General features: G+C 52.0%; 56 protein-coding genes, 4 tRNA genes and 1 other RNA gene. 47 read left to right on the top strand and 14 right to left on the bottom strand.

Going from position 1 to position 57671, the window contains the following annotated elements; translation table 11 throughout:
• Positions 1-235: 235 nt before the first annotated feature.
• Positions 236-1159: a small-conductance mechanosensitive channel MscS gene (mscS, locus tag L4D79_RS27230; protein WP_428656453.1), complete on the top strand. Its 924-nt coding sequence runs from the start codon at positions 236-238 to the stop codon at positions 1157-1159.
• A gap of 68 nt (positions 1160-1227) precedes the next feature.
• Here the strand turns inward: mscS and L4D79_RS27225 are convergent, their stop codons facing one another.
• The gene (locus tag L4D79_RS27225) at positions 1228-1734 is read right to left on the bottom strand and encodes a YbaK/EbsC family protein (RefSeq protein WP_428656451.1); all 507 of its coding nucleotides are present in this window, start codon (positions 1732-1734) and stop codon (positions 1228-1230) included.
• On the bottom strand, positions 1724-2356 hold the full coding sequence (locus L4D79_RS27220; RefSeq protein ID WP_428656449.1) for a LysE/ArgO family amino acid transporter: 633 nt from the start codon (positions 2354-2356) through the stop codon (positions 1724-1726). Before L4D79_RS27220 ends, L4D79_RS27225 begins: the two co-directional genes overlap by 11 nt.
• Before the next feature lie 176 nt (positions 2357-2532).
• Between L4D79_RS27220 and L4D79_RS27215 the strand changes: the two genes are divergently transcribed.
• A complete protein-coding gene (locus L4D79_RS27215) occupies positions 2533-3429 on the top strand; it encodes a LysR family transcriptional regulator ArgP (protein WP_428656447.1) in 897 nt (298 codons plus the stop codon).
• Between the two features lie 111 nt (positions 3430-3540).
• Positions 3541-4239, top strand: a complete 699-nt coding sequence (locus L4D79_RS27210) for an oxidative stress defense protein (RefSeq protein WP_428656444.1) — start codon at positions 3541-3543, stop codon at positions 4237-4239.
• 187 nt (positions 4240-4426) lie between these two features.
• Here the strand turns inward: L4D79_RS27210 and serA are convergent, their stop codons facing one another.
• From serA to zapA, 5 genes are all read right to left on the bottom strand, one after another.
• Positions 4427-5656 (bottom strand): phosphoglycerate dehydrogenase, encoded by a 1230-nt coding sequence (gene serA, locus L4D79_RS27205; RefSeq protein WP_428656442.1) that lies wholly within the window; start codon positions 5654-5656, stop codon positions 4427-4429.
• 275 nt (positions 5657-5931) lie between these two features.
• Entirely contained in the window at positions 5932-6591 is a 660-nt protein-coding gene (gene rpiA, locus L4D79_RS27200; protein ID WP_428656440.1) for a ribose-5-phosphate isomerase RpiA, read from the bottom strand.
• 233 nt (positions 6592-6824) lie between these two features.
• Positions 6825-7427 carry a 5-formyltetrahydrofolate cyclo-ligase gene (locus L4D79_RS27195; protein ID WP_428656438.1) on the bottom strand — a complete coding sequence of 201 codons (603 nt, stop codon included), beginning with the start codon at positions 7425-7427 and terminating at the stop codon, positions 6825-6827.
• An 86-nt stretch (positions 7428-7513) separates the two neighbouring features.
• A non-coding RNA gene (gene ssrS / locus L4D79_RS27190) (6S RNA) lies at positions 7514-7696 on the bottom strand.
• 7 nt (positions 7697-7703) lie between these two features.
• A complete protein-coding gene (gene zapA / locus L4D79_RS27185) occupies positions 7704-8006 on the bottom strand; it encodes a cell division protein ZapA (RefSeq protein ID WP_107349943.1) in 303 nt (100 codons plus the stop codon).
• Between the two features lie 263 nt (positions 8007-8269).
• Between zapA and L4D79_RS27180 the strand changes: the two genes are divergently transcribed.
• From L4D79_RS27180 to gcvH, 4 genes are all read left to right on the top strand, one after another.
• Positions 8270-8905 carry a UPF0149 family protein gene (locus L4D79_RS27180; RefSeq protein WP_428656435.1) on the top strand — a complete coding sequence of 212 codons (636 nt, stop codon included), beginning with the start codon at positions 8270-8272 and terminating at the stop codon, positions 8903-8905.
• Between the two features lie 29 nt (positions 8906-8934).
• Positions 8935-10122: a 2-octaprenyl-6-methoxyphenyl hydroxylase gene (gene ubiH, locus L4D79_RS27175; protein WP_428656433.1), complete on the top strand. Its 1188-nt coding sequence runs from the start codon at positions 8935-8937 to the stop codon at positions 10120-10122.
• Between the two features lie 2 nt (positions 10123-10124).
• Entirely contained in the window at positions 10125-11333 is a 1209-nt protein-coding gene (locus tag L4D79_RS27170) for an FAD-dependent 2-octaprenylphenol hydroxylase (RefSeq protein ID WP_428656431.1), read from the top strand.
• Between the two features lie 275 nt (positions 11334-11608).
• Positions 11609-11995 (top strand): glycine cleavage system protein GcvH, encoded by a 387-nt coding sequence (gcvH, locus tag L4D79_RS27165; RefSeq protein ID WP_428656521.1) that lies wholly within the window; start codon positions 11609-11611, stop codon positions 11993-11995.
• Positions 11996-12055: 60 nt separating this feature from the next.
• On the opposite strand, the gene L4D79_RS27160 is transcribed toward gcvH, so the two are convergent.
• Entirely contained in the window at positions 12056-12256 is a 201-nt protein-coding gene (locus L4D79_RS27160; protein ID WP_107350108.1) for a DUF1107 domain-containing protein, read from the bottom strand.
• A 462-nt stretch (positions 12257-12718) separates the two neighbouring features.
• On the opposite strand from L4D79_RS27160, the gene L4D79_RS27155 reads away from it, so the two are divergent.
• From L4D79_RS27155 to nqrM, 3 genes are read left to right on the top strand one after another with little or no spacing between them, the layout of a single operon-like run.
• Positions 12719-13033 (top strand): DUF134 domain-containing protein, encoded by a 315-nt coding sequence (locus L4D79_RS27155; protein WP_428656428.1) that lies wholly within the window; start codon positions 12719-12721, stop codon positions 13031-13033.
• On the top strand, positions 13024-13500 hold the full coding sequence (locus tag L4D79_RS27150) for a NifB/NifX family molybdenum-iron cluster-binding protein (RefSeq protein ID WP_428656426.1): 477 nt from the start codon (positions 13024-13026) through the stop codon (positions 13498-13500). Before L4D79_RS27155 ends, L4D79_RS27150 begins: the two co-directional genes overlap by 10 nt.
• On the top strand, positions 13497-13694 hold the full coding sequence (gene nqrM / locus L4D79_RS27145; RefSeq protein ID WP_428656424.1) for a (Na+)-NQR maturation NqrM: 198 nt from the start codon (positions 13497-13499) through the stop codon (positions 13692-13694). Before L4D79_RS27150 ends, nqrM begins: the two co-directional genes overlap by 4 nt.
• A gap of 80 nt (positions 13695-13774) precedes the next feature.
• Here the strand turns inward: nqrM and L4D79_RS27140 are convergent, their stop codons facing one another.
• Genes L4D79_RS27140 through ygfZ form a run of 3 tightly spaced genes read right to left on the bottom strand, consistent with a single transcriptional unit; the run spans position 13775 to position 16170 of the window.
• Positions 13775-14713 (bottom strand): LysR substrate-binding domain-containing protein, encoded by a 939-nt coding sequence (locus tag L4D79_RS27140; RefSeq protein ID WP_428656421.1) that lies wholly within the window; start codon positions 14711-14713, stop codon positions 13775-13777.
• A gap of 11 nt (positions 14714-14724) precedes the next feature.
• Positions 14725-15186, bottom strand: a complete 462-nt coding sequence (locus tag L4D79_RS27135) for an aminoacyl-tRNA deacylase (RefSeq protein ID WP_428656419.1) — start codon at positions 15184-15186, stop codon at positions 14725-14727.
• Between the two features lie 3 nt (positions 15187-15189).
• Complete coding sequence (gene ygfZ, locus L4D79_RS27130; protein ID WP_428656417.1) at positions 15190-16170, bottom strand: tRNA-modifying protein YgfZ; 981 nt, start codon at positions 16168-16170, stop codon at positions 15190-15192.
• A gap of 275 nt (positions 16171-16445) precedes the next feature.
• On the opposite strand from ygfZ, the gene L4D79_RS27125 reads away from it, so the two are divergent.
• The 3 genes from L4D79_RS27125 to L4D79_RS27115 all read left to right on the top strand — a co-directional run bounded on the left by L4D79_RS27125 (position 16446) and on the right by L4D79_RS27115 (position 19126).
• On the top strand, positions 16446-16706 hold the full coding sequence (locus L4D79_RS27125) for an FAD assembly factor SdhE (protein WP_428656415.1): 261 nt from the start codon (positions 16446-16448) through the stop codon (positions 16704-16706).
• A complete protein-coding gene (locus tag L4D79_RS27120; protein ID WP_428656413.1) occupies positions 16675-17103 on the top strand; it encodes a protein YgfX in 429 nt (142 codons plus the stop codon). The genes L4D79_RS27125 and L4D79_RS27120 overlap by 32 nt, the downstream gene beginning before the upstream one ends.
• Before the next feature lie 193 nt (positions 17104-17296).
• On the top strand, positions 17297-19126 hold the full coding sequence (locus L4D79_RS27115) for a methyl-accepting chemotaxis protein (RefSeq protein WP_428656411.1): 1830 nt from the start codon (positions 17297-17299) through the stop codon (positions 19124-19126).
• Between the two features lie 48 nt (positions 19127-19174).
• Here L4D79_RS27115 and nadB read toward each other — a convergent pair whose 3' ends face one another.
• Positions 19175-20791, bottom strand: coding sequence for an L-aspartate oxidase (nadB, locus tag L4D79_RS27110; protein WP_428656409.1), 1617 nt, complete (start codon positions 20789-20791; stop codon positions 19175-19177).
• Positions 20792-21190: 399 nt separating this feature from the next.
• Here nadB and rpoE point away from each other — a divergent pair, with 399 nt between their 5' ends.
• From rpoE to acpS, 11 genes are all read left to right on the top strand, one after another.
• Complete coding sequence (gene rpoE, locus L4D79_RS27105) at positions 21191-21769, top strand: RNA polymerase sigma factor RpoE (protein ID WP_428656407.1); 579 nt, start codon at positions 21191-21193, stop codon at positions 21767-21769.
• Between the two features lie 23 nt (positions 21770-21792).
• Positions 21793-22452 (top strand): RseA family anti-sigma factor, encoded by a 660-nt coding sequence (locus L4D79_RS27100; protein WP_428656405.1) that lies wholly within the window; start codon positions 21793-21795, stop codon positions 22450-22452.
• Between the two features lie 14 nt (positions 22453-22466).
• On the top strand, positions 22467-23441 hold the full coding sequence (gene rseB / locus L4D79_RS27095; protein ID WP_428656403.1) for a sigma-E factor regulatory protein RseB: 975 nt from the start codon (positions 22467-22469) through the stop codon (positions 23439-23441).
• A complete protein-coding gene (locus L4D79_RS27090; protein WP_428656518.1) occupies positions 23441-23935 on the top strand; it encodes a SoxR reducing system RseC family protein in 495 nt (164 codons plus the stop codon). Before rseB ends, L4D79_RS27090 begins: the two co-directional genes overlap by 1 nt.
• A gap of 78 nt (positions 23936-24013) precedes the next feature.
• On the top strand, positions 24014-25810 hold the full coding sequence (gene lepA / locus L4D79_RS27085) for a translation elongation factor 4 (RefSeq protein WP_428656401.1): 1797 nt from the start codon (positions 24014-24016) through the stop codon (positions 25808-25810).
• A 176-nt stretch (positions 25811-25986) separates the two neighbouring features.
• The gene (gene lepB, locus L4D79_RS27080; protein WP_428656399.1) at positions 25987-26886 is read left to right on the top strand and encodes a signal peptidase I; all 900 of its coding nucleotides are present in this window, start codon (positions 25987-25989) and stop codon (positions 26884-26886) included.
• Between the two features lie 10 nt (positions 26887-26896).
• Positions 26897-27571 carry a ribonuclease III gene (gene rnc / locus L4D79_RS27075; protein ID WP_255041117.1) on the top strand — a complete coding sequence of 225 codons (675 nt, stop codon included), beginning with the start codon at positions 26897-26899 and terminating at the stop codon, positions 27569-27571.
• On the top strand, positions 27568-28473 hold the full coding sequence (gene era / locus L4D79_RS27070) for a GTPase Era (protein WP_428656396.1): 906 nt from the start codon (positions 27568-27570) through the stop codon (positions 28471-28473). Before rnc ends, era begins: the two co-directional genes overlap by 4 nt.
• 8 nt (positions 28474-28481) lie before the next feature.
• Positions 28482-29192: a DNA repair protein RecO gene (recO, locus tag L4D79_RS27065; RefSeq protein WP_428656394.1), complete on the top strand. Its 711-nt coding sequence runs from the start codon at positions 28482-28484 to the stop codon at positions 29190-29192.
• Entirely contained in the window at positions 29189-29920 is a 732-nt protein-coding gene (pdxJ, locus tag L4D79_RS27060) for a pyridoxine 5'-phosphate synthase (RefSeq protein ID WP_428656391.1), read from the top strand. The genes recO and pdxJ overlap by 4 nt, the downstream gene beginning before the upstream one ends.
• Positions 29920-30300, top strand: coding sequence for a holo-ACP synthase (gene acpS, locus L4D79_RS27055; RefSeq protein WP_428656389.1), 381 nt, complete (start codon positions 29920-29922; stop codon positions 30298-30300). Before pdxJ ends, acpS begins: the two co-directional genes overlap by 1 nt.
• A gap of 218 nt (positions 30301-30518) precedes the next feature.
• On the opposite strand, the gene barA is transcribed toward acpS, so the two are convergent.
• Positions 30519-33305 carry a two-component sensor histidine kinase BarA gene (barA, locus tag L4D79_RS27050; RefSeq protein ID WP_428656386.1) on the bottom strand — a complete coding sequence of 929 codons (2787 nt, stop codon included), beginning with the start codon at positions 33303-33305 and terminating at the stop codon, positions 30519-30521.
• A 153-nt stretch (positions 33306-33458) separates the two neighbouring features.
• Between barA and rlmD the strand changes: the two genes are divergently transcribed.
• From rlmD to rpoS, 13 genes are all read left to right on the top strand, one after another.
• The gene (gene rlmD, locus L4D79_RS27045; protein ID WP_428656384.1) at positions 33459-34778 is read left to right on the top strand and encodes a 23S rRNA (uracil(1939)-C(5))-methyltransferase RlmD; all 1320 of its coding nucleotides are present in this window, start codon (positions 33459-33461) and stop codon (positions 34776-34778) included.
• A 32-nt stretch (positions 34779-34810) separates the two neighbouring features.
• Entirely contained in the window at positions 34811-37036 is a 2226-nt protein-coding gene (gene relA, locus L4D79_RS27040) for a GTP diphosphokinase (protein ID WP_428656381.1), read from the top strand.
• Positions 37037-37117: 81 nt separating this feature from the next.
• On the top strand, positions 37118-37927 hold the full coding sequence (gene mazG / locus L4D79_RS27035; RefSeq protein WP_428656379.1) for a nucleoside triphosphate pyrophosphohydrolase: 810 nt from the start codon (positions 37118-37120) through the stop codon (positions 37925-37927).
• Between the two features lie 199 nt (positions 37928-38126).
• On the top strand, positions 38127-39767 hold the full coding sequence (gene pyrG / locus L4D79_RS27030) for a CTP synthase (protein ID WP_428656377.1): 1641 nt from the start codon (positions 38127-38129) through the stop codon (positions 39765-39767).
• An 80-nt stretch (positions 39768-39847) separates the two neighbouring features.
• Positions 39848-41149, top strand: coding sequence for a phosphopyruvate hydratase (eno, locus tag L4D79_RS27025; protein WP_428656374.1), 1302 nt, complete (start codon positions 39848-39850; stop codon positions 41147-41149).
• A gap of 208 nt (positions 41150-41357) precedes the next feature.
• Positions 41358-41630, top strand: coding sequence for a cell division protein FtsB (gene ftsB, locus L4D79_RS27020; RefSeq protein ID WP_428656372.1), 273 nt, complete (start codon positions 41358-41360; stop codon positions 41628-41630).
• A gap of 41 nt (positions 41631-41671) precedes the next feature.
• Positions 41672-42370, top strand: coding sequence for a 2-C-methyl-D-erythritol 4-phosphate cytidylyltransferase (gene ispD / locus L4D79_RS27015; protein WP_428656369.1), 699 nt, complete (start codon positions 41672-41674; stop codon positions 42368-42370).
• Positions 42370-42843 (top strand): 2-C-methyl-D-erythritol 2,4-cyclodiphosphate synthase, encoded by a 474-nt coding sequence (gene ispF / locus L4D79_RS27010; protein WP_428656516.1) that lies wholly within the window; start codon positions 42370-42372, stop codon positions 42841-42843. Before ispD ends, ispF begins: the two co-directional genes overlap by 1 nt.
• Positions 42844-42906: 63 nt before the next feature.
• On the top strand, positions 42907-43971 hold the full coding sequence (gene truD / locus L4D79_RS27005) for a tRNA pseudouridine(13) synthase TruD (RefSeq protein WP_428656367.1): 1065 nt from the start codon (positions 42907-42909) through the stop codon (positions 43969-43971).
• A complete protein-coding gene (gene surE / locus L4D79_RS27000) occupies positions 43952-44698 on the top strand; it encodes a 5'/3'-nucleotidase SurE (RefSeq protein WP_428656365.1) in 747 nt (248 codons plus the stop codon). The genes truD and surE overlap by 20 nt, the downstream gene beginning before the upstream one ends.
• A 5-nt stretch (positions 44699-44703) precedes the next feature.
• On the top strand, positions 44704-45333 hold the full coding sequence (locus tag L4D79_RS26995; RefSeq protein WP_428656363.1) for a protein-L-isoaspartate(D-aspartate) O-methyltransferase: 630 nt from the start codon (positions 44704-44706) through the stop codon (positions 45331-45333).
• A gap of 5 nt (positions 45334-45338) precedes the next feature.
• The gene (locus L4D79_RS26990) at positions 45339-46298 is read left to right on the top strand and encodes a peptidoglycan DD-metalloendopeptidase family protein (protein WP_428656361.1); all 960 of its coding nucleotides are present in this window, start codon (positions 45339-45341) and stop codon (positions 46296-46298) included.
• Between the two features lie 56 nt (positions 46299-46354).
• A complete protein-coding gene (rpoS, locus tag L4D79_RS26985; protein WP_428656358.1) occupies positions 46355-47347 on the top strand; it encodes an RNA polymerase sigma factor RpoS in 993 nt (330 codons plus the stop codon).
• Positions 47348-47446: 99 nt separating this feature from the next.
• On the opposite strand, the gene mutS is transcribed toward rpoS, so the two are convergent.
• A complete protein-coding gene (gene mutS, locus L4D79_RS26980) occupies positions 47447-50032 on the bottom strand; it encodes a DNA mismatch repair protein MutS (protein ID WP_428656356.1) in 2586 nt (861 codons plus the stop codon).
• Positions 50033-50292: 260 nt separating this feature from the next.
• Here mutS and pncC point away from each other — a divergent pair, with 260 nt between their 5' ends.
• The 10 genes from pncC to L4D79_RS26930 all read left to right on the top strand — a co-directional run bounded on the left by pncC (position 50293) and on the right by L4D79_RS26930 (position 57593).
• Positions 50293-50787: a nicotinamide-nucleotide amidase gene (gene pncC / locus L4D79_RS26975; protein WP_489685945.1), complete on the top strand. Its 495-nt coding sequence runs from the start codon at positions 50293-50295 to the stop codon at positions 50785-50787.
• Positions 50788-50893: 106 nt separating this feature from the next.
• Positions 50894-51958, top strand: a complete 1065-nt coding sequence (recA, locus tag L4D79_RS26970; RefSeq protein WP_428656353.1) for a recombinase RecA — start codon at positions 50894-50896, stop codon at positions 51956-51958.
• Positions 51959-52109: 151 nt separating this feature from the next.
• Positions 52110-52571 (top strand): recombination regulator RecX, encoded by a 462-nt coding sequence (recX, locus tag L4D79_RS26965; protein ID WP_428656351.1) that lies wholly within the window; start codon positions 52110-52112, stop codon positions 52569-52571.
• 268 nt (positions 52572-52839) lie between these two features.
• Positions 52840-55464 carry an alanine--tRNA ligase gene (gene alaS / locus L4D79_RS26960; RefSeq protein WP_428656348.1) on the top strand — a complete coding sequence of 875 codons (2625 nt, stop codon included), beginning with the start codon at positions 52840-52842 and terminating at the stop codon, positions 55462-55464.
• Between the two features lie 16 nt (positions 55465-55480).
• Positions 55481-56671: an aspartate kinase gene (locus tag L4D79_RS26955; RefSeq protein ID WP_428656346.1), complete on the top strand. Its 1191-nt coding sequence runs from the start codon at positions 55481-55483 to the stop codon at positions 56669-56671.
• An 85-nt stretch (positions 56672-56756) separates the two neighbouring features.
• Entirely contained in the window at positions 56757-56954 is a 198-nt protein-coding gene (gene csrA / locus L4D79_RS26950) for a carbon storage regulator CsrA (RefSeq protein WP_107349901.1), read from the top strand.
• A gap of 205 nt (positions 56955-57159) precedes the next feature.
• Positions 57160-57252: transfer RNA gene (locus L4D79_RS26945), tRNA-Ser, on the top strand.
• Between the two features lie 31 nt (positions 57253-57283).
• Positions 57284-57360, top strand: a tRNA-Arg gene (locus L4D79_RS26940).
• A 53-nt stretch (positions 57361-57413) separates the two neighbouring features.
• A tRNA-Arg gene (locus tag L4D79_RS26935) sits at positions 57414-57490 on the top strand.
• Positions 57491-57500: 10 nt separating this feature from the next.
• A tRNA-Ser gene (locus L4D79_RS26930) sits at positions 57501-57593 on the top strand.
• Positions 57594-57671 lie beyond the last annotated feature (78 nt).

Genomic DNA, 57671 nt, shown 5'->3' with positions numbered 1-57671 from the left:
GGTTTTTTTATGCCTGTAATTTGTTTGTGATCCCTCTCAATTTTTTTGTTGGCGATTTTTGAGCTGAGGAGTATTATCCGGCGCGAAAAAGAGCTTTTAGTGCTCAACAAAGTCAATAAATCACTGTTATAGTGGTGATTGCATAAGTAATTCACATAATTAAACCTATGATTATTGGTGCTCCCGCTGCTATTTTTTGTGGGAAAGGAAATAATATTTGCAGGATGAGAAAGGTATGAGTGAGAGTAGTGTTACAGATACCGTGACAGATACCGTTACGGGGGTTGCGGATACGGTAGTCGATACCATTAAGGATAATGAACTAACCACCGGTGTACTCAATGCCGGTACATGGGTGGCCGACAACCAAGAGTTGTTGATTCAGTACGGGGTGAATATCCTGTCTGCGCTGCTGATCTTGTTCGTTGGTAATATCATCACCAAAAGTATTGCTAACGGCGTGGCAAAAATGCTGCGCAGAAAAGATATGGACGAAGCGGTTGTTGAGTTTCTCCAATCGCTAGTGCGCTACCTGTTGTTTGTGATTGTATTGATTGCTGCTTTGGGCCGTGTCGGTGTGCAGACGGCCTCTGTTGTTGCCGTGATCGGTGCCGCTGGTTTGGCCATTGGTCTGGCCTTGCAGGGTTCGCTGTCAAACTTTGCTGCCGGTGTATTGATCGTTGCCTTCCGTCCGTTTAAGTCGGGTGATTTTGTCGAGATTGGTGGGGTCTCCGGTTCGGTCGAATCGATCCAGGTGTTCTCGACTATCTTGAATACTCCTGATAATAAAATGGTGGTAGTGCCGAACTCATCAGTGATTGGTGGGCCTATCACCAACTATTCTCGCCATAAGACGCGCCGTATCGACTTGGTGATTGGTGTTTCTTACGATGCCGATCTCAAGCATACCAAAGCGGTGCTGACTCGGGTGATCGAAGCGGATGCGCGCATCTTGAAAGATCCCGAGCCAACCATCGGCGTATTGGCGTTGGCTGATTCTTCGGTGAATTTCGCGGTGCGCCCTTGGGTGGAAACTGCGGATTATTGGGCGGTATACTTCGATTTGATGCAGGCGATCAAAGAAGAGCTGGATAAAGAGAATATCGGGATCCCGTATCCACAGATGGATGTCCACCTCAACAAGGTCCTCGAGCAGTAAGATTTAGTTCAATGAAAATGGAGCCGCAAGGCTCCATTTTTTATGTCGCTCAAATAGGACTTGCTTGGTTAGACTTCGGCTTCAGCTGGCAAAGACAAAACCTGGTTGGGTAAGGCTGCAAGTAACTGATCGAGATCGGCACTAGCAAAAGAAAAGGTCATGTCAGGCTTGCCTGGGGTGAACATCAAATCCTGATAACGATAAACCACGGGGTCGACCAGCAGGGTGATATCGGCAGGCAGGCCGAAAGGACACACTGCGCCCGGCGCACAGCCAATGGCATCAATCATCTCTTCATGAGTACATACCGATACCCGCTTGCCCAATACTTGCTTGACCAGCTTGCTGTTGAGTCGGCTGTCACGATGGGTCAGCAGTAGGCAGTAGCCGCCCCCTTTGACTTTCATGAACAGGCTCTTGGTCGGGGCGGCTGTCCAGCCGAGCTCTTTACCGATCCGCTCGTCTGCCTCAAAATCGAGAATCGGTTCGTGCTGCCATTGCTGGTAGCTGACATTGGCTTGGCTGAACAGGTCCAGATTAGACTGGTAGATGTGTTCTATTTTCTCAAGCTGCATATTGGCTCCATAATCCTTGTGCCAGATGAGTGGCGATGAAGAACATCATAGCGGCAACGGCAAGATCGATTCCGCGCTTTACCTTGGGTTTTGATAATGTCGGGCCTAATTTTGCCGCACCCATTGATAGGGTGTAGAACCAGGCAAACGAGGCCAGAATGGTGCCGATAGCAAAAGCTACGCGGTCATTGCCCTCAAATTGTCCACCGATAGAACCTAGGATCACCACCGTGTCGAGGTACATGTGTGGGTTGAGCACGGTGACAGCCAGTGCGCCAAGGATCACTGCACGGCGGCCACGGGCCAACATCTCTTTGTTCTGTTCTTGCTCGGAAGGCTTGCGCAGGGCACTGCTCAGTGACAGGCAGCCGTAAAAGGTCAGGAACAGGATGCCGCCGACGGTTACGCTGGTCAGCAAGGTTTCGTTGCTGGAGAGCAAAGCGCCGCCACCGAAGATGCCCAGGCTAATAAACAAGGTATCGAGCACACTGCAGACGGTTGCGGTGGTGAGGTGATGGTTGCGCTTGATCCCCTGGTTGAGCACAAAGGCATTTTGTGCCCCGATCGGGATAATCATCGATGCGCCGAGTCCAAATCCTTGTAAAAACACCCAAATGCTCATTTTACTGCTTACCTTATTGTCTGATATTTCGGTTGCTCCCTGTATGTGGGAGGCCGGGTTGAAAGTGTTGGCGCAAGCATACTCCTGCCACTAATGTTAAGTACAACTAATAAAATTTATGTAATATTAGACTTCCTAATGATGGTATTAAACAGAGACAAAACAGGTGAAAAAGGATGCGGGGACTGGATTATCGATGGGTTGAAGCGCTTGATGCGGTGATATCCCAACGGGGATTTGAGCGGGCAGCAGAGTACCTGTGTATTACCCAATCGGCGGTGTCACAGCGGATCAAGCAGCTGGAAAAGTTGATGGCCCAACCCATGCTGGTCAGGGAGCAGCCGCCACGGCCAACGGCGGCTGGACAGAAAATACTGGGGCTTTATCGCCGGGTGCGCCTGCTCGAGCAGGAGCTGTTGCCCGAATTGACACCGGATGACAGCAGTCAGCCATTGTCGGTGTCTATTGCGACTAACGCTGATAGTCTAGCCACTTGGTTGCTGCCGGCATTGAGCCCTTTACTGCGTTCAAGGCGGATTGAGCTCAATCTGATGATCGAAGATGAATCCCGAACGCTGGACAAACTGCGCGGTGGCGAGGTGGTCGGGGCGATCAGCATGGAGTCCACCCCAATGCCGGGCTGTGTGGCGGATTACTTGGGCAGGGTGGATTTCCTCTGCGTGGCCAGCCCGTCTTTTGCCGCTAAGTATTTTGGCCAAGGGGTCAACCGCGACACCTTGCTGGCCGCACCCGGCGTTGCGTTTGACCATCACGATGATATGCATGAGCGATTTATCCATCAGCATTTTAATCTGCCTTTTGGCAGTGTAATGAAACATACGGTGCGCTCGTCGGAGGCCTTTGTCCGGATGGCGGTGGAAGGGATTGCCTATTGTTTGATCCCGCGGATCCAAATTCAGCAGGAGCTCGATTCGGGCACCTTGGTGAACCTGACCCCAGATATTTTTCTCACCCGCAGAATGTATTGGCACCACTGGGCACTGGAGAGTGGGGTACTGTCAGACTTGTCAGAACAGATGACCCAGTATGCCGGAAAGGTTCTTCCGCAATAAAATATAAAACAATGTACAAAAAAATTCTCAATCAAGGGAATCTTTTGTCACTGCCTGTTGTCATATGGACAAAGCATGAAAAAACAGACTCAGATAACAGGAATAAGACAGATGAAAAAACAACTTATCGCAGTAATGTTGGGGTTGGGTTTAATGGGTACCAGCGGCCTTGCTGCGGCCTCGGTCAGTGTTCCGCATTTACAGACAACTGGTAACGGTGAAGTAACGGCACAGCCGGATATGGCGGTGTTTGCTGTGGCAGTAGAAGAAATCCGCCCGACAGCCAAAGAAGCCAAGCAGGCGGTAGATAAAGCGGTGGAAGCTTTCGTCGCGCGTTTGCTTGACGAAGGTATCGAGCGTAACCAGATCCAGAGTGCGAATATCAGCCTCCAGCCCCAGTACCATTACCCGAAAGACAAAGAGCCGGAGCTCAAGGGCTACCGTGCCAGCCGCCATGTAACAGTAACGGTCAATACGTTGGATAACCTCAATACCTACCTTGATAGCGCTCTGGGTGACGGCATCAACCGCATCAACAACATCGAGCTCAAGGTCAGCAACGAAGACGAGTATATGGAGCAAGCGCGCCAGGCGGCAATCAAAGATGCCATTGCCAAGGCGGAGTCGTTGGCTAAAGGGTTTGGTGAATCCTTGGATGGGGTATGGCAGATCTCCTATCAAGCCAGCCAGCCTCGTCCGATGATGATGCGTATGGCGATGGACGCTGCTCCGGAGAATGCCGTCAGTTACCAAGATACCCAGATCACCATCCGTGACCGGGTTGAGGTGGTGTTTAAGCTGGAAGAATAAGTTATTTGGCACGAGGCGATGGGCAATAGGCGATAGGGTAGAGATGAAAGTTGAATTAGGAGTGTTCAAGTTCAAGCTGGACTCGCCACTCGCCACTCGCCACTCGCCATTCGCCACTCGCCACTCGCCAGAATGTAGAAAAGGAGAGCACTGTGCTCTCCTTTGTCGTTTAGGTTGCCGTTTGCGTTTAGTGCAAAATACGGGCGCGGATGGTGCCGTCGATGGCTTTTAGCTTCGTCAGCGCTTGTTCCGAGCGCTCGGTTTCGACATCAATCACTACATAGCCGATTTCAGGGCCGGTTTGCAGGTACTGGGCGGCGATATTGATCCCTTCCTCGGCAAAGATAGTGGTGATCTGGTTGAGGATCCCCGGACGGTTTTCGTGGATGTGCAGCAAGCGCGAACAATCCTTGTGCTCAGGCAGGGAGACTTCTGGGAAACCAACCGCAGACAGGGTCGAGCCGTTGTCTGAGTATTTCGCCATCTTGCCTGCGACTTCAACACCGATGTTCGCCTGTGCTTCCTGGGTCGAGCCGCCAATGTGCGGTGTCAGCAGTACGTTGTCGAATTTGGCCAATGGGCTTTCGAACGGATCGTTGTTGGTTTTCGGCTCAACCGGGAACACATCGATAGCGGCGCCGGCAATATGGCGGCTTTCCAGCGCGCTGCACAGTGAGTCGATATCGACCACGGTCCCCCGGGCTGCGTTGATGAAAATAGAACCCGGCTTCATGCGGGCGAATTCCTCGACCCCCATCATATCTTGGGTTTCTGGGGTTTCCGGCACGTGCAGGCTGATCACATCACACTTGTTCAGCAGTTCGGTCATCGATGGCACTTGGGTCGCATTGCCCAGTGACAGTTTGTTTTCGATATCGTAGAAGTACACCTTCATGCCGAGGTTTTCAGCCAAGATCCCAAGCTGGGTACCGATATGGCCGTAACCGATAATACCGAGGCGCTTGCCACGGGCTTCGAAAGACTGGTCGGCAGACTTGAACCACTCGCCACGGTGCGCTTTGGCATTTTTTTCAGGAATACCGCGCAGCAGTAACAGGATCTCACCCAGTACCAGCTCAGCCACACTTCGGGTGTTGGAGAATGGGGCGTTGAAGACCGGGATCCCGCGTTTGGCGGCGGCACTCAGTTCAACCTGGTTAGTACCAATACAGAAACAACCTACCGCAATCAGCTTTTGTGCGGCACGGAAGACTTCTTCTGTTAGCTGGGTACGGGAACGGATGCCGACGAAATGGGCGTCGGCAATGGCGGCAAGCAGCTCGTCACCGGAAAGGGAGCCTTTGTGGTATTCGATGTTGCTGTAACCTGCCTGCTGTAATATTTCAATTGCAGAAGGGTGGACGCCTTCTAACAGCAGGATCTTTATTTTGTCTTTTTCCAGTGAAACTTTAGCCATTGATACTCATCCTTAACGCTGGTGGCTGGGGGGCTCATGGGAGCTGGGCAGAGGCAGGAAAAGGAAGGAAGAGATTTCCTGTATACGGGCAATCCATGAGCACCACATTCGGTTTGCTTACATGCTGCCAGTTAAGTTATCAAAAAATGACCAGAATGGGTAAGAATATTACAGGATTGATAATAAAAAACGGCATATATTATGCCGTTTTGAAAGTGAGTAACGCTGAAAGCGCCTTTTTCCTTGTAAGCCAAGGTAAAAAAGGGGCTAGGTGATTACTTTTCGAATTTTTTCACGCCTTCAGGGCTGCCGACAAGCAGAACATCAGCACCGCGGTGGGCAAACAGACCAACAGTGACAACACCCGGTAGGGCATTGATTTTGTCTTCCATTGCTTTTGCATCGGTGATGGCCATGTTGTGGACATCCAGGATCATATTACCGTTGTCGGTAACGCAGCCTTCACGGTACTCAGGATCACCACCAAGCTTAACCAATTCGCGGCCAATGTAAGAGCGTGCCATCGGGATCACTTCAACCGGTAGCGGGAATTGACCCAGTACATCAACTTGCTTGGTGTCATCAACAATACAGATAAACTGTTTGGCAATCGCTGCCACAATCTTTTCGCGGGTCAGGGCTGCGCCGCCGCCTTTGATCATGTCGTATTCGCCGTTGATTTCGTCAGCACCATCAACATAAATATCGAGGCTAGAGACTTCGTTGGCATCAAATACAGGGATACCGATTTGCTCAAGGCGCTCGGTAGACGCGACAGAGCTTGATACTGCACCTTTGATTTCTTCTTTGCGGGTAGCCAAAGCATCGATGAAGTGATTAACCGTCGAGCCAGTACCGACACCTACAATGCTGCCTTTCTTTACGTACTCTAGAGCAGCCCAGCCAGCAGCTTTCTTCATTTCATCTTGTGTCATGCTTATCTCCTAGTGATGACAAACGTTGCGCGGAGCGCTGATTATAGCCAAATCGCAGTCTGGCGTCAGTCCTTATCTGGCCGGATAAATGCAACCTAAGTTGGAGGAAAAAGACAATTCTATTAATAACATAGGCTTAAGGAGGAGGTTGTGGCACAGAAAAAACAAACGTTTGCGTCAGGCGGTGGGTTTTCAACCAGTATATTGGTTTGGCTCGTACGGTTAGCGGGTACTTACCAGCGAAAATGGTAGGACGGGGTGATGATCTCCGGGAGCGGGACATCCCAAGCTTCAAACGGCAGGCTGTCGACTTGCTGGCAGTCATGGGCTAAACCGACTGGGCGTGGACCACGTCGTTCACTGTGCCACAGGCTCAAGGTTCGGTCGTAATAACCCCCACCCATTCCCAGCCGCTGACCGGTATTGTCGAAAGCAACCAGAGGGGTGCAGATAGTATCGAGCTCAATGACAGGTTTGACGAGCCGGATATCCAAAACCGGTTCTTGAATACCATAGCGGTTGCGGTTCATTCGCGTTGTTGGGGTGTAGTGGAGGAACAGCAGGTGACCTTTGCTAAACGGGTGGAGTACCGGCAGGTAAACCTCTTTTCCTTGTTGCCATAGCCATTCGATCACCGGGGTGGTATCGAGTTCACCATCGTTGGCGAGATAAAGGGCAATATGCTGAGCATCGAGTATGCTGGTGGCCTGCTTGCAGTGTTCGAGCAAATCGCGCGCGGCATGTGTCTGCTGGACAGACGTTAACTGCCGTCGATGCTCACGGGTTTGCTTGCGAAGTTGTTGCCGAGTGGCTGATGCAGGTACCGCAGATCTCATAGGTCGTCCAGTGACAAAAAAGGTTCTGAGGAGTTGTGGGAGCGATGGCTGTCAGCAGTATTTGCTGGTTAAGCGCATCTGAAAAGGTATGCCCCAAGGTGCCGTTGCGCATTGTGGCCCTTGAACCAGATGTTCAAGGTGGATCAGCAACATTAACCGTAGGCTTCTCGGTACGGGCCGAGCTTGCTCAATAGCTAATTAAAGCTGATCCTGGGTTTTTGCTTATCGGCTCGGGGACGTTAATCCGCTGACGCACACCCCAGGGTCAATTCATTATCAACGCTTTGGCTGATATTGCAATGCTTTCTCCAATAAATCTTCCATCTCATTGATTCTATTGGATAGTTTTTCAGCATTGCGCTGTTGTTCTTGGCGCTCGCTATGCAACTCGTTACAAATGTTCAAACCGGTAAACATCAGCAGCTGTTCGGCGTTAGTGATTTTGGTCCGCTCGGAAAGATCTTTTAAGCGTTGATCAAAATCGGCGGCTGCTGCACGCAGGGCGTCTTCCTGGCCTGCTGGGCAGTTCACCTTGAAGCTGCGGCCATATACCTGAATTTCTACTGCCTGGTTACTCATAAATGTTTAATCTGCTCCGTGCCAGATCGTCCAATTTGGCATTCCGCTGCGATATGCGCTAGGAGGCCCAATATAGAAAAAGCCCTATCAACATGCAAGTGAGCCCGTCATGCTTTAGAACGAATTGTGTCTAATTAATCAGATATTAACCAGATTGGGGTAAACATCGTCCTAGACCGGAAATGCCGAGTGACTGATCTTTTGTATAAGTGGTAGCATACCACAAAGACGATTTACACCCATGACAATAAGGTGAACAGCCCATGAGCGACGTAAAACTCCCTGCCTATGAAACCCTAGAGCCAATGCTGAAAGAGCAAGGTTTGGCCGTAACCCCGTCAGAGCTGCATGGCCTGATCTGCGGGATGATTTGCGGCGGTATGGCTGTTGACGGTGAGCAGTGGCTGGCACCGATTTGCGACTATGCCAACCAGGGCGATGCGATGACCGATGGAGCTAAAACGGTTGTCCGCTCGGTATTTGACGCGGCTGCCCGCGAGCTGGGCGGCTTGACCCAAACTCTTTTCACCTCGACGGCCGCCGAGTTGGCTGATGTTGATTTCACGGTTGAATTGTTGCTTCCTAGTGAAGATGGTGAACTGATGCTACGTGCCGAGGCGCTGAGTGAATGGGTGACCAATTTTATTTCTGGCCTCGGCCTGATGGGGATGAACAAGCAGCAGTTGTCTGACGATGTCACCGAAGCGGTGGCGGCGTTGGAAGAAATTGCCCAGCTTGGCGTTGATGAAGACGAAGATATGCAAGAGCAGGCGATGTTATTCGATAACGTGGTGGCTTATGTGCCGGAGTGCGTGCTGACGTGCCTGATCGGTCTAAGCCAACGCGGTGATGCTGAAGATGAAACGGCAGACCCAGCAGACAAGCCAACTCTCCACTAAGTGTAGGACTTTTCAGTTAAGGGACGGATGTGAAGCAGTACGATGTCGTGATAGCCGGTGGTGCAATGGCCGGCGCAACCTTGGCAATTGCATTGGATAAACTGGGTGGCGGACAGCTCAAGATTGCCATTGTCGAAGCGGTAGAGCCGAAGCTGGATCTACATCCTGGCTATGACGCGCGCAGCATTGCTATTTCTCTGGGGTCGGCCCAACAGCTCGATAGTATCGGTTGCTGGCAGGCGCTTTCTGGTGTGGCGACCGCCATTTCCCAGATCCACGTTTCTGATCGTGGTCACGCCGGCATTGTCCACCTCGATGCCCGTGAGCGGGCAGTGGATGCCTTGGGTTATGTCGTTGAACTGGCGGATGCAGGACGGGTATTCCACCGCAAACTGGCTAAGCTGGATCGTGTTGATCTGATTTGTCCGGCTAAGATCGCCGGGATCGAGCGTCATCAGCACGGTGTTGATCTGATCTTGGATAATGGTGACCAACTGCAAAGCCGGTTGGTGGTTGCCGCCGATGGTGCCCAGTCATCTGTGGGTGACATGCTGGGGCTCGGCCGCAGTGAGTATGACTTTGAGCAGGTGGCGGTGATCGCCAACGTGACCACGGATGAGGCGCATCAGGGCAGAGCGTTTGAACGTTTTACCCCGCATGGGCCGGTTGCCTTGTTGCCGATGTCGGAAGGCCGTAGTTCATTGGTGTGGTGTATCCGCCCTGGCGATCAAGCTGAAGTGATGGGTTGGAGTGACGAGATGTTTCTTGCCAAGCTTCAGGAGGCCTTCGGCTGGCGGCTTGGCCGCTTGAGCCATACCGGTGTACGCCATGCCTATCCGTTGTTATTGCGTCAATCCCTGCGCCTGACTTCTCATCGGGTCGCCGTGGTTGGCAATGCGGCACAGACACTGCATCCGATTGCCGGTCAGGGGTTCAACCTTGGCTTGCGCGATGTGATGAGCTTGGCCGAGGAAATCTGTTGTGAGTGGGCCCAAGCCGGTGATGCCGGGCATACACGGGTATTGAGCCGCTATCGTCAGCGCCGGGAGCCGGATCGTGAAGCGACGGTGGGTATGACCGCAGGCTTGGTTGGTATTTTTGCCAACGACAGCATGCCTTTTGTCGCAGGTCGTAACCTTGGTTTGATGGCGATGGAATGTGTAGATGTATTGAAAGCTCCGCTGGTACGGCGGGCGATGGGACAGGTAGATAGATAATCATGATGCAAAGTGTTGATGTCGCTATTATCGGCGGCGGTATGGTCGGCCTTACTCTGGCAGCAGCCCTGGCTGATACCGAACTGCGGGTTGCGGTGATTGAAGGCAAGCTGCCTGATACGGACTTGTCTCCGCTACCGGATGTCCGGGTCTCGGCGCTGAGTCGGGCCAGTGAGCGTATCCTGCGCCGGGTTGGAGCCTGGGAAGGAATGGCTGCTCGGAGAATGGCGCCGTACAGCAAGATGCAGGTATGGGAGCAGGACAGCTTTGCCAATATTGCCTTTGATGCAGCCCGGTTGGCCCAGCCTGATTTGGGACATATCGTTGAGAACCGGGTTATTCAGCTTTCGCTGATGGATCGTGTCAAGCAACTGCCCAATGTCACCTTGATGGCGCCGGAGCGATGTCAGAGTATTGCCTTTGGCGAAAGTGAAGCTTGGTTGAGCTTAGAGTCTGGCCGTAACCTGACCGCCAAGCTGGTGGTCGGTGCCGATGGCGCCAACTCCTGGTTGCGCCAGCAGCTAGACATTCCTCTGACCCACTGGGACTATGGCCACAGCGCGATTGTCGCCAACATTCGATGCCATGAACCGCACCAGGACACGGCGCGGCAGGTATTCCGCCCAGAAGGGCCACTGGCTTTCTTGCCGCTGGCTGAGCCGGATCTGTGCTCGATTGTTTGGTCTTTGTCGCCGGAAGAGGCAAGCCTGCTGTGCGAGATGCCTGAGCAGGAGTTCAACAAACACCTGACCGCGGCATTCGATAATCGCCTTGGCTTGTGCCGTGTTGAAGGCGAGCGACAGGCCTTTCCGCTCAAGATGCGCTATGCCCGCGACTTTGTCCGCGAGCGTGTGGCGTTGGTGGGGGATGCTGCCCATACTATCCACCCGCTTGCCGGCCAGGGGGTAAACCTTGGCTTGTTGGATGCGGCGAGCTTGGCACAGGAGCTTAAGCAACTGTGGCTGGCAGAGAAAGATATCGGACGCCAGAGTCACCTGCGTAACTATGAGCGCTGGCGTAAAGCAGAAGCGGCAAAAATGATTGCGGCGATGCAGGGCTTCAGGGATCTGTTCGATGGTAGTCATCCAGCTAAAAAGCTGGTTCGTGATTTGGGTATGCTGTTTGCTGATAAAGCGCCGGGGTTAAAGGACGAATTTATGCGTCGGGCGTTGGGACTGAGTGGAGAGCTGCCTGAACTGGCTCGTCACTGAGTGATAGCGTCTGTCATCACGTCAATCTTAAGCCGCCAGTAGGCGGCTTTTTTGTGTCTTTTTACGGTCGTAAAGCCGATAGCTCTATATTTAATTCATTGTTTTGTATGGATTATAATGAAATGACAAAAAATTGTTATCCAACTTGGTGATTTTCTCCTACATTAAATATCAGGAATAAAACAGAGCTTGCCGTAACTGGCCCAGGCGTTAGATTTCATCTTGTTAGCCCCAACAAATACTGGCTTTCATAAGGAAGTTTCACTATGAGCAATATTCCCTCTGAGTTGAAGTTTACCAATACCCATGAGTGGGTACGCCCCGAAGGTGATGGGGTATTTACTGTGGGTATTACCGACCATGCCCAGTCATTACTGGGTGATATGGTATTTGTTGATTTGCCGGAAATCGATGCAGCGACGGATGCAGGTGAAGACTGTGCGGTTGCTGAGTCGGTGAAGGCGGCTTCTGATATCTATGCGCCATTATCCGGATTTGTGATTGCCATCAATGAAGATTTGGAAAGCTCACCTGAACTGGTGAATAGCGATCCTTATGGTGACGGTTGGCTGTTTCAGCTCAAGGTCGAGGATGAAGGGGAGTTTGCCGACTTGCTCGATGCCGATAGTTACGCGGACTTGGTCGATGAAGACAGTGACTAGCACTCATGGCAGTGCCGGATAAAAGAAAAGCCCATCATGGGCTTTTCTTTTTCTGCGAGATTAGCAGTCTTTGAGGCGACGAATTTCTTGGTTTATTTCACTTACCGTTTGGTAATGGCGATGCTGGGCCTTCACTGGCACCAACAATTGACCGTTGTTGAACTCATAGCCGCCCCGACCGTCAATGTAGATCCTTCCACTGAATAAACGACTTACGTGCTTTGCGATCATCTTGGGCACGTAGCGTTTGAACATCCGCATAGTTAGCCAACCTTTCCTTTTGTTTTTGACGGCAAGAATTATAAAACAATGCGCATGATACTTTTGTGATGTCTTCAGCATAATCATGATGTTAAATAACTTAATAATTGGCATTTCTTTTATGTCTTGCGAGTTGATTGGAGTTTTATACTTTTGTTTTATGCTTAAAATTAAGTTATCAGGTTGGGATATTATTCATGCTTTATTGCATGATTTGCATTTAATTAAATAATTTTAGTCACTTAGGAGGTTGTGTTGACCCAAAACGCAAAACAACACCCAATATCCCGGCGGTAAAATAGCCTAGAAAAACATCAGTAAAAAAGTCGCAAGTTGTGCTACACAGATGAAAATGCTGATTACATCAACTGGACGGATCTGAGCTAAAGCTGTTTTTGATCAAAGATTATTATTGGCATATGCCAATAATACAGCTTTTAGCCAACACTTTACTCCTAAGCCATGCCTAGACCGAAAATCCAGCGGCGGATCCGTTGTCGCCCAGCCTATAGTTGTTTCAAGCCCAATGGGGTACCGATGTCAGAGCTTGCCTCCCTGTCTCTGGCGGCTGATGAGTTAGAAGCGTTAAGGCTGGTGGATCTCAATGGACTCAGCCAGCAGGCCGCCGCACAGGAGCTGGGAGTATCCCGTCAGACTTTGGGCAATATCGTGGCTGCAGCCAGACACAAGGTGGCGAGCGCTTTGGTTAAAGGTAAGGCATTAGAGCTGGATACTGTCGTTCAGCCAAACACTGAAAAGGAGCCATCATGTCAATAGCCATCGCCGTCACACCACATCATGAAGTGGCTGGGCATTTCGGGAAAGCCGCCGGTTTTCTTGTTTACGATAACCAAGGTCAATTAGTCGCCGAACTGGTCAATAGCGGCCGCCGTGAGGTGGGCTGCAAGCACAAGAAGCAGCTTCAGGCCCAACTGGCAGAGCATCAAGTAAAAACCTTGCTGCTTGGAAATGTCGGCCAGCGCTCGTTAGCCCGTTTGCTGAAAGCTGGTTTTGATGTATTTCGGGTGCCTAATCGATCGTCGGTAAAAGAGGTATTGAATGGCAAAGTAAGCCGTGAGCCACTGCTATCAGCTGAGCAGGGGCGGCCATGCAAGCGCGAAAAAGGCGGCTGCGGTTGTGGTTGCGGCAGCAAGAAAACCGAGAACCCCGCTAAAATTGGTATGACAGTCGGCGGTAATGCCAACGTGCAGGGACTGACCAAGATCGGAGGGTTTAAGCTATGACCTATTTGTTCACGGTACTGATTTTTCTGCTGGTGATTGGGGCGATGGCAATTGGCTGGGTGTTTCGTAAAAAAGCCATCCAGGGGAGCTGTGGCGGGCTTGCCAATGTCGGGGTCGACAAGGAGTGTGGCTGCAAGGAGCCCTGTGACGAGCACAAGCTCTATCAAATCAGTGAACCGGAAGCAAAACAGTAATTTGTTATAGCGAGAAAGAAAAAAGCGCAGATGCCAATCTGCGCTTTTTTTGTATCACTCATCACGATTATTGCTCGGCATCAATGGGCTTTACGTAGCTCTTCAACCCGGATGGTGACGGCATCGCCAACGCACTGGCGTAGCCACTCCAAACGGGGGTGGTTGGTATTGCGGCGTAGCCATAGCATATTGATATCGAAGTCGGGAATATCGACCGGCGGGCGGCATTGGCTCAGCTCATCGTTGAATACATCAAGCTTGGCCATCAGGGTCGACACCACACATAGCAAGTTTCGTCCGCTTAGCAGGTGGCGAATGGTCAGAAAGCTGCTGGAGCCTACCGCAATGTGGCGCTGGAAACCCTGCTGCTGTAGCTGGTTGTCGATATTTGTCATGAGCTTGCCATCCGGGGAAACCAAAGCCTGCGGCGTTTGGATATACCTGGCCAGATCAACCGGTGAGGATAAGCCGGTTGCCTTGGCATCGAACAGGCAGACATGGTCTTCGGTATACAGGTACTGACTGTCGAACTCATGGGGCAGGTTGGTCATCGAGCCGATGATAAGATCGATTTTCTGGGCTTCGGTTGCCTGCTGGTAGTTATTGCGGTCAACATTGCAAAAGCTGAGCTGGCTGTGCGGTGCCGCTTTACGGATTGCATCGAACAGGGCCGGGGCGAACAGTAATTCGGCATAGTCGGTCAGGCCGATCCGCAGCGTACCTTGATAGTCTTCGGCAGAGAACCTGTCCGGCTGGAGGATTTCGCTGGTGATCAGCTGGAGGATGTGCTCGACCACCGGGGTGAGCTCAATCGCTTTCTCGGTGGCAATCATCTGATGGCCGCGGCGTTCGAACAGCGGATCATCCAGTAAAGCACGTAACCGTGACAAGTTGTGGCTCATGGCTGATTGGCCGATGGACAGCTTAGCGGCGGCTTTGGTGACACTGCGGGTTTCCATCAGGGCCGAAAAAGCGACCAGCAGGTTGAGGTCAATGCCTCGCCAGTTGATATTGTTCATGCTGCTCCTATTTAACGGCAGATATCGGCAAACATAGGATCGCACAGCACCAGCAGATCATCGGTTGCCAACTCGACGCCAGCCATCCGGTCGCCACTGCTAATATTGATCATAGTGTGGGCGGTGATCTGGTGGTCGAAAATAACCGGCAGTGGGCGCTTGAGCCCGATTGGCGCAACAGTTCCGATCACCAGCCCAGTGACTTTCTCCACATCACTGGCATCGGCGCAAGTCATCCGGCGGCAGCCGAACATCGCGCGGACTTTTTTCGGATCGACTTGGGCTGGTCCGGGAACACATGCCAGCACATGGAATCCGCCCATATCTCGGAGCAAGATGGATTTGACCATCTGCTGGGGATCCACGCCCCGTTCGCGGGCGGCTTCCTCAATCGTTTTGGCCGGTTGGCTATGATGAAGAAGGCGGTATTCCACGCCTTCTTTGTCGAGGTAATGGGTTACCGGGGTATTCATGGCTTAGCGGTTGTCATCCAGTGAATACGGCAGTGCTTGCTGATGCCATACTGCGTCGGTACCAGCCAAGCGGAAAGCCGTGCCTTCATCCAGATCATTTGGCAACACGACCAAGGCCGTCGCTTGGCCATCGGCAAATTGGTAACCAGCAACAATCGTACCGCCTTTACGCCAGTTTTCACCCACGCTGCGCTCTAGGCTGTCGCCTGCTTGCGGGCTGTGTTCGGCCGGGCCGTTGACAATGTACATCGCGCGCTTGTTGATGCCGCGGTACTTGGCTCGCGCCACGGTTTCTTGGCCGGTGTAGCAGCCTTTGGTAAAGCTGATCCCATCCAGTGCCTGCAGGTTAACCGCCTGTGGAATAAATTCCAGTTCGGTTGCTGTATCGATGCGTGGAACAGCCGCGTGGATATCGTACAAATCCCACAGGCTATCGTCGCTCAGTGTCGCTGTGGCTGCCAGTTGATTGGCAACCTCTTTGGCCGCGTCGGCGTTGAGTGCCAGTAGCCAGCGCTGGCTATCAATCTTGACCGCGCTACCACCATTGATGGCACGGACATCGCCTTCGCCACCGAATAGCTGGGCAACCTGTGCATCGGCTTCGCTGCCCGCGATACCCAGCAGAACATCATCGCTGGCTGCAATATCGACCTTGGAAAAGATGGCGTATTTTTTCAGCTCTGGCAGTTGGGTATCCATAATGCAGCGGCGCTGCAGGAAACCATAGCCATCATTGTGGTGGAATAAACGGAATACGGTACGCAGCTTGCCTTTGGCATCGCAGTGGCCGGCCAGTGTACTTTGGTCAGCTGCCAAGCCGACTACGTCACAGGTCACTTGACCTTGCAGGTACGATTTTTTGTCGTCGCCGATCAAGGTAACCAGTGCCCAGTTGGTAAGATCTACCAAGGCAAGAGAAGGCAGGGCATCGCCGGTTGCTAGGGAAAGGCGATCAAAATTGAGGTTTTCAGACCAGTTGCTCATGGGACGTCCAGTTGAGAAATCATTTATGACTATGTTAAAGCGCTGGTTGTGATTTGTCAGCAATATTGGCGGTCAGATATTACCGCTGGAGGTGACTTATCATAACCTGCGTAGCAAAATCGATCCTAGCTCTCAACTTGGGGCAATGTTTGTGCTACCTCATGGTCGCTGGCAAAACGGGCTGCTAGTATGGTGAGCATTGTTAACGTCCGGGGCTATCTTCATCGGTTTAGGTCTTTCTACGGTCGCTCCGGGATCAGTAATGAGGTTGTAAAATGTTAAGTGCAGACGAAAAAGCACGAGTTAAGTGGGCTTGCCGCCGTGGCATGCTGGAGTTGGATGTGCTTATCATGCCGTTTTTTGAAGCGTGTTTTGATGAGCTCTCCGAGCAAGAGCAGCAGGATTTTATCTCGCTCTTGACGTGTGACGATCCCGATCTGTTTACTTGGATGATGCAGCATGGCCGTAGTGAAAATCCGGCACATGCAGCAATGGTCGATAAGATTGTCGCCCACAACAACAGCAAGCTTCGCTGATCTAACCCTTACACCTTCCTACCGTTTAATGGGCGCACTGGCATTGCTATATACCAGTGCGCTTGTTCTGTTATTACTTTGTGCCGTGCTCCAGTTTATTCCTTGGCCCGTGTTCTTCGCTGCCGCCTGGTGGCTGCTTGATGAATGGCAAAGGCGCTTTGCCGACATTTGCCATTTGACCGGCCGGCTGCAGATCTCCAAGCAAGGGGTTATTCGTTGGCAGAACCAGCAATGGCGGCTGCGGACCGCGCGTATCCGATCTGGCCTGATCCTTGTTTGGCAACTTGAGGGCATCGAGGGGCGAATATGGCTGCCGATTTGTCCTGATGCCTGCTCGCTTGCCGCCTACCGCAGCCTAGCGCTGTACTCCCGTCATTACCGCTCAATATCAGCGTGATCCTGTTCATGGCCTAAAAAAAATTAAGCGAGTCAAAAACAGGCATATTCCTGAACTTTCGGTAATTTTTTGTGTGAAGTGGATCGCTTGATCATGAAAGCGCCATTTTTTGTTTCAAGAGATTTTCTACTGTGCCGATTAACATGGGTTGCTGCGAGCAAAGCAGTATTGTGCGACGACAGACGGGGTAGTAATGAAAATTAAAATAAAGTTGCTGGGACTGACACTTATTTCAGTCACGGCATTGGGCGCGGTGCTGGCCATTGGCCTAACCGCAGGCCAACGGGTGGTGAACCTCAACCAGGCGATGACGACAGTCAGTGAAATGGAAGTGGCACTGCTGAACCTGCGGCGAAATGAAAAGGATTTCCTGATGCGGATGGACCTGAAGTACCGGGCAACCTTCGAGGAAAACTTCTCTCGTTTCGAAGGGTTAGACACCCAGTTGTCGGAGCAAGCGGATAGCTTGTCATTGCAAATCCCTGAGCTGGTTCAGCTCGATAGCGTGATGGCCAATTACCGCCAGGGCATGCTGGCATTAATGACTGGCTACCAGCAGCTAGGGCTCTCGAATGAAAACGGTATGTTGCGTGAGTATTTTGCAGCATCGAATACATTGGTCGCTGATGCCAATGAGCAGGTTGAGGTAATCGGGCCACTATTTTCGTTGGTGACGGCCAGCAAGGTGATGGTGCTGGAAGGCACCCAAGACAGTGTGACGGGCTACCTTGCTGCGAAGCAGGCTTCTGACGCGCAGCTATCGGTGGCGCTGGGGCAAGATTACCAGCGCTTTTTGCAGGCGACTGAGCAGGTTCGCCAGCAACTCGTCCAGATTGGCCTTAGCCACAACCAGGGGCTGCGGGGAGATATCCGCAACCAAGCTCATCAGGTTGAAGAAATGTTTACCACGGTCAAACAGCAGCTAGAGCGGGTTGTGGCTGACGATCAGCAGCAGATGACATCGACATTGCTGGTGGCTGTTGTGCTGGTGGTTATAGCCCTGCTTTGTTTGTCTTGGGTGATCAGCCAGTCAATCAACCGCCGCCTGTCGGGTATGAGCCAGTTGATGGCGGAAATTGCCACCAGCCATGACCTAACTCGTATGGCCGATCAGGAGGGTAATGACGAATTGGCCGAGATGGCAGTGAATTTCAATCACTTGCTCAGCAGCCTTCGCCAGCTGGTGGGGGATGTTCAACTGGCTGTCTCTGAGTTGGGGAGTGCTTCGCTCCAACTCCAACAGCGAAGTAACGATGCAGAGCAAGCCTTGCGTCAGCAGCAGGGCGAGACAGAGTCTGTTGCCGCGGCGGTCACCGAAATGGGCGTCACGATCCGTGAAATTGCCAACAATACCGACACGGCAGCAGGCAACGCCGAGCGTGGCTACCAAGGTGCGACCGATGGCTTGCAGGAAGTGGCTGATACCAAGCGAAAGATTGGCGAGTTGTCAGAGGATTTGGCCGATACCAGCAAGCAAGTTTCCAGTCTGTCGAGTCTGTCTGAGAATATCGGCTCGGTGCTGGATGTGATCAAAGACATTGCCGAGCAGACTAACTTGTTAGCGCTTAATGCGGCTATCGAAGCGGCCCGTGCCGGTGAGCAGGGGCGTGGCTTTGCTGTGGTTGCCGATGAGGTCCGGACCTTGGCATTGCGTACCCGCCAGTCGACGGAAGAGATCACCACCATCATTGGTTCCCTGCAGGGCCAGACCGCGCAGGTGGTGGAGCACATCAGCCATTGCCGCGAGTTAGGCGGGCAGAGTGTGAGCCAGGCTGAAAGTGCAGAGCAACAAATCAGCCATATCATGACGGATATGCAGCAGATCATGGATACCAGCCACCAGATCGCCGCGGCGGTAGAGCAGCAAAGCGTGGTGTCGGAAGAGGTCGGGCAGAATGTCACGGCCATTAGCGAGCTGACTTCGGTCAATTCAGAGGTGGCGCACGATAATGTACAAGCGGCTCAGGCCGTCGCCCAGCAAGCTGGTGGGCTGGAACAGGCGATTGCCGGGTTCCGGGTGTAAAGAAAACGAGCGCCATTAGGCGCTCGTTTTTTTATGATATTTGCTGTGTTACGGCTGGTCCGGGATCAGCACGGTTGGCGTGGCCGGGTCAACGGCTTCAGGGTAGTCGAGGGTATAGTGCAGGCCGATGCTTTCTTTTCGCTCTAGGGCGCAGCGAACCATGAGTTCGGCAACCTGGAGCAGGTTACGCAGTTCCAGCAGGTTGTTCGAGACTTTGAAGTTACTGTAGTACTCATCGGTTTCGTCTTTTAGCAGCTGGATCCGGCGCATCGCTCGCTCAAGGCGCTTGGTGGTACGGACAATGCCCATGTAGTCCCACATAAACAAGCGCAGTTCGTGCCAGTTGTGCTGGATCACGACTTCTTCATCTGAGCAGCTGACCTGGCTTTCATCCCAGCAGGGCAGCGCAGGCGGAAGCTCGACACTGTCCATGTTCTTGGCAATACTTTCAGCGGCTGCCCATGCGTAGACCACACACTCCAGCAGGGAGTTGGAAGCCATGCGGTTGGCGCCGTGCAGGCCGGTGTAGCTGACCTCGCCGATAGCATAAAGGCCATTGAGATCGGTTAGGCCCTGTTTGTCGACCACCACACCACCACAGGTATAGTGGGCGGCCGGGACAATCGGGATCGGCTCTTTGGTGATATCAATGCCGAAGGTCAGCAATTTTTCGTAAATGGTCGGGAAGTGCTTGGTGACAAACTCAGGCGATTTGTGGCTGATATCGAGATACATGCAATCGGCACCAAGGCGCTTCATTTCAAAGTCGATAGCCCTGGCGACGACATCCCGCGGTGCCAGTTCGCCTCGTTCATCGAAATCTTTCATAAACCGTGAACCGTCAGGGCGGCGCAGGTAGGCCCCTTCGCCACGCAGGGCTTCGGTCAACAGGAAATTACGTGCATCGGGGTGGAATAGGCAGGTCGGGTGAAATTGATTGAACTCGAGGTTCGCGACCCGGCAACCGGCACGCCAGGCCATCGCAATACCGTCACCGGAAGAGACATCCGGGTTGGAGGTATACTGGTACACCTTGGAGGCGCCGCCGGTTGCTAGCACAACGAATTTGGCTCGAACGGTTTCCACCGCTTCGAGGTTGCGGTTCCAGACGTAGGCGCCCAGGATCCGGTTAGGCTGATCGGTATGTCCCAGCTTATGGGAAGTGATCAGATCCAGCGCATTGTGGCGCTCGAATACCTCGATATTCGGGTGGTTGTGAACATTGTCCTGCAAGGAGTTTTGCACCGCCATGCCGGTGGCATCGGCTGCATGGAGGATGCGGCGGTGGCTGTGTCCGCCCTCGCGGGTCAGGTGGTAGCGAGGGGCTTCGTCGCTGTCGCTTTCTTCGCGGTCAAACGGTACCCCGCCATCGATAAGCCACTGGACACAGTGCTTGGCATTTTCAGCAATGAAGCGGACGACATCTTCATCACACAAGTGGGCACCGGCAATCTGGGTATCCTCGACATGGGAATCGACACTGTCTGATTCATCAAAGACGGCGGCAATCCCGCCTTGGGCATAGAAGGTTGCTCCTTCGCTGCGCGGTCCTTTGCTCAGGACGATCACTTTGCCCATGGGTGCCAGTCGAAGGGCCAATGACAGTCCTGCTGCACCACTACCAACAACAAGCACATCACATTGATGTTCACGGTTTTCGTTCATAATGATTTCATATCCCTGTGGTAATCTCGCTATATTACCAAATTCCGTACATTTTGTTCATTTTTGACGGATGGTTCACAAATCCCCCGCCTTAAGCGATATAATGCACAAATCAGCGTGACCAAAGCGTGCACACAGCAGACATACTGCTTTAATACAATAGAAAAATCGCGCACTATTATTGAGAAATGATTTTTCCTTGGGAACTTTGCCAGTTCCCCTAGGTCTTAAATAGTGCTCACGCTCATACATTTTTATCATACTGTTTTGATTGAGCATACTCGTCATAGCTAGGCGAGTTCGGCACTGGATGTACCCGTAAAAACGTTTGTTTTGGGGTGTCCAGCCGTAACAACAGATAAAAATGCGGGTGAATTTGATATAGGAGTACACGCTCGAATGAGCGAGCAGCAAACTGATCAGGTATTAATTGAGCGGGTACAGCGTGGAGACAAGCAGGCATTCAATTTACTGGTAGTGAAATACCAGAATAAAGTCTGCAACTTAGTTGCCAGATATGTCAGCAACTCCGGCGATGTACCGGATGTCGCTCAGGAAGCTTTTATTAAGGCGTACCGGGCACTGCCGACTTTTCGGGGTGAAAGTGCGTTTTATACATGGCTGTATCGAATCGCTGTTAACACGGCGAAAAACTACTTGGTGGCTCAGGGGCGTCGCCCACCCGCGTCGGATGTGGATGCGGAGGATGCGGAATATTATGAAAGTGGTAGTGCACTGAAAGAAATTTCGAACCCTGAGAACCAAATGTTGTCTGAAGAATTAAGGCGGGTAGTTTTCAGTACCATTGAAGGATTACCGGATGATCTCAAAACTGCGATCACCTTGCGCGAGCTGGAAGGCTTAAGCTATGAGGAAATTGCAGAGGTCATGGGTTGTCCGGTCGGTACAGTACGCTCCCGTATATTTCGAGCGCGAGAGGCGGTTGAAAAGCGTATTCGACCTCTTACACAGCGATAGTGTTGGGCCAAACGGTGAAAAAGATGGCTGATAAAGAAAAAATCTCGTCATTGCTTGATGGCGAAGAGCTGGATCAGAGCATTATTAATGCATTGGCTGTCGATGATGACAGTCAGCAGACCTGGCAGAACTTCAACCTGATTGGTGATGTGATGCGCGGGGAAGCACCGCAAAACAAGGAATGGGACATTGCGGCTAAGGTAGCACTGGCGCTGGAGGATGAACCTGTTCATACGGGAACCGTACAGACAGAGCCTACCTCTGTGGTATCGATTGCAACAGCGCGTGAGGCGCGGGTAGAGGAATCTCAGCCGACACCTCAGCAAGCTAAACGCAAGATGCCGGCTTGGCTTACCCAGTTCGGGCAGGTAGCGGTCGCCGCTTCTGTGTCTTTGGCCGTGATTGTGGGTGTCCAGCAATACAATGGTGGTGATAGTTCACTCACCACGTCGGCAGGAGATCCACAGTTACCGGTACTGGAAACCATCCCGTTTGCGGGAACGGCTGAGCCTGTGAGCTTGACTCGTGATTCAGTGCGATCGAGCCGTCATGCTGGTCCGAGTGAGGAGCAGGTGATGGAACAGCGTCGTCGTATCAATGCCATGCTGCAGGACTATGAATTACAGCTTCGCCTCAATGCTGAAGACGGGTCAATTGACCGTACGATGCTCGACGTGAATTAATCGATGGCGGATAAATGAAGAGACTTCTGGTCGGTGTGTTGACACTGGTCAGCCTCGCGATGCCGTACCAAGCCTCTGCTGAAGAACCGGTTTCTTCTGCCGAGGCTTTGTTGCATCAAATGGACGAGGCGAGCCGAAAACTCAGTTATGAGTTGTCATACATCTTAATCAAGAAAAACAGTATCGAACCTCTGCGCTATCGCCATGCACTGGAAGATGGCGAGACCTTTGCTCACTTGGTTTATCTCAGCGGTCCACCGCGTGAGGTGATTCAACGTGGTGATGAAGTGAGCTACTTCGAGCCGGGGTTGGATCCGTTCACCATCGATAGCAATAAAATGGTGGCCCCACTGCCGCCAATCATGAAAACCGATATCAATGAGTTGGCAGGCTATTACGATTTCATTTCGATGGGACGTGCTCGCGAGGCCGGTGTGGCCTGTGATGTGGTGCGGATTGCCCCTAAAGATGGCGCCCGCTATTCCTACCTGTTGTGGATTGATACCCGCAGCAAGCTGGTGATGCGCGCCGACTTGCTCGACCGTGACGGTGAGCCTCTGGAGCAATACCGTGCGGTATCTTATGTCATCAACCCGAAGGTCGCAGACGTTCTGAAAAACCTGAAGACCGTCGAATTGCCGGCCGTGGTGCAACTGCCACCTCAGCCTCAGGCTGAACTTGATTGGCAGGTTAACTGGTTGCCTCAAGGGTTTGAATCCATCTCGCGCAATCGCCACCGGTTGATGATGACCGAGCGTCCGGTTGAGAGCAAAATGTTCAGTGATGGTTTGTTCAGCTTCTCGATTTACATTTCATCAGCCGATAATTTTACGGTTAGGGAGCAACTGGTGCGTCAAGGCCGCCGGACGCTGCATAGCTATCTGCTCAATGACAAAGAAGTGACCGTGGTCGGTGATATCCCGCCGGCAACAGCGCGACGGGTTGCGGAATCGGTGGTATTTGACGCGACCGGGAGCAAAACCCCGTGATGCGTTCACTGGCTGAAGTGATCGCTGCCAAACCCGGCGAGATCACTGTCAGTTGCCAGCAACAAACCAGCTGCGGCAGCTGTGCTTCACGTGACAGTTGCGGCACCGGTATCGTCAGCAAGGCATTGCCGGGGCGTCAGCACCAGCTCAAAATTGCGACCGATAAACCGGCCAAGGTCGGTGATGTGGTTGAGATCGGCTTATCCGAACGCAGCATGCTTCACTCGGCAACCTTAGTTTATGTGCTGCCTTTGCTATGCTTAGTGCTAGGAGCGGCGCTTGGCCAGTGGTGGTTTGTGACATTGGCAGGTGGCGGAGAGCTGGGAGTGATCTTGACTGCACTGGTTAGTGCAGCCCTTGGATTGGGTTTGGCACGCCGACTGGCGATGCGGGTAGAAGGGACTTCAGCCTATAAACCCCACCTGATCCGGGTGCTCGGAAATCCGGTTTCGGCAGCGTTAGCAATAAATGGCGCATCGAAAGATAGCAGCTAGCGGCGAAATTCGGTAGAATCCGTCAACTTGATCTGTAGATCCCATTCATTTTTAATCACGAGTTAGTCACGCCAATTCATGAAGCACATTCGTAACTTTTCGATTATTGCACATATCGACCATGGTAAGTCGACCTTATCCGACCGTCTAATCCAAGTCTGTGGCGGCCTTTCCGATCGTGAAATGGCTGCGCAGGTTCTGGATTCCATGGATCTTGAACGCGAACGCGGTATCACTATCAAAGCCCAGAGCGTGACGCTCGACTATACGGCTAAAGATGGTGAAACCTACCAGTTGAATTTTATCGACACCCCGGGACACGTGGACTTCTCATACGAAGTATCTCGCTCTCTGGCGGCCTGTGAAGGTGCGCTGTTGGTTGTCGATGCTGGCCAGGGGGTTGAGGCTCAAACACTGGCAAACTGTTACACAGCAATGGAAATGGATCTGGAAGTAGTGCCAATCTTGAACAAGATTGACTTGCCAGCGGCCGATCCTGAGCGTGTTGCAGAAGAAATTGAAGACATTGTTGGTATCGATGCCCTGGAAGCGACTCGCTGTTCGGCGAAAACAGGCCTAGGTGTTGATGATGTTCTTGAAAACATTGTATCAGCAATTCCTGCGCCGGAAGGCGATCCGGAAGCGCCGCTTCAGGCACTGATCATCGATTCATGGTTCGATAACTATCTTGGTGTTGTTTCTTTGGTCCGTATTAAAAACGGTAAACTGAAGAAGAATGACAAAATCAAGGTAATGAGTACCGACCAGGTTTGGGGTGTTGACCGTCTCGGTATCTTCACACCAAAACAAATCGATACGACTGAACTGAACACCGGCGAAGTAGGCTGGGTTGTTTGTGGTATCAAAGATATCTTGGGCGCGCCAGTGGGCGATACCCTGACATTGGCGAAAAATGGCTGTGAAGACGCGCTTCCAGGTTTCCAAAAAGTGAAGCCTCAGGTATACGCTGGCCTGTTCCCGGTTTCTTCTGATGACTACGAAAACTTCCGTGATGCGCTTGGCAAGCTAAGCCTTAACGATGCTTCTTTGTTCTATGAACCAGAAAGCTCGGCAGCATTGGGCTTTGGTTTCCGTTGTGGCTTCCTTGGTATGCTGCACATGGAAATTATTCAAGAGCGTCTTGAGCGTGAATATAACCTTGCGCTTATCACCACGGCACCGACGGTTGTTTACGAGGTCGAGAAATCTGATGGTTCGATGATCTATGTGGATAGCCCATCGAAACTGCCAGCAGTTAACGATATCGAAGTGATCGGTGAGCCTATTGCACGCTGTAATATCTTGGTACCAAGTGAATATCTCGGCAACGTGATCACCTTGTGTGTTGAGAAGCGTGGTATGCAGGTCGACATGGTTTACCACGGTAACCAGGTTGCCCTGACATACGATATCCCGATGTCTGAAGTGGTATTGGACTTCTTCGACCGCCTGAAATCGACGTCTCGCGGTTATGCATCGCTAGATTACAACTTCCAGCGCTATGAGCCATCCAACATGGTTCGTGTTGATGTGATGATCAATGGTGAGCGTGTTGATGCGCTGGCTATTATTACTCACAAAGACAATGCGAATGGTCGCGGTCGTGACTTGGTTGATAAAATGAAGGAATTCATTCCTCGCCAGATGTTCGACATTGCGATCCAGGCTGCGATTGGCGGCATGATCATTGCTCGTGCCACTGTTAAGCAGTTGCGTAAAAACGTAATCGCTAAGTGTTACGGCGGTGATATTAGCCGTAAGAAAAAGCTCCTACAGAAGCAGAAAGAAGGTAAGAAGCGAATGAAGCAGATCGGTAACGTCGAACTGCCACAGGAAGCTTTCCTTGCGATTTTGCATGTGGGTAAAGACAAATAATCATAACTTATTGTTATCACTGGACGCTTTTGTGTCCACCTTGCTACCATAAGCAAAGACATTGATAACAGATGCAATGCAGCAGGCTCGTCTTGCTGCATTGTTATATCGAGTGGGCAGTAATCGGCAAGTAGCCGTTGCAGCCGGCTTGGTACTTGATATAAGTAGGGAAGATAATGGCAAATACTTTTTCGCTTATCCTGGTACTGGCAACATTGGTGACCGGGATCATTTGGGCTCTAGATAAATTTATCTGGGCGCCGAAGCGCCAATTAAAAATTGAAGCGGCGGCAGCCAATGCCGGCGAACAGGTGGATGCTAAAACTCTACAGACCGTGGCACCGCAACCGAGCTGGGTAGAGTCTGCCAGTTCGATGTTTCCGGTGATCGCGCTCATTATGGTATTTCGCTCATTTATTTATGAGCCGTTCCAGATCCCATCCGGTTCGATGATGCCGACCTTGTTAGTTGGCGACTTCATTCTGGTTGAGAAGTTTGCCTACGGTCTGAAAGACCCGGTTTTCCGCCATCAGATGGTTGAAACCGGTGAGCCAGAGCGTGGTGACATTGTGGTATTTAAATACCCGCCTCAGCCGAACATCGATTACATCAAGCGTGTCGTTGGCTTACCGGGCGATACCGTTCGTTACAGTGCCCACAAACAAATTTGTGTAGCGACGAAAGGATCAAGCGAGTGTAAGCCTGTACCGTTGACAGAGATGACCGATAGCGAATTTAGCCAGGGTATGACCCGTATGGTGCAGTTCAACGAGCAGTTGGGCGAGCATGAACATCAGATCCTGGTACATCCACTGAAACGCGACCGCACGTTGGCCTACCAGCCACGCCCGGGGATCAGCGAGTGGGTTGTGCCTGAAGGCCAGTATTTCGTGATGGGCGACAACCGCGACAACAGTGCAGATAGCCGTTACTGGGGCTTCGTACCTGAAGCTAACCTAGTGGGCAAGGCGGTCGGGATCTGGATCAGCTTTGAGTTTGAACGAGGTGCTGACAGTGCACTTCCATCTTGGATTCCTACCGGTGTGCGCTTTAGCCGCATCGGTGGCATAAACTGATCGGGAAAAAATGACCACTCCTGCAAACAGGCTCCAGCGTAAGCTGGGCTACCAATTTAACAATATTGATTTGATGACCCTGGCACTGACACACCGCAGTGCCAACGGGACACACAACGAACGCCTAGAATTTCTGGGCGATTCGATCCTCAGCTTCGTGATCGCTGATGATCTCTACCACCGCTTCCCGGAAGTGGATGAAGGCGACATGAGCCGCATGCGTGCCACGCTGGTTCGCGGCAAGACACTGGCTGAGTTAGGCCGCGAGTTTGATCTTGGCGATCACTTGTTGCTTGGCCCTGGCGAGCTGAAAAGCGGTGGCTTCCGCCGTGATTCGATCCTGGCCGACTGTGTCGAGGCTATCATTGGCGCTATCTACCTCGATAGCGATATTGAGAAGGTCCGCGGTATCGTGCTGAGCTGGTACCAGTCTCGTCTTGAAACGATCAAGCCGGGTATCAACCAGAAAGATCCGAAAACGCGTCTGCAGGAATGCCTGCAGGGACGTCGTCAGCCATTACCTGCCTATACGGTGACCAAGGTACATGGTGAGGCACACAACCAAGAGTTTACGGTGCAGTGTGAAGTGGCAGGCTTGGAGAAGCCTGTTATCGGTAAAGGCGGCAGTCGGCGCAAGGCAGAGCAGGCAGCGGCAGAAATTGCGCTTAAGCAGTTGGAATCATGACAGATAAGCAACACTGTGGCTTTATCGCCATCGTCGGTCGCCCGAATGTGGGTAAATCGACGCTCCTGAACCGTCTTGTCGGTCAGAAGCTCTCTATTACGTCGCGTAAACCTCAGACCACGCGCCACCGCATCATGGGTGTAGATACCCGCGATGGCTACCAGGCGGTTTACGTTGATACCCCGGGTCTGCACATTGAAGAGAAGCGGACTATCAACCGTTTGATGAACCGTGCAGCCAGCAGCTCGCTGACTGATGTCGAGCTGGTGCTGTTCTTGGTCGACGGTACCATGTGGACTGACGATGATGAGATGGTACTGAACAAGCTTAAAAAGAGTGAGTTACCAACAGTACTGTTGATCAACAAAGTTGATAACGTTAAAGAAAAAGGCGATCTATTCCCGCATCTAGATGCATTGTCTAAGAAAATGGACTTTGTTGATGTTGTGCCTATTTCAGCGAAAAGCGGTACTAACGTAGATGCCGTTGAGAAGATCGTACGTGAGCACATTCCTGAAGGCGAATATTACTTCCCGGAAGAGTATGTTACTGACCGCTCGCAGCGCTTTATGGCCTCTGAAATCATCCGTGAGAAACTTATGCGTTTCTTGGGTGATGAACTGCCGTACTCGGTAACGGTAGAAATCGAACGTTTTGATTTCAACCCACGTACTAACGGTTTTGATATCAATGGTTTGATTCTGGTTGAACGTAAGGGCCAGAAGAAAATGGTGATCGGTAAAAACGGTGAGAAGATGAAAGTCATCGGCCGTGAAGCCCGTATTGATATGGAAGATCTGTTCGAGCGCAAGGTTTACCTTGAGCTGTGGGTAAAAGTGAAATCCGGCTGGGCAGATGACGAACGTGCCCTGCGTAGCCTAGGCTATATTGACGATCTATAAGGTAGCGAATGGAAGGGCTTCAGCGTTGTTTTGTCCTTCATTCTCGTCCTTATAGCGAGACGAGCCTGATCCTCGACGTCTTCAGCGAGGACTCGGGCCGTCTTACTCTCCTGTCAAAAGGGGCGCGACGCAAGCGCTCTAACCTCAAAGGGGCACTCCAGCCCTTCACCCCCCTCTTCATGAAATGGTCCGGCAAGGGCTCAATGCCTGTACTCACCCATGCCGAGCCAATCAGCATCGGTCTGCCGATGCGCAGCTATATCTTGTATTCAGCTATGTACGTTAATGAGCTACTGGCGCGGGTACTGGAGACGAATACCCCTTACCCTGTGTTGTTTCTGGATTACCTGAATGTGTTGCGTGAGCTGGCACAGGCGGAGAATCCAGAGCCAGCATTGCGGCGTTTCGAGCTCGCGTTACTGCAACATTTGGGCTACGGCATCGACTTTCTCCACTGCGCGGGTAGCAGCTTGCCAGTGGATGATACGATGACCTACAACTACCGGGAGCAGTTGGGCTTTATCGCCTCGCTAAAAATGGGGCAATTGACCTTTACCGGTGAGCAGCTCAAAGCCATTGCGGCCCGCCGCTTCGAAACCCCAGACCAGCTCCGGGCGGCAAAGCGCTTTACACGCATCGCCCTAAAGCCTTATCTTGGCGGCAAACCATTAAAAAGCAGGGAATTGTTTATCCCTAGAGGAAGGAGTACCGGAAAATGAACAACATCTTACTCGGCGTGAATATTGATCATATTGCAACTTTACGTAATGCCCGTGGCACCCGTTACCCGGATCCGGTGCATGCGGCCGAGGTGGCTGAGCGTGCGGGAGCAGACGGTATTACCATCCACTTGCGCGAGGACCGTCGCCATATTACTGACCGTGATGTTCGTATCCTGCGCGAGACTATCCAGACCCGTATGAACCTGGAAATGGCCGTGACCGAAGAGATGGTCCAGATCGCACTGGACACCAAGCCCGAGTTTGTTTGTCTGGTACCAGAGAAGCGTGAAGAGCTGACCACCGAAGGCGGCTTGGATGTCGCGGGCCAGCTTGAGAAAATCAAAGCGGCGACAGCGACGTTGACGGAAGCCGGTATCAAGGTATCACTGTTTATCGATGCTGACCGCGCTCAGATTGATGCTGCGGTTGCCTGTGGCGCGCCTTACATTGAGCTGCACACCGGTCACTATGCCGATGCCGAAACGGAAGAAGAACAGCAGGCTGAGCTGAAGAAAATCGCCGCGGCGGCAAGCTACGCCGATGATCAAGGTATCAAGGTCAACGCAGGCCATGGCCTGACTTACCATAACGTGAAGCCGATTGCGGCCCTACCGGAGCTGTACGAGCTGAACATCGGCCATTCCATTATTGGCCGCGCGGTATTCGACGGTTTGGACAAAGCGGTTGCCGATATGCGCGAAGAAATGCTGAGCGCCCGCCGCTAATGGCTATCGTCGGCTTGGGTACGGACATTGCTGATATCGAGCGGGTGGAGAAAGTCTTTTCCCGCACCGGTGATGCCTTTGCCCAGCGCCTGCTGGCCCCGAGCGAATATGAGATTTACCAATCGCTCAAGCATCAGGGGCGTTATCTTGCAAAACGCTTTGCGGTCAAGGAAGCGGCCTCAAAAGCGCTAGGTACCGGCATTGCCTGCGGAGTGACCTTCCATGACTTCACTGTGACCAATGATGAGCGCGGCAAGCCCTTGCTGGCATTATCGGGCAAAGCGGCCGAACTTGCCGAGGCGATGGGAGTGAACCATGTTCACCTGACGATCGCCGACGAGAAGAAGTACGCGGTCGCGACGGTGATTCTAGAGTCGTAAAGCAGTAACTGGGGACGAGATCCTAGTTCCTGGGAAGAGCAGGCCCTAGGCAAAGCAAGAGCTAACAGCTTGAAAAGAAAAAGCGAGTCAGTTGACTCGCTTTTTTTGTGGAAAGAAATGCTGAAGAACCTAGAACCTAGAACCTAGAACCTAGAACCTAGAACCTAGAACCTAGAACCTAGAACCTAGCCAGGAACTAGGATCCCGCCTCTAGGATCTCAATGCCGATACGCCTTTGATGCCTTGACCACATTGTTCATCTCGTCGATAAGCTCGAACAGTTCCGGCTCGATATCGTCGGTAGATGCACCGGCTTTGAGTTCGGTCTCGATGGTGTGGCACAGGCTCTTGAGGCGCGGCACGCCGCTGTAGGCACAGCTGCCGTGGAGCTTGTGGATGGGCGGCCACAGCTCGATATCCTTGCCGTCGATCGCTTCGTTGACCAACATCTCTACCTCTGGCATGAAGTCGAGCAGCATCTGTAGCATATCTTTAGCCAAATCTTCCTTGCCGGCAGCTTGTTTCAGAGCCAAACCCCAATCCCAGCTGATATTGGGATTAACGGGATCGGAGGTCTCGCTGCTGCCGTCCTCGGCATCTGGTTGTTCTAAGGCGGACGCATGAGGATCAATCACTGGCTTGTCATGAGGAGTCGTCCACTTGGCTAGGATCTGCTGCAGGATACGCTCTTCAATGGGTTTGGTCAGGTAATCATCCATCCCAGCCTCAATCAAGCGCTCACGCTCGCCTGCCATGGCATGGGCGGTAACCGCAATCACGGGGGTGGCATGGTTGAGCTTGGTTTCGTGGATCGCCTGACAGGCCATGACCCCGTCCATTTCCGGCATTTGGATATCCATGAATATCAGATCAAACGCTTTCTGGTGGGCATATTCAACCGCTTTGCGGCCCCCGCTGGCAGTGATCACCGTTTCGACCCGCTCGCACAATAGCGCCGAGATCAATTTGAGGTTGGCCGGATTATCATCGACCGCCATAACCGTCAGTGGCTGGATACTTGGCGCTTCGATGCTGATCGGTTGCGGCTCTGGCTCGCTGAACGGATCGGGCTCACTGACCAAGGATTCGAATAATTTCCTGTGGCCCAGGGGCTTAGGTAGGCACGAGGTGACCCCGGCATTGATCAGGCGCTCGGACAGGGCCAGTTCGGTGGTCGGCAGGCTGACAATCACTTTCTCACTGAGCTGCTCGGCCTTGAAGACCTGATCGAGCAAGGTCGCAAGTGGTGGTTGCTCGCCTGGTGACAGGTTGAGCAGGGTAAAATCGTGGTGCTCGGCATCGTCCGGCATGCTTGAACGGTACGTGACATGGATACCGGCACGGATCAGTCGCTGCTGGATCACCGAGGCTGCCTGCATGTTTGGCTCGATCAGTAGCAGCTTCTTGTTCATCAGCGAATGGGTGTCGATTGGCTGGGATACCGGCAGATCGGTCTTGTTCAGGCGTAGGCTGAACCAGAAGGTCGAGCCTTGGTGCAAACGGGACGTTAAGCTGACTTCACCGCCCATCTGGCTGACCAGTTTCTGGGTGATCACCAGACCAAGGCCAGTACCGCCATAGCGGCGTGAAATGCTGGCATCTGCCTGGCTGAAGGCTTGGAACAGCTGCGCCTGTTGGCGCTCGGAAATACCGATCCCGGTATCGCGCACCATAAATTGCAGTTCCAGGCTTTCATCGCGATCGGTTTTGAGCTCGACAGAAACATCGATGTTGCCGCGCTCGGTAAATTTCACCGCGTTACCGATCAGGTTGGTCAGTACCTGCTGGATCCGCAGTGGATCGCCAATCATTCCGCTTGGGATACGGTGGTCGACCTTGAGGGTCAACTCGAGCCCTTTTTCGTGGGCACTCGGGGCCAGCAGTTTCATCACTTCATCAAGTGACTCGGTGAAGTCGAATGGGATATTTTCCAGTAGCAGCTTACCGGCTTCCAGCTTGGAGAAATCGAGGATATCGTTGATGATGGTCAGCAGGTTGTTGGCCGACTTCTCGATCGTCTGCAGGTAGTCCTGCTGGCTGGTGCTCAGGCGGGTTTTGAGCATCTGGCGGGTAAAGCCAATCACCCCGTTAAGCGGGGTACGCAGCTCGTGGGACATATTGGCCAGAAACTCGGATTTGACCCGTGCAGCCTCCTGCGCCCGCTTCTTGGCGATATCCAATTCGACGTTCTGGATTTCCAGCTGTTCAAGTGTTTCGCGCAGATCCGAGGTGGCCTGATCGATACTCTGCTGCATTTCGATATGGTATTCCGACAGCGAAATCGCCATCGCATTGATCCCGTTTTTCAGGGTATCCAGCTCACCCAGCAACTGGCCTTCGATACGTACGTCAAGGTGGCCACGGCGGATCCGGTCAACCACGCTGACCATGTGCGAGATAGGACGGGTCACATCCTTCATTAGCCGGTAGGCAAACAATGACGATAGCGTCAGGCCGAGCAACAGCACCATCAAGGCGGTGAACACCTCTTGGTATTGCTGCAGGCGCAGCGCACTCAAGTCGAGTTCGAGGGCGATGTAGCCGAGGACTTCGGCCTGATAGCCGGGAATGGACGAGTTACTAAACTGTCCCTCTTTGAGGATCGGCGCCCGCAGAATCAGCGAGTTTTCATTGAGCCGGGTTTCCAGCAGCATGGGGATCGGCTGGTCATCGGGGTACATCAGGGCCTCGAAGTTGCGGTGGAAGTTCGAGGTGACGAACAACTCATTCTCGGTATTGAAGACCGCAATACTGCGCACGATTTGCGAATGCTTACGATGGGCGTAGCTGATCAACCGCCGGACAGGTTCACGGTTCTTGTCGGCCATGCCATATTCGGTAGAGATCGCCAGAGGCTCGATAATGCTGGCACCGGTTGAGATCAGCTGGTGTTCAAGATCGCGATATCGGCTCATGGTAAAAAATGTGCTCAAAAGCAGGCCAATAATCAGCGTCGGTGCTAATGTCAGGGTGAATACCCTGGCACGAAGTCCATATTTGGTCATGGTTCTCTTAATTACAAGAATGCGATTCTATGGGACAATTATCCCATCTATGGCCGCTAGCTTAATGAAAGTCAGGCTATTCGACAATCAACTCATCTCAAACTGTTGTTGAAATCACCAGTTTGGACCAATTGCTCCGTGGATCCAATTACTATGGCACGCTTTTTCAAGCCTCAGAAACGAAAATTAACCGATACCAAGCATAAAGAACTTACCATCAGCCGTCTCGACCACCTTGGTGCCGGTATTGGTCACCTCGACCGCAAGCCGGTGTTCGTCGAGGGACTATTGCCAGGGGAAAAGGCAATTATCCAGCTGACGGATGACAAAAAGCAATTTGCCCGCGCCAAGGTGATCCGCCGCTTGAGTGATAGCAGCGAGCGGGTGGCTCCGGCTTGTCCTATCTACGATCAATGTGGCGGCTGTAACTTGCAGCACTTATCTCACCAAGGCCAAGTTGCAGCCAAGCAGCAGTCGTTGGGAGAGCTGATGGGCAAGTTTGCCCGTACTGGCGCACATGTTGAGCAGGTCGCCCCGATCACTAGCGAAGAGTGGCAATATCGCCGCTGCGCCCGCCTCAGCATCATGCCGAAGGGCGGAGAGCTGAAGATTGGTTTTCGCAAAAAGCAGAGCAAGGAAATTGTTGATGTCGAGCACTGTCCGGTATTAGCCCAGTCATTGAATGAACTTTTACCCGCTTTACGTACTCTGTTATCTCAGTTGAAGGGGCGCAAGCACCTTGGCCATGTCGAGCTGGTCGAGGCTGATAACGGCCGGGTGGTGTTGATCCGTCATCTACAGCCATTTTCTGACAAAGACATGACTGCCTTCCGTCAGTTTGCTGACCAACATCAGCTAATGTTGTACCTAGCGCCCACTTCTGACGCTCTGGATAGAATTTCCGGCCCGGTCCCTTATTATGAATTGGATGGCCAGCAGCTTGCTTTCTCGCCGAAGGACTTCATTCAGGTTAACCGTGAGGTGAACCAGAAAATGGTGGCTCAGGCAATCGACTGGCTGGCTGTCGGACCTGATGACCGGGTACTTGATCTATTCTGTGGGCTTGGTAATTTCAGTTTACCGCTCGCAAAGCGAGCAAAAGCACTGGTTGGTGTTGAAGGCATCGACGAGATGGTGCATCGTGCATCAGAGAATGCAAAAAAGAATCAACAGGTTAATGCCGAATTTTATCAGGCGAACTTGGAAGAGGATGTCACGGCTAAATCGTGGGCAAAAGAAAAATTCAGTAAGGTATTGCTCGACCCTGCCCGGGCCGGTGCGGCTGGTGTGATGCAGCACGTGGTGAGTCTGGGGCCTGAGCGAGTGGTGTATGTCTCCTGTAATCCGGCAACGCTGGCACGAGACAGCCAGGAATTACTGAAGCATGGTTATCAGTTGGAACGGTTGGGTATGATGGACATGTTCCCCCATACCGGACATTTGGAGTCGATGGCATTGTTTATCAAGCAATAGGCTCACATTACTAGAGTAAACAGGATAGAAAAATGGTCGCAGTTCGCGGTGCGCATTTAAAGGAAAATGATACATTTGAGCTTTCTTCTTGGGTTGATAGTCTGCAACAGGATGCCAAGGTTGCGAAGCATCTGACCAAGACTTATCAGCGATGTATCGAGTTGACATCAGAGGAAGAGTCCGCGCCATTACTGCTATGGCGTGGCCGCGAGATGGTGGAAATCCTAGTTACTTTAAGCATGGATAAAGACACGCTGGTGGCAGCGTTGCTATTCCCGTTGTTTGAGGCTGGGATTTATCAGCCAGACCAATTAAAAGAAGATTATAACGGCACGATTTTGCAGATGGTGGTTGGGGTTAGCCAAATGGCTGCCATCGGTCAGCTGAATGCGACAACGGAAGGCGCTGAGCAATCAGCGCAGGTGGATAATATCCGCCGCATGCTGCTGTCGATGGTCGATGACTTCCGTTGCGTGGTGATCAAGCTGGCTGAGCGGATCTGCAACCTGCGCGAAGTTAAGGACGAGCCGGATGCGGTGCGTCGGGCTGCGGCAAAGGAATGTGCCAATATCTATGCGCCATTGGCTAACCGACTGGGTATTGGTCAGCTCAAGTGGGAGATTGAAGATTATGCCTTCCGCTACAATCACCCCGATACCTATAAGCAGATTGCCAAGCAGCTATCTGAGCGCCGAATCGATCGTGAATATTATATCGAACACTTCGTGACAGATTTGGCCGATTCGATGAAGGCGTCACAGATCAGAGCCGAGGTACACGGTCGACCGAAGCACATCTATAGTATCTGGCGAAAAATGCAGAAGAAAAGCTTGGCGTTCGATGAGCTGTTCGATGTCCGTGCCGTCCGTATTATTGCCGACCAGCTGCAAGATTGTTATGCCGCGTTAGGGGTGGTACACACCAAGTACCGCCATCTGCCAAAAGAGTTTGACGACTATGTCGCCAACCCCAAGCCGAATGGTTACCAGTCGATCCATACCGTGGTCTTGGGACCGGAAGGTAAAACCATCGAGATCCAGATCCGCACCAAGCAGATGCATGAAGAATCGGAGCTGGGGGTCGCTGCTCACTGGAAATACAAAGAAGGTTCATCGGGGGGCGCAAAATCGTCTTATGATGAAAAAATCAACTGGCTTCGTAAACTGCTGGCCTGGCAGGAAGAGATGTCCGACTCTGGTGAGATGCTCGATGAGCTACGCAGTCAGGTGTTTGATGACCGTGTTTATGCCTTTACACCGAAAGGGGACGTGGTGGATTTGCCACTGAATGCGACCCCGCTGGATTTTGCTTACCATATTCACTCAGAGGTCGGTCACCGCTGTATTGGCGCTAAGGTGGAAGGGCGCATTGTGCCTTTCACATATCACTTGCAAATGGGTGAACAGGTCGAAATTATTACCCAGAAAGAGCCCAATCCGTCGCGAGACTGGCTGAACCCTAATCTTGGTTTTGTTACATCGAGCCGTGCCCGTTCCAAGGTTCATGCTTGGTTCCGTAAGCAAGATCGGGACAAGAACATTGCAGCAGGCCGGGATATATTGGACATCGAGCTGGTGAAAATCGGCGCGACCATGAAAGATGCCGAGGCCTATGGGCTCAAGCGTTTCAATGTCAATTCGGCTGATGAGTTGTTTGCCGGGATCGGTAGCGGTGATCTGCGAATTAACCAGGTAATCAACCACATCAATGCCCTGGTCAACAAGCCGACGGCTGAGGAAGAAGACCAGCAGTTGCTGGAGAAACTGACCGAAGCGAGCAGCAAGCCTGCGACGAGCAAAAAACCACAGCGTGATGCGGTGGTGGTGGAAGGGGTGGATAATCTGATGACCCACCTGGCTCGCTGCTGCCAGCCGATCCCGGGCGATGATATCCAGGGGTTCGTGACGCAGGGCCGGGGGATTTCGGTCCACCGCAGTGACTGTGAACAGCTTGAGGAGCTGCGCCATGTGGCCCCTGAGCGGATCATCGATACGGTGTGGGGCGGTGGCTTTGTCGGCAACTACCATATCACTGTCCGGGTGACGGCAGCGGAACGCAATGGGCTGCTCAAAGAGCTCACCAATACCTTGGCCAATGAAAAAGTCAAAGTCGCCGGAATGAAGAGCCGGGTCGATTACAAGAAGCAGATGTCGATCATGGATTTCGATATCGAATTGACCGACCTTGAGGTCTTGAGCCGGGTACTCAAGCGTATCGAGCAGGTGAGAGACGTCGCCGAGGCCAAGCGATTGCACTAAAATGGCAGTCAGAACATAACTATTTGAAGCGGGAAGCGAAGGCGACCCGCTTTTTTTTAGCCAAATAAAGGAAATCACAGCATGAGCGAGAACAAAGCGCCCATTGAACAATTGGTTGACATCATGACCACGTTGCGCGACCCACAGCAGGGCTGTCCGTGGGACTTGAAACAGACCTTCGCTTCCATTGTACCGCATACCCTGGAAGAAGCTTACGAAGTGGCTGATGCTATCGAGCAGCAGAGTTGGGATGATGTGCGTGAGGAGCTCGGTGATCTGTTATTCCAGGTGATTTTCTACTGCCAGCTAGGCAAAGAGCAGGGGCTGTTTGATTTTGATGGTGTGGTCAAGGGGCTCAACGAGAAGCTTACCCGTCGCCATCCCCATGTCTTTGCCGATACTGAGTTTACCTGCGAGGCAGAAATTAATGCCAATTGGGAAGCTGAGAAGGCCAAGGAGCGCTCTGCCAAAGGTGAGGATGCCAGTGTATTGGCTAACATCCCACAGGCCCTGCCTTCCCTTATCCGGGCTGATAAAATTCAGAAGCGCTGTGCCAAGCATGGTTTTGACTGGGACACCCTCGGCCCGGTGGTCGGCAAGGTGCATGAGGAGATAGACGAAGTCATGGAAGAAGTCACCCAAGTGTCACCTGATCAGACTAAAATCGAAGAAGAAATGGGAGACTTGCTATTCGCCGTGGCGAACTTTAGCCGTCATGTTCAGGTCAAACCGGAAGTGGCTCTGAAGAAAGCCAACCAGAAATTCGAGCGCCGTTTTCGCGAAGTGGAGAAAACTGTGCTAGAAAGAGGGATGCGTATTGACGATTGCTCCCTGGAATATCTGGATGCTATCTGGGATGAGGTCAAGCGCAACGAACTGAAGACAAAGTAAGCGAGGTGGGGGAGATAGTGGCAGTCGCGCGAGTGAATGCTCAATCTATAGTCATCTAGTTTAGTAGAATTGATTTGAGACAAAAAAAAACCAAACGTGCTGTGATAGTTTTCACGTTGTGGCAATAAAGTGTGTCTGGTATACTAATTTCCCGTCCAGATACATTTTATATCCTCTATACCAATCTTCCAGGTAAAACATGACGACGAATTACATTTTTGTTACGGGCGGGGTCGTATCCTCACTAGGTAAAGGTATTGCTGCAGCATCGCTGGCGGCTATTCTAGAAGCACGTGGTCTAAACGTGACTATGATGAAGCTAGACCCTTACATCAACGTTGACCCAGGCACAATGAGCCCAATTCAGCATGGTGAAGTATTCGTAACGGAAGACGGTGCAGAGACTGACCTTGACCTAGGCCACTATGAGCGTTTCATCCGTACCAAGATGACCAAGCGCAACAACTTCACTGCGGGACGTGTTTACGCCGATGTATTGCGTAAAGAGCGTCGTGGTGACTACCTAGGTGCAACGATTCAGGTTATCCCACACATCACCAATGCGATCAAAGAACGTGTTATTGCTGGTGCTGAAGGCCACGACGTAGCTATCGTCGAAGTCGGCGGCACAGTAGGTGATATCGAATCTCTACCATTTATGGAAGCAATCCGTCAGCTAGCGGTTGAGCTTGGCCGTGAACGCGCAATGTTCATGCACCTGACGCTTGTTCCATACTTGGCAGCAGCTGGCGAAGTGAAAACCAAGCCAACTCAGCACTCAGTGAAAGAACTGCTTTCTATCGGTATCCAGCCTGACATCCTAGTATGTCGTTCTGACCGTAACATCCCTGCTAACGAGCGTGCGAAAATCGCGCTGTTCTGTAATGTGCAGGAAAAAGCGGTTATTTCAATGAAAGACGTAGATTCTATCTACAAAATCCCGCAGCTTATTAAAGCTCAAGGTCTTGATGATCTTGTATGTCAGCGCTTTGGCATTACAGCGCCAGAAGCGAACCTGACTGAGTGGGAGCAAGTGATCTACGAAGAAGCTAACCCGACAGCTGAAGTGACTATCGGTATGGTGGGTAAGTACATCGAACTACCAGATGCGTACAAGTCAGTGAATGAAGCACTGAAGCATGCCGGTCTTAAGAACCGCCTGTCAGTGAAGATCAAGTACGTTGATTCTCAGGATGTTGAGTCTAAAGGTACAGAAGTACTGGAAGGCCTTGACGCTATCTTGGTTCCTGGTGGCTTCGGCGGCCGTGGTGTAGAAGGTAAAATCCAAACTGCACAATACGCCCGTGAAAACAAAATTCCTTACCTTGGCATCTGCCTAGGTATGCAAGTTGCCCTGATTGAGTTTGCCCGTAATGTGGCCGGTCTTGAAGGCGCACACTCTACAGAGTTCGACGCCCAGTCTAAGCACCCAGTGGTTGGTTTGATCACCGAGTGGGTTGACGGCGAAGGTAACGTTGAAGAGCGTACAGAAAAATCGGATCTGGGCGGTACAATGCGTCTGGGTTCTCAGCTATGTCACTTGGCTGATGGTTCTAAAGCGCGTGAGCTATACGGTAACCCAACAGTACATGAGCGTCACCGTCACCGCTATGAAGTAAACAACAACCTACTTCCTCGTCTAGAGAAAGCAGGTCTGAAGATTTCAGGTCTGTCATCAGACAAGAAGTTGGTGGAAATCATCGAGATCCCTAACCACCCATGGTTTGTGGCTGCTCAGTTCCACCCAGAGTTCACCTCGACACCTCGCGATGGTCACCCTCTATTTGAAGGATTCGTGAAGGCTGCTGGCGCCAACCAGCGTGGTGATCTTAACAAGTAAGGATTACGGATAGCTGCAGCAGTGATGGCTGCAGCTATTTTTTTAGCTTTTAATTTCAAGATAAAGCAAGAGGAAACACAATGTCTAAGATCGTTAAAGTTCTAGGTCGTGAAATCATTGATTCACGTGGTAACCCAACTGTAGAAGCTGAAGTTCACCTAGAAGGCGGTTTCGTAGGTATGGCTGCTGCACCATCTGGTGCATCAACTGGTTCTCGTGAAGCTCTTGAGCTACGCGACGGTGACAAGTCTCGTTTCCTAGGTAAAGGTGTTCTTAAAGCTGTTGAAGCTGTGAACGGCCCAATCGCGGAAGCTCTTGTAGGTAAAGACGCTAAATCTCAAGCTGACATCGACCAGATCATGCTTGACCTAGACGGTACTGAAAACAAGTCTAACTTCGGTGCAAACGCAATCCTAGCTGTATCTCTAGCTAACGCTAAAGCTGCTGCAGCGGCTAAAGGCATGCCTCTATACGAGCACATCGCAGAGCTAAACGGTACTGCAGGTCAGTTCTCTATGCCTCTACCAATGATGAACATCATCAACGGTGGTGAGCACGCTGATAACAACGTTGACATCCAAGAGTTCATGATCCAGCCAGTTGGCGCGAAAACTCTTAAAGAAGGTCTACGCATCGGTGCTGAAGTATTCCACAACCTAGCTAAAGTACTTAAGGCGAAAGGCCTAAGCACTGCTGTTGGTGACGAAGGTGGTTTCGCTCCTAACCTAGAGTCAAACGCTGCTGCACTTGCTGCAATCAAAGAAGCTGTTGAAGCTGCAGGCTACGTACTAGGCAAAGACGTTACTCTTGCTATGGACTGTGCTGCATCTGAGTTCTACGACAAAGAAGCTGGCAACTACAACATGAAAGGCGAAGGCAAAATCTTCACTTCTGAAGAGTTTAACTTCTACCTACAAGATCTTGCTAACCAGTACCCAATCGTTTCTATCGAAGATGGTCTTGACGAGTCTGATTGGGCTGGCTTCAAGCACCAGACTGAACTAATGGGCGACAAGCTTCAGCTAGTTGGTGACGATCTATTCGTTACAAACACGAAGATCCTTGCAGAAGGTATCGAGAAAGGCGTTGCTAACTCTATCCTTATCAAGTTCAACCAGATCGGTTCTCTAACTGAGACTCTAGCTGCAATCAAGATGGCTAAAGACGCTGGTTACACTGCAGTTATCTCTCACCGTTCAGGTGAAACTGAAGATGCAACTATCGCTGACCTAGCGGTAGGTACTGCTGCAGGCCAGATCAAAACGGGTTCTATGAGCCGTTCTGACCGTGTTGCTAAATACAACCAGCTAATCCGTATCGAAGAAGCGCTAGGTGAGAAAGCACCTTACAACGGTCTTAAAGAAGTTAAAGGCCAAGCTTAATTAAAAGCTGCGCATCGGGGTGACCCGAGCTGATACTAAAAACCGCCCTCTAAGGGCGGTTTTTTTATGGGCGAATAGTCGACAGGGAGCCAACAGCCCCTAGTGTCAAACTGCAAGTTATGGGATTATTACCAGCAGCTTGACACGTCTTTGTGTTTCAATCTGTTATGATTAGCTTAATTTCTTATACCATTGCCAAGAGGGCGCAATGCGATTGTTAAACCTCCTGCTGTTGGCCATCCTCAGCTGGTTACAGTATGACTTCTGGCTCGGCAAGAACGGCATGGTCGACTACGTTGCGGTGCGCGATAATGTGGCGGTGCAACAACAGGCCAATGCCGAGCTGGTTCAACGGAACCAGCAGATGTATTTCGAAATTAATGACTTGCACCGTGGTCAGGAAGCAGTAGAAGAACGCGCCCGCAACGAGCTGGGAATGATTGGAACGGATGAAACCTTTTTCCGTATTGTCAGCGACTGAACCCCAGAGACTTGCCTGGCGTGAGCCAGCTTTGAATATGCATGAATGAAAAATTGATCGCAGTCGTACCGGCTGCTGGTGTCGGTAGCCGAATGGCGGCTGACCGGCCTAAACAGTACTTGCACATTGCTGGCAAGACTATCCTTGAACATACAATCGATCGTTTGCTTCAACACCCGAAGGTTGAACGGGTAGTGGTTGCAATCAGCGAGCATGACCCGTATTTCTCGACCTTGCCGTTGGCGGATCACCCGCAGGTTACTCGGGTTGATGGTGGTGCTGAGCGGGCCGATTCCGTATTCTCCGGCTTGGCCGCCATTGATGATCCTGATGCTTGGGTGTTGGTCCACGATGCAGCCCGTCCTTGCTTGCGTCAGCAGGATTTGGACCGACTGATCATTGAGGCACAGGCGAGCGAATACGGAGCCATCCTAGCGGCGCCAGTTCGCGATACCATGAAGCGCGGCAATGGCCAGAAAGAGATAGCGGTAACGGTTGAGCGTAGCGATCTCTGGCATGCCCTGACGCCGCAGATGTTCCGTGCCGGTCAGTTGAAGCAAGCGCTGGAAAAGGCGTTGGCCGACGGCGCGATGGTCACTGATGAGGCCTCAGCGCTGGAGCATTGTGGCATGGCGCCTAAATTGGTCACCGGGCGTGCCGACAACTTGAAGGTTACCCAACCTGAAGATCTCGTAATCGCGGAATTTTACCTACAACACTTATTGAAGGATGAGCAATGATGCGTATTGGACACGGCTTTGACGTGCATAAATTTGGTGGCGAAGGGCCGGTTATTATTGGTGGCGTTGCGATTCCTTATGAGCAGGGGCTGATTGCCCATTCCGATGGTGACGTGGCTCTACATGCGGTATGCGATGCCTTGCTGGGTGCCATTGGTGCTGGCGATATTGGCCGCCATTTTCCGGATACCGACGCGGAGTGGGAAGGGGCTGACAGCCGCATGCTGCTGCGCGATGTATACCGCAAAGTAAAAACAAAAGGTTATCGCTTGGGGAATCTTGATGTCACCATCATTGCCCAGGCACCGAAAATGGCCCCGCATATTGATGCGATGTGCCAAGCTATTGCCGAGGATTTGGAAACTGACGTTGAGAACATCAATGTGAAAGCGACCACCTCGGAGCGTCTGGGTTTTACCGGACGCAAAGAAGGCATTGCCTGTGAAGCGGTCGTGCTGATCAATAAAGAATAAATCGGGCAGGGCTGTGTGGCCCTGTCTTCTGGCATCTCGGTGCTGCTAAAGAATGGTGTAATTATGTCTACGGTAATGGACAACTTCAGCTGGTTGTATGGAAAGCCTAGCTGTCAGGGCCGCATTAAGGTTGAACCTGAAGATTTTGTTGTAAAGGAAAACCTTGGCTTCGAGTTTGCCGGAGTGGGCGAGCATTTTATGGTGAAGATCCGCAAAACCGGAGAAAACACCAAATATGTGGTCAATGAACTGGCCAAAGCCTGCGATGTGAAATCGCGTGACGTGAGCTGGGCGGGCTTGAAGGATCGCCATGCGGTGACAGAGCAGTGGCTCAGTGTGCACTTGCCGGGCAAACCGGATCCGGACTTGGCACAATTCGTTGCCGAGCACCCGGGAGTCGAAGTGCTCGAAACCGCACGTCATGATAAAAAGCTGCGCCCTGGCGATCTGGCGGGTAACTGGTTCCAGTTGACCCTGCGTGATCTGGATCTGGCCGACGACGTGATAGCGCGTTTGGAGCAGGTTAATCAGCTTGGTGTGCCGAACTACTTCGGCGAGCAGCGTTTTGGCCACAGCGGTAACAACGTCACCAAGGCCCGTGCCTGGGGTAATGACGAATTCCGCGTCCGTGACAAGAGCAAGCGTAGCTTCTATCTTTCGGCGGCACGCTCGTGGTTGTTCAATATGGTGCTTTCAGAGCGTATCGATCAGCAAACGGTTCATACGGTGATCGCCGGTGATCTGTTGCAAGTCGAGGGTGACGATCGCGGTCGCTTGGTAGAATCCGATCTCGAGCAGTGTCAGCAGACGGTGGACAATGGCACAGCAAGCATTACCGCCCCGATGATGGGTGACAATGCCCTGCCAACCAGTGCACAGGCAGAAGCCTTTGAAATGGCCATCGTCGAGCAGGAACCTTTACTGCTTAAGCTGATCCGTGATAACCGGATGCGCCATGAGCGTCGTCCACTGCTGCTAAAACCACAGCAAATGACATGGCAGCAAGAGGGCGATACCGTGACCGTTTCTTTTGCGCTACCGGCAGGCAGCTTTGCCACCGCGGTCGTTCGTGAGCTCATGGTTGAGCAGAAACAACAGGAAGGACACGATGCGAATTCTGATCAGTAATGATGATGGGATCTTTGCCGAGGGGATCAATACCTTGGCAAGGGTACTGAGCGACATCGGCGAGGTGACGGTCATTGCTCCGGATCGTAACCGTTCTGGGGCGTCCAATTCACTGACGTTGGACAACCCGCTGCGGATCCGCCACGAAGGTGAGCGACGGATCTCGGTAGAAGGAACGCCAACAGACTGTGTCCATTTCGCGCTCAATGAATGGCTGGAAGAACGCCCAGATGTTGTTGTTGCGGGTATCAACCATGGTGCCAACCTGGGTGATGACGTGCTGTACTCGGGGACGGTTGCGGCGGCGACCGAAGGCCACTTCCTCGGCGTGCCGGCGGTTGCTGTCTCGCTGGTGGGGCATCAGCATTTTGAGACGGCGGCACAGGTTGTCAAAGAGCTGCTGCTAAAAGCACAGTCACAGCCACTGCCAAGCAATAAAATATTGAATATCAATGTGCCGGATGTCGCTTATTCCCAATTGGGAAGCTGGAAGGTGACCCGTCTTGGTGCCCGCCACCGTGCCGAGAATATGGTTAAGGATACGGATCCTCGCGGCAAAGAGCTTTACTGGCTGGGGCCTCCGGGGCCTTGTCAGGATGCTGGGCCGGGAACGGATTTTTATGCCATTGAGCAGCAATGTGTATCGATTACCCCACTGCAGGTCGATCTCACCGCGCATGATGCGCTGGCAGGGATCAGTGAGTGGGTTGAGCAACAGGAGAAATAGTCGTAATGCGCAATGTGGACGAGCGGACGCTTTTGCTGAACTATTTACATCAGCAGGGGATCTCTGATGATAAGGTGCTCCAGGCGATGGCGTCTGTCCCGCGGGAGCGGTTTATCGATGAAGCCCTGTCACACAAAGCTTATGAAAATAATGCGCTGCCTATCGGTTGTGGGCAAACCATCTCGCAGCCGTACATTGTCGCTAAGATGACAGAGCTGATGGCCCTGTCTGCTGACTCGAGAGTCCTTGAGATCGGCACTGGCTCGGGGTATCAAACGGCGGTGCTGGCACACTTGGTTAACCATGTTTTTTCGGTTGAGCGGATCAAAGCATTACAATGGCAGGCCAAACGACGCCTGAAACAGCTTGAGTTACATAATGTCTCGACCAAGCACAGTGATGGTTGGCTAGGCTGGGCTGGAAAAGGCCCGTTCGATGCCATTATTGTGACGGCGGCGGCCGCTGAAATTCCAGTAGAGTTGCTTGGTCAGTTGGCTAATGGGGGCCGTTTGGTGATCCCTGTCGGTGAACATTCGCAGGTATTGAAAGTGATTGTTCGCGAGGGAGAGCGTTTTGCATACCGCGATATTGAAGCGGTACGCTTTGTCCCACTTGTCGCCGGGGAGTTGGCGTAGGTCATATGATAAGGGTGTTGTCTTCAGCAAGGACGTGGAAGCTGGCAGTGATCGCTGCCGGCCTGATGTTGTCTGGCTGTAGCAATCATAGCCCAGCGCCGGTGATGAGCCTTGGTAAGGATTACGAAAGCCTCGAGCGTGGTAGCTACCGCGGTAGCTATTACCAAGTTCAGAAAGGCGATACGCTGTATTTCATTTCTTATATCACCGGACGGGATGTTGACGATATTATTACAAGTAATAAATTGTCGAAGCCTTATACCATTTTCCCCGGTCAAAAGTTGCAATTGTGGCGGCCAAAATACGTAGCCCCCAAATACGGTCAGGCTGCTCCGGTTGCTGTTGCTGCCACACCTGCTGCTAAAACTTCAACAAAAACAAAAAGCTCAAAACCGGCTCAATCAAAACCTGCGGCTAAGACGCAGCCTGTGACGCAACCGGCCACCCAGAAACCGGTTCAATCTGCTGCAAGCAAGACGCAAAACGAGCAAAAAGTCGCCAATAAAAATGTTGATCCGGCTCCCACAAAAGAGTACTCTCAAAAAACCAAAAGTAACAAAGTTGTTACATCTAAGCCGCAACCTAGCAACACCAAAGTGGCTAAATGGTCTTGGCCGTCGAAGGGGCGTGTGATTGCCAAGTTCTCCAATTCGGAGAATGGAAACAAAGGGATCGACATCGCTGGGCAGCGTGGGCAATCTGTCAATGCGTCTGCTAATGGGGTGGTGGTTTATGCTGGTAACGCGCTTCGGGGATATGGCAACTTGGTGATTATCAAACATAATGATGATTATCTCAGTGCCTATGCCCATAACGACCAAGTTTATGTCAAGGAGCAGCAAAAGGTATCGGTTGGCCAAAAAATTGCTTCTATGGGAAGCTCTGGCACAAGTACTGTGAAGCTGCATTTTGAGATCCGTTACAAAGGTAAGTCCGTTGATCCAATGCGGTATTTACCAAAATAGACAACATGGCATAGTAAAGTTGTAATGTCTTGCTAACTCGCCATCTGGGAGGCGCTATGAGTGGAAGCAATACTGCTGCAGATATTGAAGACTTTGAATTCGACGAAGAAGCGGAGGCTGAATCCGCAACCGTTGAGACCAAAGCCGAAGATGTTAGTGCTAGTGACGATGATGTCGATATGTCGCAATATGGGGCTACGCAGAAAGCCCTCGATGCGACCCAACTCTACCTCGGTGAAATTGGTTTTTCACCCCTACTAACCGCAGAGGAAGAAGTCCTCTATGCCCGCCGTGCTCTTCGGGGGGATGAAGTTGCCCGCAAGCGCATGATTGAAAGTAACCTCCGTCTGGTGGTTAAAATCTCTCGCCGTTACAGTAACCGGGGCTTGGCCTTGCTCGACTTAGTCGAAGAAGGCAACCTCGGTTTGATCCGTGCGGTTGAGAAGTTCGATCCGGAGCGCGGCTTCCGCTTTTCTACCTACGCAACATGGTGGATCCGTCAGACCATTGAACGGGCAATCATGAACCAGACTCGTACTATCCGTCTGCCAATTCATGTCGTCAAAGAGCTGAATGTTTACCTCCGTACTGCCCGTGAGTTGGCACAGAAGCTGGATCACGAGCCAACGGCGGAAGATATTGCGTTTAAACTGGATAAATCGGTCGATGACGTCAACCGGATGCTACGCCTCAATGAGCGTGTGGGCTCGGTAGATAATCCAATCGGTGGCGATTCCGAAAAAGCCCTGCTTGATATCATTCCGGATGAAAAGAGCGGTGGCCCTGAAACATCAACTCAAGATGACGACATCAAAACCTCCATCGTCCATTGGCTACAGGAACTTAACCCTAAGCAGCGCGAAGTGCTGGCACGCCGTTTTGGCTTGCTTGGTTATGAGGCTTCGACATTGGAAGATGTTGGCCGTGAGATTGGACTGACCCGCGAAAGAGTCCGTCAAATTCAGGTTGAAGGCTTACGTCGCTTGCGTGACATGCTGACCCATCAAGGGCTAAGCATTGAGTCGCTGTTCAACCAGGAGCAACTGTAACCGGTACACTTTAACCCTACCTTTTCCGGTTCAAATCAAAAAGGGATGCCAGATGGCATCCCTTTTGTTTTTTCTTGCTCTAAATCACTAATAGCCCAGTTACATCAGGGCTTTCAGGCGGTACAACTCATCCAGAGCTTGACGAGGTGTCATTTCATCGGGGTTGATGCGTGCCAATGCTTCTTCGACTTCGCTTGGCTCCGGCAGTAGGCTCAGCTGTTGCTCAACCACTGGGGTTTGGCTGCCAGGCGCCTGGCTACCAGGTGCCACTGCTTGCTGGTGGCCACTGGCTTCCAGTTGCTGAAGCTTGAACTTGGCACGTTTGATCACTGACTTCGGTACACCAGCCAGGCTAGCAACGGCCAAGCCGTAAGACTTGCTGGCAGCCCCTTCCTGTACCGCGTGCATAAAGGCGATTTCATCGCCGTGCTCAACGGCATCGAGGTGGACATTGGCCAAGCCATTCATCAACGAAGGCAACTCGGTCAGTTCAAAATAGTGGGTGGCGAACAACGTCATGGCCGATATTTTATCGGCCAGCCATTCGGCACTGGCCCATGCCAGTGATAGGCCATCATAGGTACTGGTACCGCGACCTATCTCATCCATCAATACCAAGCTGTTCTGCGTAGCATTATGCAGGATATTAGCGGTTTCGGTCATTTCTACCATAAAGGTCGAGCGTCCCGAAGCTAGATCATCGGAGGCACCGATACGGGTAAAGATCCGATCTAGCGGACCGATCTTAACGGCTTCGGCTGGCACGAATGAGCCGACATGGGCAAGCAGGGCAATCAGTGCAGTCTGGCGCATGTAGGTCGATTTACCACCCATGTTCGGACCGGTGATGATCAACATCCGGCGATCATGGTGGAGTGAGATCGGATTGGCGATAAACGGTTCGCTTAGTACTTGCTCGACCACCGGGTGGCGACCGGCGGTGACGTCGATCCCGGTAGTTTCCGTAAGCTCCGGACGGCAGTAGTTCAGGGTATCGGCACGCTCGGCCAAATTGGCAAGAACATCCAACTCCGACAGGGCATTGGCGGTATTTTGTAGCTGCTCGAGATGCGGTAGCAGCAGATCAAATAGCTCTTCCCATAGCTTTTTCTCTAGTGCCAGCGCTTTTGATTTCGAGTTGAGGACTTTGTCTTCGTGCTCTTTGAGTTCAGGAATGATGTAGCGCTCGGCATTTTTCAGTGTCTGGCGGCGCACATAGTGACTCGGTACCAGGTGGCTCTGCCCTCGGCTGACTTGGATATAGAAGCCGTGAACATTGTTGAAGCCCACTTTCAGGCTATCGATGTCATGGCGCTCTCGCTCGTTGGCTTCCATCTCTTCAAGGAACTTGGTGGCGCCATCGGCCAGATCACGCCACTCGTCCAGTTCGGCATTGTAGCCCGGTGCCAGTACCCCACCGTCACGGATCACCACCGGTGGGTTTTCGATAATGGCACGCTCAAGCAGTTCACACAGATCGTCCATCGGAGCGGCAAGGCCAGCCAATTCACCAATACGGGTCTGGTTAATTTCGCCAAGCAGTTCAGCCAGTTCCGGCAGGTGCTGCAGTGCAGTCCGCATCCGAGCGAGATCGCGCGGGCGGGCAGAGCGCAGGGCAAGACGGGCAAGGATACGTTCCAGATCGCCCATGTGGCGCAATACGCCGGCGAGATCCAAAAACAGTCCGGTGTCCTTGAAGGCGGTAATGGCATCAAGGCGGCCGTTAAGCTGCTGGCGGTCACGGATCGGTTGGTGCAACCAGCGCTTGAGCAAGCGGCTGCCCATTGGGGTTGCGGTTTGGTCAAGGACCGAAGCCAAGGTGTTGTCGAAACCGCCAGCCAAGTTTTGGGTCAGTTCGAGGTTACGGCGGGTGGCGGCATCCAGGATCACCGAGTGATCTTTGGTATCCAGGGTGATCGCCCGGATATGCGGCAGGGCAGTACGCTGAGTATCTTTGACATATTGCATCAGGCAGCCCGCAGCACACAGGCCGTGCTCGGCCTGTTTGACCCCGAAGCCAACCAGATCACGGGTGCCAAACTGCATGGTCAGTTGCTGGCGCGCAGTCTCGAGATCAAACTCCCAGACCGGACGGCGACGGGCACCTTTCAAACCATGGAATAAGCCAGGCAGATCAAAATCTTCTGGGTACAGCAATTCAGCAGGGCTGGTACGTTGCAACTCGGCCTGCATGGCTTCTTCGGTCTCTGGCTCGGCAAGCATAAAGCGACCCGAGGTAATATCCAGCGTGGCGTAACCGAACTTGCTACCTTCGTGGTAAATGGCGGCAATTAGGTTGTCTTGGCGCTCGCTGAGCAGCGCTTCGTCACTGACGGTACCCGGCGTGATAATTCTTACTACCTGGCGCTCGACCGGCCCTTTGCTGGTAGCAGGATCGCCAATTTGCTCACAGATAGCGGCGGAGACACCTTGTTGAACCAGTTTGGCAAGGTAACCCTCAATAGCATGGTAGGGCACACCGGCCATTGGGATCGGCTGGCCATTGGAAGAGCCACGCTTGGTCAGCGAGATATCCAGCAGTTGCGAAGCCTGCTTTGCGTCATCAAAAAATAGTTCGTAGAAATCACCCATCCGATAAAACAGCAATACCTCCGGATTCTCTGCTTTGATCCGTAAAAATTGCTGCATCATAGGTGTATGTTTTTCTATGCCTTTTATTGTCACGTTGTTGCCTGCTACATTGTGCCGGAGGGCTAGGGACCCTGCTCTATCCGGGGGAAGTTTCTGGTCGCTTAGGATACGTGATCCCGACCTCTCGGCAAAGGGGAGATAGTGTATTTTTCCTACGGCAAAATTTGCTGAAGGCAAGGGGCTTGCCCGTGGGTGGTGAGCCAAGTAATGTGTACGCAATGTATGGTTAGCAACGCATTGAACAACACGGATCATCCAAGTTGCATGAATCTGGCTGTATAAACGAGGGAGCAATGATGGCATTAGCACAACAGGTTGGACAAACTCTGGCCCAGCGCAACTGGGTAGCAGTAACTGCGGAGTCCTGCACCGGGGGAGGGGTATCTACTGCTATCACGGATATTGCCGGCAGTTCGGCATGGTTTGACCGGGCATTTGTGACCTACAGTAATGAGGCAAAGCAGGAGATGCTCGGTGTCAGCGCAGAAACATTGGACCGGTTCGGTGCGGTGAGTGAGCAGGTCGTCGCTGAAATGGCAACGGGGGCACTGGCCCATTCGCATGGCGACATCGCCGTGGCCATCAGCGGTATTGCTGGTCCTGGTGGCGGCAGCGAAGAGAAACCGGTCGGAACGGTGTGTTTTGGCTGGGCCGACCTAACGGGCAAGCTGAAGGTGGAAACCTGTCTTTTTGACGGTGATCGCCAAGCGGTACGCCAGCAAGCCGTTGAAAAAGCGCTATCTGGATTGATTGCGTTGATGGACAATCCTGAGGCGTTCATGAGCTGAGATCAATTTGGCGAAAAAAAATTCATCCAGTGCTAGACACTGTATGAATAGACAGTATACTAATCATCAATATCAGTACTTAGTTTAAGCATTAATTAAGCATCCCTTGGAGAGTCTAATGGACGACAACAAGCAGAAGGCACTCGCCGCCGCGTTAGGTCAAATTGAAAAGCAATTCGGTAAAGGCTCGATCATGAAGTTGGGCGACAACCGCACCATGGATGTCGAAACCGTGTCTACCGGTTCTCTGTCTCTAGATATCGCCTTGGGTGCTGGTGGTCTGCCAATGGGCCGTATCGTTGAAATCTACGGTCCTGAGTCTTCTGGTAAAACCACGCTAACACTAGAAGTTATCGCTGCTGCCCAGCGTCAAGGCAAAACCTGTGCCTTCATCGATGCTGAGCACGCGCTTGACCCAATCTACGCGCAGAAGCTGGGTGTCGATATCGACCAGCTACTGGTTTCCCAGCCAGATACCGGTGAGCAGGCGCTGGAAATCGCTGATGCCCTAGCACGTTCTGGCGCGGTTGATATTCTGGTTGTCGACTCCGTTGCCGCCCTAACGCCGAAAGCTGAAATTGAAGGTGAGATGGGTGATTCACACATGGGTCTACAGGCACGTATGCTGTCTCAGGCGATGCGTAAAATCACCGGTAACCTGAAGCAGTCGAACTGCATGTGTATTTTCATCAACCAGATCCGTATGAAGATCGGTGTGATGTTCGGTAACCCAGAAACGACAACAGGTGGTAACGCGCTGAAGTTCTACGCGTCTGTTCGTCTTGATATCCGTCGTACCGGCGCAGTCAAAGAGGGTGATGAAGTTGTCGGTAACGAAACCCGTATCAAGGTTGTGAAAAACAAGATTGCGGCACCGTTCAAGCAAGCTGAAACCCAGATCCTTTACGGTAAAGGCTTCAACCGCTATGGCGAGCTGATCGACCTCGGCGTGAAGAACAAGATGGTTGAGAAAGCGGGTGCATGGTACAGCTACCAGGGCGACAAGATCGGCCAGGGTAAGGCAAATGCGTGTAAGTACATCGAGGAAAACCGCCATATTGCCGAAGAGCTTGAAAAGAAACTGCGTGATCTACTGCTAGCACCAGCGGTACTGGAAGAAGCGGCAGCGGAAGCTCAGGCTGAAGAAGATGCCGAAGATCAGGCATTCTAATCATGCTTAGCCGATAAGGCTGGCTGACAGAATAGAAGAGCGGGCGGGTATGATTACCACGCCCGTTTTTGTTTTATGCCAATCTGGATAAGCCGTTGACCGGTAAGACGGATCAAATATTTACCTAGCTTGAGATTAGAGAGACAGGGTGATGAAAGCAAAGAAACCGGCCCAAAGTGCCAAGCAATCTGCGGTCAGGTATTTGTCGCGCCGCGACCATGCCGAGCAGGAGTTGCAGCAAAAATTGCTGGCGCGTGGTTATGAGCCGGCCGAAGTTGATGAGGCTGTTGCCCTGTGCCAAGACTATAACTGGCTGGATGATGCCCGTTTTGCCGAGCGATTGTTAACTAATGGTATAGCCAAGGGCTGGGGGTTATTGCGGATCCGCCAGGAGATGGATCATAAGGGGATACATGAGGAGATTGTCCGCCAGTTGTTCGAAGACGATGAGTTCGATTGGTATGAGCATGCCCGTGAGGTTGCCCTGAAAAAATTCGGGGATAGCCCGATGGAGACTGAAAAGGAAAAAGCCAAGCGGCTACGCTTTATGCAGTACCGAGGGTTTGATTTCGAGCAGATCAAATATGCCCTTGATGTCGACGATGAATACTGAACCGGCGCTTCTCTCACCTTAAGTACCACTAAAAACTCCCATATTCCCCCTGTTATGCGTATGGCGGGGATAAATTGCCTTATTTCTGAACATAACATTTCCCGTATTGGCTACCGTTGTTTTACAATAACCGCCAAAGAATTTATTTTAGTCTCATCACTGCCTGCCCAAATTGTCCTGCCGAGGGCATGGTGGAACTCAGGGCAGGTGAGAAGACAGTTAAATTCGACCATTCAGTTTACATAAAAGCATTATTCAGGATTTGCCAATGTACATGAGCACTGATGAGATTCGCCGTGCGTTTCTTGCGTTTTTTGAGAGTAAAGGCCACCAGATAGTTGAGAGTTCATCTCTTGTGCCTGCCAATGACCCTACGCTGTTGTTCACCAACGCGGGTATGAACCAGTTCAAAGATACATTCCTTGGTCTGGAAAAGCGCAACTACACTCGAGCAACAACCGCTCAGCGCTGTGTCCGTGCCGGTGGTAAGCACAACGACCTGGAAAATGTTGGCTTTACGGCTCGCCACCACACGTTCTTCGAGATGCTGGGTAACTTCAGCTTCGGTGATTACTTCAAGCAAGATGCGATTAAGTTTGCTTGGGAATTCCTGACAGTGACACTTAAGCTGCCAGAAGACCGCTTGTTGGTGACAATTTACGAGACCGATGACGAAGCATTCGACATCTGGAACAAAGAAGTCGGCGTACCGGCTGATCGCATCGTGCGTATCGGTGACAAGAAAGGTGGTAAGCCATTCGAGTCAGACAACTTCTGGCAGATGGGCGATACCGGTCCTTGTGGTCCTTGTACTGAAATTTTCTACGATCACGGTGATCACATCTGGGGTGGCCGCCCGGGTACACCTGAAGAAGATGGTGACCGCTTCATCGAGATCTGGAACAACGTATTCATGCAGTTCAACCGTCAGGCTGACGGCACCATGGATCCACTACCTAAGCCGTCGGTAGATACCGGAATGGGTATCGAGCGTATCTCTGCCATCATGCAGGGTGTGCACTCCAACTACGAAATCGACATCTTCAAGACGCTGATCAAAGAATCGGCTGCAGTGATTGGCCACGACGATCTGGGTAACCAGTCACTACGTGTTGTTGCTGACCACATCCGCTCTTGTGCATTCTTGATCGCCGATGGTGTGATGCCGTCAAACGAAGGCCGTGGTTACGTTCTGCGTCGTATCATCCGTCGTGCGGTTCGCCATGGTAACAAGCTAGGTGCTAAGGGAGCCTTCTTCTACAAGCTGGCAGCCCCGCTAGCTGAAATCATGGGCACCGCCGGTGAAGAGCTGAAGAAGCAGCTGGAAATGGTCGAGAAAGTATTGAAGATCGAAGAAGATAACTTCGGTCGTACACTGGACCGCGGTATGACGATTCTGGCTGAAGCGCTGGATAACCTTGATGGCAAAGTGCTTGACGGCGAGACGGTGTTCAAGCTGTACGATACCTACGGTTTCCCTGCTGATCTGACCAATGACGTGGCGCGTGAGCGTGGCTTCTCTATTGATGAAGAAGGCTTCAACAATGCGATGGAAGCGCAGCGTCAGCGTGCACGTGATGCAGGCCAGTTCGGTGTTGATTACAACGATGCGATCAAAGTCGATGCAGAGACTGAATTCTGTGGCTACGGTGCAACCGAAGGTCAGGCAAGCGTGGTTGCTCTTTACCGTGAAGGTGAAGCGGTTGATGCGATCAATGCTGGCGAAGAAGCGTTGATCGTTCTGGACAACACCCCGTTCTACGCCGAATCTGGCGGCCAGTGTGGTGACACCGGTGCGATGACCGCTGAAGGTGTTCAGTTCGTTGTGGCAGATACCCAAAAGTTCGGTAACGCTATCGGCCACACCGGTAAGCTGGCTGAAGGTTCACTGAAAGTGGGTGACAAGCTGACAGCAACCGTTGATGCAGCACGCCGTGCGGCGACTAGCCTTAACCACTCAGCGACCCACCTGCTACATGCTGCTCTGCGTAACCTGCTTGGTGAGCACGTGACCCAGAAAGGTTCACTGGTTAAGCCTGAAGGTTTGCGCTTTGACTTCTCTCACCTAGAAGCGGTGAAGACGGAAGAGTTACGTGAAATCGAACGTGTGGTGAATGAGCAAATTCGTTTCAACCATGCAATCAACACTGACGTGACGGACATCGAATCAGCCAAAGAAAAAGGCGCTATGGCGTTGTTTGGCGAGAAATATGATGATGAAGTTCGCGTCCTGAGCATGGGTGACTTCTCTGTTGAACTGTGTGGTGGTATCCATGCTGCTAACACCGGTGATATCGGTTTGTTCAAAATCGTTTCTGAAGGGGGTATTGCAGCTGGTATCCGCCGTATCGAAGCGGTGACGGGCGAAGCGGCAATCGCAGCGCTGCACGATCAGGAAGCGCTGTTGACTGAAACAGCCAGCTTGGTGAAATCTGACGCCGCGTCAGTAGCCACCAAAGTTAGCGCACTGGTTGCTCACAGCAAGCAGCTAGAAAAAGAAATCCAGCAGCTGAAAGACAAGCTGGCTGCGCAGGAAAGTGCCGGTCTTATCAACAAGGCTCAGGAAATCAACGGCGTGAAAGTGTTGGTGACCAAGCTTGACGGTGCCGACAACAAAGCACTGCGCGGTATGGTTGATGAGCTGAAGAACCAGCTAGGTAGCGGTATTGTCGTGCTGGGTAATGTCAGCGGCGATAAAGTTGGCCTGATTGCCGGTGTGACCAAAGACTTGACCAGTAAAGTCAAAGCGGGCGAGCTGGTTAACCTGGTTGCCCAGCAAGTTGGCGGTAAGGGCGGCGGTCGTCCGGACATGGCGCAAGCCGGTGGTACTGATGCAGCGGCATTGCCAGCAGCACTAGAGTCAGTGACCCCATGGTTGGTTGAAAAACTGTAATAGTTGGAGAGGTGCAGTGGCACTATTGGTGCAGAAATTTGGTGGTACGTCGGTCGGGAGTATCGAACGTATTGAAGCGGTGGCTGAGCGTGTGATCCAGGCGCGCCAGCGTGGTCATCAGGTTGTCGTAGTCGTATCAGCGATGGCGGGCGAGACCAACCGTTTGTTGGGACTGGCAAAACAGATAGATGCCGTTCCGACCCAGCGAGAGCTGGACGTATTGTTGTCAACCGGCGAGCAGGTCACCATAGCCTTGCTTGCCATGGCCCTCAACAAGCGGGGGTACCCGGCAACATCATTGACTGGTGATCAGTTAGGTATCCGCACTGATACTGTATTCAATAATGCCACTATTACCGAGGTAGAGACCGAGGTGGTGACCGAGTTGCTCGAACGCGATCACATTGTTGTGGTGGCAGGGTTCCAGGGTCGTGATAGTCGAAACAACATCACAACCTTGGGACGCGGCGGGTCTGATACCACAGCGGTTGCTATTGCTGGCGCACTGGCGGCAGATGAGTGCCAAATCTTCACCGATGTCGACGGGGTCTATACCACTGATCCCCGTTTGGTCAGCGAAGCGGCACGTTTGTCGACAATTCATTTCGATGATATGACGGCAATGGCACGTCATGGCGCAAAAGTGCTACAATTACAGTCGGTTGAATATGCTGAGCAACACCAGGTTCCATTGAGGGTCCTTTCATCATTTGATGAAGGGGAAGGAACCTTGGTTAATTTCTCGACGGTACCCGCCAATGGTGCCGCTGGGGTCGCTGTTAAAGGCGGGCAGGCATTATACCGCGTTGCACAACCGCTTGAGAAAGTGGAGCAGCAACTTGGCTTGTTAGGGTTAGATGCTTGGTGCTATGGTGATAGCCAGCAAGCAACCTATCCTATAACCTATATTGTTGCGGCCGATGATGAATTGGCCCGACTGAATGTTATCCTAGAAAAAACAGAATTGGCTCAATCCTCTGTCGCTATACTGACCCTTGTCGGGGAAAGGGTAGAAGGGGACAGTACGCAAGTGACTGCCTCGCTGACAGAAAGAGGGGTGGGTGTATATCAACAAAAAAGTACTGCTCGTTGTGTTTCATTATTGATCAATGGGCAACATTTACAGTTAGCCGTAGAACACATCCACAAAAGATTTGTGGTGGAGCCAGAAAGTCTGGATAATCGACCACTTCTCGCTGTTTCTTGAGCAGTGAACATTTACGTAATTGTAAATATTGTTGGATAATAAACGTTAACTCTTATAATACTGAGATTACTCAAGGAGCACACGAATGCTAATTTTGACACGACGCGTAGGTGAAACGCTAATGATCGGTGATGAAGTCACTGTTACAGTTCTTGGCGTTAAAGGTAACCAGGTTCGAATTGGTGTAAATGCACCGAAAGAAGTCTCTGTACACCGCGAAGAAATTTACATGCGTATTCAAGCGGAAAAAGAATCAGGTTCCCAGGGTTCTGGTAACTACTAATTCGAAGAAGGCCAGCATTTATGCTGGCCTTTTTTGTTATTGCCTGCCGCGCCATATTCTTGAATCTAGAAGAAATACTGGGCCATTACGCGCGATAATATGCCGTGTTGGCTATTAAGTGCGCATCCGCGCAGTGGATGTCATTTTTTCACGATAAAGTGTTTGACTTATTTTCGGCTGGCAGTAATATGGGCCCCCGCAAGACGGTGAGGTGGCCGAGAGGCTGAAGGCGCTCCCCTGCTAAGGGAGTATACGGTTTATAGCCGTATCGAGGGTTCGAATCCCTCCCTCACCGCCATTCTTTATTTTAATGAATGGGCTTGCATTGCGCGCTCGTAGCTCAGCTGGATAGAGTACCTGGCTACGAACCAGGCGGTCGGAGGTTCGAATCCTCCCGAGCGCGCCATTATTTACAACGTATTGCCGAGAGGCGGTACTATATAAAACCGAATTAAGTGTGCGCTCGTAGCTCAGCTGGATAGAGTACCTGGCTACGAACCAGGCGGTCGGAGGTTCGAATCCTCCCGAGCGCGCCATAATTTGTGTGGTGAGGTGGCCGAGAGGCTGAAGGCGCTCCCCTGCTAAGGGAGTATACGGCTTATACCCGTATCGAGGGTTCGAATCCCTCCTTCACCGCCATTCTTTTCTTGTTCAAGTTTTGCTTGATAAAGAATGCCTGCGCGTCCGTAGCTCAGCTGGATAGAGTACCTGGCTACG

The sequence above is a fragment of the Photobacterium satsumensis genome (genome assembly GCF_050336935.1).
Classification (GTDB): domain Bacteria; phylum Pseudomonadota; class Gammaproteobacteria; order Enterobacterales; family Vibrionaceae; genus Photobacterium; species Photobacterium satsumensis.
This window is presented reverse-complemented; position numbering and strand designations above follow the sequence as displayed.

Coding starts and splice junctions, on each gene's coding strand:
- ispF (WP_428656516.1), top strand. CDS start 42,370: ATGCGTATTGGACACGGCTTTGACGTGCATAAATTTGGTGGCGAAGGG.
- L4D79_RS27220 (WP_428656449.1), bottom strand. CDS start 2,356: ATGAGCATTTGGGTGTTTTTACAAGGATTTGGACTCGGCGCATCGATG.
- mazG (WP_428656379.1), top strand. CDS start 37,118: ATGAGCGAGAACAAAGCGCCCATTGAACAATTGGTTGACATCATGACC.
- ispD (WP_428656369.1), top strand. CDS start 41,672: ATGAATGAAAAATTGATCGCAGTCGTACCGGCTGCTGGTGTCGGTAGC.
- ygfZ (WP_428656417.1), bottom strand. CDS start 16,170: ATGAGCAACTGGTCTGAAAACCTCAATTTTGATCGCCTTTCCCTAGCA.
- barA (WP_428656386.1), bottom strand. CDS start 33,305: ATGACCAAATATGGACTTCGTGCCAGGGTATTCACCCTGACATTAGCA.
- rseB (WP_428656403.1), top strand. CDS start 22,467: ATGAAGAGACTTCTGGTCGGTGTGTTGACACTGGTCAGCCTCGCGATG.
- eno (WP_428656374.1), top strand. CDS start 39,848: ATGTCTAAGATCGTTAAAGTTCTAGGTCGTGAAATCATTGATTCACGT.
- rpiA (WP_428656440.1), bottom strand. CDS start 6,591: ATGACACAAGATGAAATGAAGAAAGCTGCTGGCTGGGCTGCTCTAGAG.
- mscS (WP_428656453.1), top strand. CDS start 236: ATGAGTGAGAGTAGTGTTACAGATACCGTGACAGATACCGTTACGGGG.
- L4D79_RS27140 (WP_428656421.1), bottom strand. CDS start 14,713: ATGAACAATATCAACTGGCGAGGCATTGACCTCAACCTGCTGGTCGCT.
- recO (WP_428656394.1), top strand. CDS start 28,482: ATGGAAGGGCTTCAGCGTTGTTTTGTCCTTCATTCTCGTCCTTATAGC.
- L4D79_RS27215 (WP_428656447.1), top strand. CDS start 2,533: ATGCGGGGACTGGATTATCGATGGGTTGAAGCGCTTGATGCGGTGATA.
- L4D79_RS27150 (WP_428656426.1), top strand. CDS start 13,024: ATGTCAATAGCCATCGCCGTCACACCACATCATGAAGTGGCTGGGCAT.
- serA (WP_428656442.1), bottom strand. CDS start 5,656: ATGGCTAAAGTTTCACTGGAAAAAGACAAAATAAAGATCCTGCTGTTA.
- truD (WP_428656367.1), top strand. CDS start 42,907: ATGTCTACGGTAATGGACAACTTCAGCTGGTTGTATGGAAAGCCTAGC.
- L4D79_RS27125 (WP_428656415.1), top strand. CDS start 16,446: ATGTTAAGTGCAGACGAAAAAGCACGAGTTAAGTGGGCTTGCCGCCGT.
- L4D79_RS27115 (WP_428656411.1), top strand. CDS start 17,297: ATGAAAATTAAAATAAAGTTGCTGGGACTGACACTTATTTCAGTCACG.
- L4D79_RS27170 (WP_428656431.1), top strand. CDS start 10,125: ATGATGCAAAGTGTTGATGTCGCTATTATCGGCGGCGGTATGGTCGGC.
- alaS (WP_428656348.1), top strand. CDS start 52,840: ATGTACATGAGCACTGATGAGATTCGCCGTGCGTTTCTTGCGTTTTTT.
- acpS (WP_428656389.1), top strand. CDS start 29,920: ATGGCTATCGTCGGCTTGGGTACGGACATTGCTGATATCGAGCGGGTG.
- ftsB (WP_428656372.1), top strand. CDS start 41,358: ATGCGATTGTTAAACCTCCTGCTGTTGGCCATCCTCAGCTGGTTACAG.
- L4D79_RS27160 (WP_107350108.1), bottom strand. CDS start 12,256: ATGCGGATGTTCAAACGCTACGTGCCCAAGATGATCGCAAAGCACGTA.
- pyrG (WP_428656377.1), top strand. CDS start 38,127: ATGACGACGAATTACATTTTTGTTACGGGCGGGGTCGTATCCTCACTA.
- L4D79_RS27155 (WP_428656428.1), top strand. CDS start 12,719: ATGCCTAGACCGAAAATCCAGCGGCGGATCCGTTGTCGCCCAGCCTAT.
- L4D79_RS27225 (WP_428656451.1), bottom strand. CDS start 1,734: ATGCAGCTTGAGAAAATAGAACACATCTACCAGTCTAATCTGGACCTG.
- L4D79_RS27180 (WP_428656435.1), top strand. CDS start 8,270: ATGAGCGACGTAAAACTCCCTGCCTATGAAACCCTAGAGCCAATGCTG.
- nqrM (WP_428656424.1), top strand. CDS start 13,497: ATGACCTATTTGTTCACGGTACTGATTTTTCTGCTGGTGATTGGGGCG.
- rlmD (WP_428656384.1), top strand. CDS start 33,459: ATGGCACGCTTTTTCAAGCCTCAGAAACGAAAATTAACCGATACCAAG.
- pncC (WP_489685945.1), top strand. CDS start 50,293: ATGATGGCATTAGCACAACAGGTTGGACAAACTCTGGCCCAGCGCAAC.
- lepA (WP_428656401.1), top strand. CDS start 24,014: ATGAAGCACATTCGTAACTTTTCGATTATTGCACATATCGACCATGGT.
- surE (WP_428656365.1), top strand. CDS start 43,952: ATGCGAATTCTGATCAGTAATGATGATGGGATCTTTGCCGAGGGGATC.
- nadB (WP_428656409.1), bottom strand. CDS start 20,791: ATGAACGAAAACCGTGAACATCAATGTGATGTGCTTGTTGTTGGTAGT.
- zapA (WP_107349943.1), bottom strand. CDS start 8,006: ATGAGTAACCAGGCAGTAGAAATTCAGGTATATGGCCGCAGCTTCAAG.
- lepB (WP_428656399.1), top strand. CDS start 25,987: ATGGCAAATACTTTTTCGCTTATCCTGGTACTGGCAACATTGGTGACC.
- pdxJ (WP_428656391.1), top strand. CDS start 29,189: ATGAACAACATCTTACTCGGCGTGAATATTGATCATATTGCAACTTTA.
- rpoS (WP_428656358.1), top strand. CDS start 46,355: ATGAGTGGAAGCAATACTGCTGCAGATATTGAAGACTTTGAATTCGAC.
- csrA (WP_107349901.1), top strand. CDS start 56,757: ATGCTAATTTTGACACGACGCGTAGGTGAAACGCTAATGATCGGTGAT.
- rpoE (WP_428656407.1), top strand. CDS start 21,191: ATGAGCGAGCAGCAAACTGATCAGGTATTAATTGAGCGGGTACAGCGT.
- L4D79_RS27090 (WP_428656518.1), top strand. CDS start 23,441: ATGCGTTCACTGGCTGAAGTGATCGCTGCCAAACCCGGCGAGATCACT.
- era (WP_428656396.1), top strand. CDS start 27,568: ATGACAGATAAGCAACACTGTGGCTTTATCGCCATCGTCGGTCGCCCG.
- L4D79_RS27135 (WP_428656419.1), bottom strand. CDS start 15,186: ATGAATACCCCGGTAACCCATTACCTCGACAAAGAAGGCGTGGAATAC.
- L4D79_RS27210 (WP_428656444.1), top strand. CDS start 3,541: ATGAAAAAACAACTTATCGCAGTAATGTTGGGGTTGGGTTTAATGGGT.
- L4D79_RS26995 (WP_428656363.1), top strand. CDS start 44,704: ATGCGCAATGTGGACGAGCGGACGCTTTTGCTGAACTATTTACATCAG.
- L4D79_RS26990 (WP_428656361.1), top strand. CDS start 45,339: ATGATAAGGGTGTTGTCTTCAGCAAGGACGTGGAAGCTGGCAGTGATC.
- relA (WP_428656381.1), top strand. CDS start 34,811: ATGGTCGCAGTTCGCGGTGCGCATTTAAAGGAAAATGATACATTTGAG.
- rnc (WP_255041117.1), top strand. CDS start 26,897: ATGACCACTCCTGCAAACAGGCTCCAGCGTAAGCTGGGCTACCAATTT.
- recX (WP_428656351.1), top strand. CDS start 52,110: ATGAAAGCAAAGAAACCGGCCCAAAGTGCCAAGCAATCTGCGGTCAGG.
- L4D79_RS27195 (WP_428656438.1), bottom strand. CDS start 7,427: ATGAGATCTGCGGTACCTGCATCAGCCACTCGGCAACAACTTCGCAAG.
- L4D79_RS27100 (WP_428656405.1), top strand. CDS start 21,793: ATGGCTGATAAAGAAAAAATCTCGTCATTGCTTGATGGCGAAGAGCTG.